Below are 57,320 nucleotides of genomic sequence, written 5' to 3'. Positions count from 1 at the left end.
GCTCACCGTATCAGGGTAATCGTTCATCGCCTCCAGACACCTCTTCACAAACCAGCACTGGTACCCCAGTGGCCTGGAGGTGATTGTTCCTCCCATGAGAATGAGCTCTGCCTTGTCGACAGGGTGGCCTGTCTCCGAGAGCTGTCTGAGCCTGGCAGCCACCTGGGCGTATGGATCGAAGCTGTGCTGTACCGCCCTGAGCGCTGCGGGCTCCCGACCTGTGTAGCTCTGCGGTGAGCATCTCTCGCCCAGAACGCCACCAGGGCAGGGGACGCAGGTGCCATGCGGGCAGCGGGCCGGGCTCGTCATGACGGCGATCACAGCAACCCCTGAGAGCGTGCGTGTCGGCTTTTTCACCAGCAGCCTCAACCGATCCCTCTCATCAGCTCTGGCTGCAGCGAGTATCTCAGGGTTGCCTGGAATCTCTGAAAGATTCAAGCTGGATGCAAGCGATCTCTTCGCCTTTTCAAGATCCTCCTCGCTCCTTATCACCCCTGATATGATCGCCTCCACGATATCCCTCAGATCCCTGTACATGAGCCTCTCTCATACCTCCCAGCGCGCATTGGGTGGCAGCCTCCCGGGAGATTCAGGCGACTCGGCAGGCCAGCCGAGGGAGATTATGGCGACTGGCACGACACCTTCCTCGATGCCCAGGATGTCTCTCACCATCCCATCGTCGAACGCGCCGTTCCAGCATGCGCCCAGGCCCATTGCATGTGCTGCAAGCAGCATGCACATCACAGCAGCATCAGCATCCTGGATCGCGTACAGGCTTCCCCTGTCACCATACCGCCTGCTCGATCGCCTCACATCAGCGCATACGACGATGTCCACAGGCGCGGAGGATATCTGGCTCTGGCCGTATGCGGCCAGGGCCAGAGCCTTCCTGAGATCCTGCCGCATCACAACCACGTACCTCCTGGACTGAAGGTTGCCCGCAGATGGCGCCAGCTCAGCCGCCTGAAGCAGCATCTCCACAGTATCCCTGGGTACAGGTTTCTCCTGATAGGCCCTGATCGACCTCCTTCCTTTAAGCGCATCGAACACGTCCATGAATCCATGTTGACAGTCGATGAATTTAGATTTACTCCTCTCATATCCCTGTCTGTCCGATCACTGAACCCAAAGCACGCAGCTCGAGGTCTGCTGGTGTTGTGCCACTGAGTCCCGATGGTGGAACACCGTTCAGCAGTTCAAGCCCCAGCTCGAGCCCGCGATCCGGATTTTGGAGACCTCGATCATCGAATTCCATGCGGCTCGCAGAGAACATGCTCAATATGTTGAGGTAAATTGCCCTCTTGGCGGATTTCTGGATAAACGACTATGGCCGATGATAGGGCCTCACTTGATCAGTAACTCAAGCACGCTCACGATATTGAGCAAATACCTCGCAGAGAGCGCACGGCACAAAAATCGTAAATATATTGAGCGTGGTTCAGCCAGAAAGGAGGCTTGTATGGATTTAGAGGAGTTCATCAGGAAGATAGACAGGCGGCAGATGATTGCAGTTCCAGCCGCTGTACTGGCTTTATCTATCATTATTCTGGCCGCAACGTATTTCACCACAGGATCACCGGTCAGAATGGGTATCGAGTTCACGGGTGGCACGCTCATAACAGTTCCCGCTGAGGAGCCTGAGTCGCAAGTCCTGAGCAAGCTTGAGGGTTATGATGTCTCCGAGCTGAGAAGGGTTGGAAGCAGATACTACATCCAGCTCCCCCCGATGGGATCCGAGGATTACAAGAGCCTGGCGCGGACTGTGAATGAGAAGTTCTCGGATGCTGAGCTCAGATACATAGGGCCTGTGTACAGCAAGCAGCTCCAGAGCGATGCTCCAAGGTACCTTCTGATGTCTTTCCTTCTCATGGCTCTGGTGGTCTTCTTCGTGTTCAGACAGCCTGTCATATCCGGTATTGTCGTGATCTGCGCCCTTGCGGACATAATAATAGCTGCAGGGATGATGACCGCTGTGGGCGTGAAGCTCTCGCTTGGCACGGTTGCTGCCCTTCTGATGCTCATAGGCTACTCTGTGGATACAGACATATTACTCACCGTGAGGGTGCTCAAGAGAAAGGGTCCATTAAATGAGAAGGTTCTGGGGGCGATGAGGACCGGACTGATGATGACATCCACGACACTGTCCGCGGTCATCGTGCTGATACTTGTATCGAGCATAATCTACCTGGTGTCCCCCAGCTTCACGAAGATCGATGTGATATCCGATATATCCGTGGTGCTCTTCTTCGGCCTCCTTGCGGATATGATGAACACCTGGATAACAAACGTCCAGGCTTTGCGGTGGTACATACAGCGGAATCCAAAGCTCGCCAGGGGTGGTAAGAGATGAGCCTTGCAGGCAGCATTTCAAAGGATCCAAGGGTTGTCATTTACATCGCGGCTGTGGTTCTCGCTCTGGTCTTCATGCTCACTCCGATACCCGGATATCTCGGAATGAACCACGGCCTCAAGTACGGCCTTGACCTGGAGGGTGGCTCGTGGCTCCAGCTGGAGCTTGAGGGGGCGATTGTCCAGCTCGATGTCGATCCTGTTAAGATCCTGGAGAAGGAGTTCCAGGGCGCGTGGGTCGTAGAGGATGTCTCAAGGAGAGGTGATAATTATGTGATAACGATAGACGGAAATGTTCCGGAGACGCTGCCTGAGGATCTCGGGTATCCTGGATCGAAGGTTCTGGTGAGGGCCAACACAACCAGGATCACAGTGCCTGCCTCCCCTGAAGGCGTTGTTGTGAACTACCTCAAAACGCGCCTCGATTCGGATGTGAGGATCGTTGGGCTTGAGCCGGTGCGCTACGAGATAAGGTCGAATGTGACAAGAGAGAAGCTCGAATCGATCCTCTCAGATGTCGGCGGCAGGATCGCCCCTGGAGAGGACGCATTCATCAGCGGCCTCACACCCGAGACTGTCGACGAGACCAAGGAGGTTCTCGACAAGAAGCTCAACCGTCTGGGTCTCAAGGATATCAAGGTCAGAGTCGTAGATAACAGGTTCATAACGATAGATCTCGCGGGCGTAAACGTCTCAACCGCCGAGGAGGTCGTGGGCAAGCCAGGAAAGTTTGAGATCCGCATCCAGGTTGGTCCGAACGAGACCAGGCATGTCGTGTACGGAGATGCCGTTGAGTCTGTGGAGCTCCCGAGGGGAGACAGGAACGATATGTGGGGCGTGCCCTTCACTCTCTCAGAGGAGGGGGCTCTCACATTCCAGCGGATAGCCAAAGAGGTCGGAGCCACCAGGAATCCGAAGGCGCATGAGGTATCGATGTACCTGGACAGGGATGAGATATTCAGCGCTCCTCTTGCCCCCGAACTCGCATCCGCTCTCGACAAAGCGCCAATGAGAAGCCTGGTCGCCGAGGTCGGCACAGGTGAGGCGGGATCCAGGAAGGCCAAGGAGCTGTACATCCACCTGAGGGAGGGCGCGCTGCCTGTGAACGTCAAGATCATAGGCTCCGGGCAGGTTGATGCTGCACTGGGATCCCAGTTCAAGTTCCAGGTGGCTCTTGCAGGGATCCTCGCGATACTTGCCGTGGGTCTCATGGTCTTCTACAGATACAGAGAGAGGAGGATAGTGCTGCCCATCGTCTGCACCTCATTCAGCGAGGTCATCATGATGCTCGGCATATGGTCTGCGGCTGGATGGCAGCTTGATCTCGCGAGCATCGCTGGAATAATAATGGTGATAGGCACCGGTGTGGATCACCTCTTCATAATAACAGATGAGCTCCTCCATGGGGAGAGGATCACAGAGAGGAACGAGCAGGAGGCGAAGGGCGTCCTGCTCACAGGCAAGATATACCTCGCGAGGCTCTCCAGGGCGTTCTACATCATCCTGGGAGCGGCTGCAACCACCATCGCCGCGATGATACCGCTCCTCTGGATGGGCTTCGGCGCGCTGATGGGCTTCGCCCTGATCACCATAATCGGCGTCCTGATAGGCGTGGGCATTGCAAGGCCTGCATACGGCAGGATAATCGGCTACATCCTGGGGGAGGTCGCATAGGCAGGGCCTTTCAGCCCCCCTTTTATTTTTGATCGTGCATTTCCCCTACAGGTCTGTCTCTGATAGTGCGATCGTGCTAAGCGCGTAATGGATGAGTTATTGTGAGATTGAGGATTCCTAAAATCCAGTTGGTGTAGAGCTTCTCTGATAACGCATGCAGAAGCATTCGCAGATCCCATAACAGAAGGTTAATGGGGATCCTCGATCGTCTCCAGGATGTGGGTTCCAGCCGGTGGGCACCTGCGCCCGTACAGGAGACTGCCTGCATTCCTGATCAGGTGGCGATGATCACATGAGAAGAATCGATCCGAAGCTCATGATGAGAGCGGTGTGGCAGCTGCGTGTGAGACGCAGACCCTTTGTTCTATCGCACACTGTGAACACGGCCTGCAACCTCAGATGCAGCTTCTGCCCTCACTGGCGCAGGCGCGGCCGCGAGATGCGCCTCGGGGAGATTACAGGGATGCTGGATGACGCATCGCGATTCGGCATAGGCGCATACAATGCATGGGCCACCGAGCCTCTGCTCCGGGATGATCTTCCAGAGATCCTGAGGCACGCGAGATCTCTGGGAATGATAACATCGCTGGTGACGAACGGCATTCTGCTGAGCGAGAGGATGAATGATCTCGAGAGCCTCAACTACCTCACGGTCTCGGTGGACGGTATCGAGAGTCTCAGGGAGATAAGAGGTATAGATATCGATGAGATCGTGGATGGCATCGTGGAGGCCAGGAGAATGGGAATTGAGGTCCTGATGAACTGTGTGATCAGCGATAAAAATCTGGAAGAGCTCACAAGCCTTGTGAAGCTTGCCAGAAAGATCGATGCATGGATCTCGTTCGAGCCGCTCCACGAGTTTGATGAGACGGAGTGCGATGATCTGAGGATCAGAGATATGGAGCGCTACAGATCGGCGATCGGGAAGCTGATCGATCTCAAATCAAGAGGCGCTCCGATCATAAACTCAATCACATACCTCCGTATGATACAGGAGAGAGATCCAAAGTTCAGATGCCATGCAGCGGATCTGATACTCCATGTCTCAGCGGACGGGAGAATTTACGTCTGCCGCGTACATGACGAGCCTCTGGGCCATGTGTCCGGGGGCATATCAGATGTCTGGCGCGAGTCTCGCGAGATGCGTAAAAAGGTATCAGAGGGCTGCAGTGGATGCATGTTCTTCGGCTACGTCGAGAACAGCCTGCTATACGAGATGGTCCCTGAGGTCATGATGCACTACGAGTGGATGTAGGCAGTGCGATGAAAACTTGCTCATACGTTGAGGTAAATTGCCCTCCTGGCAGATTTCTGTATGGATTGTGCCATAGCGGTTTCACTTGATCAGCAAATCAAGTACGCTCCCGATATTGAGCAGATATCGATGATCTCCACATGCCTGGTCCCCCTGTCTTGGAGAATTTCATCACGGAGCAACGCCCATCGGTTGAACTCCTGCAGATGGCCTGTGTGGGGTCTTGCGCCAGGCCGCAAGCAGCTGTGGTTTACCGCCCTGAGCATTACGGGATGCTTCAATCCAGATCGCACCGGTCTGTCCAGAAGATCTCTTATAACCGGTGATGAATCTCAGTTCATGCGTGTTGGAGTGATCACCAGAGGCAAGTACGGAGAGCGGCTCATAGATACGATAATGAAGCATACCGACTTCGATGTGGTGCATGCGGCTGTTCCGGAGCTGCTCCCCGGATTCATCGAGGACCCGGACGAGTTTCTCAGGAGCATCGACCTGAATGAGGACGTCTTCAGCGCGGACCTGATTGTCATGTACACGCTGCATCCGGATCTCACGCCTGCAATAGCAAAAATGGCCGGGGAGCGCGGGGTGAAGGCGCTTCTGATACCCGGCGGCATCGGAAGGGCAGGCTCGATAGAGGAGCTGCGCAGCATCTCTGAGAGGTATAACATCTACATAGAGGTCGATGAGATCTGCTGCACCCTTGAGAAGGTCGGGGTGGATGCTGTCGACGAGTTCGCAGAGCGCCTGGGAAGACCGGAGCTGAGGGTCGAGCTGAACAGTGGCAGGATCAGCAGGGTGGATGTGGTTCGAGGATCGCCATGCGGCAGCACATGGCATGTCGCCAGCGAGCTCATCGGAAAGAGCACCGCTGAGGCGCCATCTCTCGCAGGCCTAGCATGCCAGCAGTATCCGTGCAGGGCTGTGCGCGGCACGCCTGGAGGTATTCACACATCAGGGGATCTGCACAAGAATGCGATGGAGCGCGCTCTGGGCCTGCAATCAGAGCTCGATCTTCCAAAACAGTCGAGGCCGATCAGGATAAGGGGTGGCGTTGTTGAGACGTCGTGATGTTGTGGAGGCGACTGAAGCGGTCTTATGCAGAGCACAGATCTCGCTGCCAGGCTGGGTCGTCCGCTCAATAGAGAGCGCCCTTCGCAGGGAGAGAAACGAGATAGCGAGGTACCATCTGGAGGCGATACTGAACAACATACGAATTGCAGAATCTGATGGACGACCGGTATGCCAGGATACGGGCCTTCCTGTGTTTCATGTGGAGATCGGGGAGAGATTCCACCTGGAATTCGATCTGTGGGAGGCGATCGCGGAGGGAGTGAGGATGGCGACAGGAAAGGGCATGCTTAGACCGAATGTTGTGGATCCGCTGAGCAGGTCGAACACAGGGGACAACACAGGACCCGGCATGCCCTGCCTCATCGCGGATCAGGTTGCGGGAGATGCGCTCAGGATAACCGCATTTCCAAAGGGAGCTGGATCTGAGAACATGAGCTTCCTGGGGATGCTCAATCCAGCGGATGATCCGTTCGATTACATCCTGGAGAACCTCGCGGAGCGTGTGTCGAACGCCTGCCCGCCTGTGTTCGTCGGTGTGGGGATTGGCGGGACATTCGATCAGGCTGCAGCCCTCGCGAAGCGCGCGATCATGGGCGTTCCAGGGGAGAGCGAGGAGGAGCTTCTGCTTCTCAGGAGGATCAACAATCTCGGAATAGGCCCCATGGGGCTCGGAGGTGACACCACAGCTCTGGGCGTGAAAATAGAGAGGGCGTTCTGCCACACAGCATCACTGCCTGTGGCCGTCAACCTCCAGTGCTGGGCGAACAGAAGGGCGACTGCCAGAGTGACGGAGGATGGATGGAGCATAGAGTGAGATCCCCCCTCTCTGAGGGTGACGTGTCCAGATTCTCAGCAGGCGACATCGTCTGGCTGAGCGGCACTGTCTATACGGCGAGAGACAAGGCTCACCAGAGGCTCGGAGAGGTGAAATTCGATCTGCGGGGCGGGGTGATATACCACTGCGGACCGCTCATAAGAGACACGACTGTTGTATCAGCAGGCCCGACGAGCAGCGTCCGGCTGGCGCGATACCTTCCACAGGTTCTCGACCTCGGGGTGAGGTGCATCATAGGTAAGGGCGGGATGCCCGGGGCTGCGGAGCTCATAAGAAGAAGAGCTGTCTACCTAGCCTACCCAGGGGGATGCGGGGCTGCAGCCGCGAGATCCCTGAGCGTGCGCGGCGTCTCTCTCCCGGAGCTTGGAATGGCAGAGGCTGTCTGGGTGCTCGAGGCCACCGACCTCGGCCCCATGGTCGTTGCGATAGACTCCCACGGAAGGGATCTTTACAGAGAGGTGAGAGAATCTGCAAAGAAGCACCTGAAGCGCTGAGATCCGCTGCAGTGGATCTGAGATACCTCCTGAACAGAGGCTATCCTCCAGGTCCCGCGGTGAGGTTCGTGGCAGATCACTACCGCATCGATAAGGATTACAGAAACATCCTGGCCAGGGCCGTGCTCTCAGAGGATGTTGCAAGCTCGAGGAGACTCAAGGCGATCAGCCTCGAGGATCTCAGGGGCAGGGGACTGCATATCGATGGATACAATGTGCTGATCACAGTGGAGAGCATCATCTCCGGAGAGGATATCTTCCTCTGCGATGATGGCTTCATAAGAGACATGCGCTGCATCTTCAGGAAATACCGGAGATCCGAGGCCACGGATGAGGCGGTTCAGCTGATGATCGATACGATATCAAGAGCCAGGCCGTCTGAGATCCTTCTGCTCCTGGACAAACAGATAAGCAGGTCCGGAGAGCTCGCCTCTGATATAGGAGAGGCGTTCTCAGCCGCGGGAATCCCCGGCACCGCGAGAACAGCAAGAGACGTGGACAGGGCTCTGAAGAGCTCGTCCGCGGTTGTGGCCACAAGCGATGGCATCATCATAGATCGCGTCTCCAGCGCGCTGGACATCCCCGCACTGATAGCAAGAAGGATGATGGTGGAGCCGATCAGGATATAAGTGCTTCAGCTGTTAACAGTTGATGCTGTATTATGGTTCGCATCGAGATTCCTGCAGATCCCCATCCTGCTGCGGATTCCATTTGAATGCGCTGATGGAGAACCTGAACGGGATAACTCTGGAACCGGTTGAATGCTCTCAAATGGCGCAGCTACTCCTGCCATCTGCGCTCCTTCCTGTACCTCCACATAGCTCCGAGGACCTCCGCAGCCTGCTCCGGTGTGGAGTAGACAGGTATGCCGGCACGCTCCATTTTTATCGTATCGTCGATCACGAACTCCTTGGATGCGACGACCGCCAGTACTGGCCTTCCCATGTAGTCGATGGATCTGAGCGTATCGATGTATGATCCAAGCATCTCGGTCTGCATGACCACTATAAAGCTGCCAACGTCCTCGCTCCGTACGGCGATCTCTATGGTTCTCCTGACCTGATCAGGGGTCTGGTCGAACGTGAAGTCAACCGGGTTCATGCCCGAGACGTACTTCGGCAGCACCCTGCGGAGTTCTTCCTTGAGATCGGGAGAGAGCTCTGCGAGACGCATGCCGTTCATGGATATGGCATCTGCAGCCGCAACGCCCAGTGAGCCGGCGTATGATATGACAAAAACCCCATCGTTAACGGGCAGGGGCTGCTTCGAGAAGGCCCTGGCGAGCGCGAACATGTGGTCGTTGTCTCTCGCTCGAATGAGCCCGGCCTGCCTGAAGACAGAGCTGTAGATCTCGTCGTTCCCTGCAAGTGATGCTGTGTGCGATGAGACCGCCCTCTTTCCAGCCTCGGTCCTGCCGGTCTTCAGGACCACGACCGGCTTCCGTCTCGAGACCTCCCTGGCGACATCTATGAAACGCCTGCCTCCCTTGACGTCCTCAAGGTACATGCAGACCACATCTATGTTCTCATCCATCCCGATGGCCTCGAGCATGTCGGTCTCGTTTAGATCCAGCTTGTTCCCGATCGTCGCAATGATCCCGAAGTCCAGCACCTTCCTCAGACCCCAGAGATACCCGGCTGCATAAACTCCAGCCTGGGCTATGAGCCCCACATTCCCTCTGTTGAGCTCGTCCACGACCCCTATTGACTCAACCACGCCGCAGTTTGTGTTTATGATCCCGGAGCAATTCGGCCCCAGCAGCCTGCACCCGTGCCTCCTCACTATGGAGAGGAGCTCCCTCTCTATCCTCTTCCCCTCATCGCCGAGCTCTGCGAATCCAGCGGACTCGACAACGACGTACTTCACGCCTGCTGCACAGCAGTCCTGCACGACCTGTGGCGTCAGGCTGGCGGGCACGAGCACTATCGCGACATCCACAGCCTCCGGCACGTCCTTTATGCTCGGGTATGCCCTCACGCCCTGGACCTCTGATGCATTCGGATTGACAGGATATAGCCTGCCTTTATAGCCATGACTGAGCAGGTTATAAAACACGTTCCATCCAAGCTTCCCCTTTGTGTTTGATGCCCCGATCACAGCTATGCTCTGCGGGTAGAACAGGCCCCTAAGACCACCCACCCCCTGAGATGGCGCAGTGTCTGCAGCTGATGCAGCAGATGAGCTGTCAAGTATGATCCTGGCATCCGCTATTGTGTATCCCCTGGGATATACGAAGACAGGGTTGAGGTCCATCTCCTTTATGATCGAATGCTCCCTGACGAGATCTGATACCCTGAGGAGCATGCTCTTTATTGCATCGATATCCCCGGAGATGCCGCGGTATCCTCTGAGCAGAGGGTAGCCCCTGATCTCCCGGATCATCGACTCTGCATCCATTTCAGAGATGGGTATGGATCTGAAGCTCACGTCCCTGAGTATCTCCACGAAGATGCCGCCGAGCCCGAACATTAGAACCGGTCCGAATGTTGGATCCGTTGTGACACCGATGATCACTTCTATCCCGGGGCTGGCCATCCTCTGAACCGATACGCCGATCATGCCCAGCTCCCGGAATGCCTTCTGTATTTCATCGTATGCAGATCTCACAGCATCAGCGTCCTGGAGATTCAGCCTGACTCCGCCCGCATCCGATTTGTGTATCACATCTTTAGAGAGAACCTTGAGCACAACGGGATAGCCGAGCTGGTTCGCGATTCTCACAGCGTCATCGGCGCTGGATGCGAGATGAGCGCCGGTGGTCTCCAGCCCGGCATCCATGAGAATGCGCTTGCTCTCGTGCTCCATCAGATACGTCCTTCCCTCCCCAAGCGCCTGTGCAGCTATCCTCTCGAAGTTGCCGGTCATTTAAGCACCCCTGCTTTTTTCTGAGTGGATGGTCACGCCCTGGTGTTGTCGAGCATGCGTCAACCATCTGGCGAACATCTTTCAGGAAGATATACATTTTGTGTCAAGATGTGACAGACTCTGTAAAAGATCAGCACTCTCAAGTGGCCGGGAACCTGGAGGTCTGCGGGCTGACCGCTGGAAGCGCACACTCGCCAGAGCGCATGGCCAAACCAGTGTATCTATGGGTTATGGTTATCATATGGACAGGAGCGAAGATCGGGGCGTTGGATGCAGCTCTCGATGATGCAGTGCCTCTGGGATCCGGTTATCGATGGCGCCTGGCTGTGTGGAGTGCTTTCGCCATCAATCCACATGCGTTATGCAGGTCCAGTGATAGTAGCCGAAAACCGGCGTGCCAGTGACCTCGTCGAACTCATCGAGCTCGCAGCCGCATATCTGGCATCTCTCCCCTTCGGGGACCTCAATCTCGGCATCGTTCCAGATCACTATCACGATCGGAACATGTGATCTGCAAGGTTAAATTGTTTGCTCTCGGGCTGAGTGGAATGATGTTCGCTCAAGCTGCTGTGGTGAGACAGATCTCTCAGATAAAAGCCATGCCCGCAGTCTCAGATGTGTTATATGTGTCGGCCAGGCCGGGTTTATCTCCGTTGGGCATGAGCGTGTATGTCGCATTTTCAGTAACCACGACCACGTACCCATCCACAGGGGTCGCATCGAACCCATGTGTGACGAGCAGGAATGCAAGATCCTGAGATGTCATGAGAGGATCATCATATGAACTCAGCAATCCCATCAGCACGGAGTCCATGCAAAGTGCTGGGGCCAGAAGAACCAGCAGGGCGCAAAATACGCCAGTATGTCTGTACATCTGTCTCACCGATCGATACGTTCGACTGGAAGATATTTAAGACACACAGAAAATGAAATCAGTATCTCAGGACAATATCAATGGTACGTAATCGCGGTAGGCGCGATTTTGCAATCAAAGCTGCTGTGTTGAATAATTAAGGCCTATAAGGTTGAACGCCACCGGTTTTTACTATAATTACAATTTGTATGAATTGGCCCTATGCTATCAGATTCTCAAATATTATTCAAAACAACAATCAAAGCTATAAATTTATATGATGAAGTAATATTAATATAGAACACAGTATGCGAATGTCTGGACGGCGCATCAACCAGACTGTTTGCTGCCAGGCAGTGCGCGATGCGATCGGTGAACACCGGTGAACACCATGCATGTCATAAACTGATGCGAGAGCTGCACACAGTACAGCAACAGCAGCTCATGTCTGGCATGTGTGGGATCGCAGCGCTGCCTGCAAGTGGTGTGAGAAGAATTGCTGCAAGAAGTTACCTGATACTGATACAACACGAAGTAATAAAAAAGTTTGTAGGCCTCTGGCCTACACAGCTGGCATGACGAGGGATCTCTCGCCGGCAGCGCGGAACTCGCGTGCACCGCCCTTGCCGAAGCAGAGCCTGATGTCGGTCCAGTCGAAGACCAGCGCGGGGTTGGCGAATGCCACCTTGACCAGCGGGTTGCATGCGAAGGCGTCGCCGCGGCCTGCGTGAGCAGCGCTTGAGATGCCCGCATACTCGCCCTGGTGGCCGACGTTCATCGCGTAGTTCGGATAGTTGGCGCCCCTCAGCTCGAGCGGGTTGCCCTCGTCCGACTGGTACGAGAAGACGTTGGTTGGGCCGCACTGATCCTGCAGGTCGTAGCCGAAGAATCCAAGGCGTCCCCAGGCCTCCTTGTGCAGGAGCATGGAGAGATACCAGCCAGCAAGGCCTGCCTGGCTGTTTCCGGTCATTATAGCGCAGGTGATACCGGATGCAGCCGCAAGGACAGACGCCCTCTGGGATCCGCCGAAGTGATCCTCAAGCAGGGTCGGGAACGACTCGTACTGCTCGATGCCGTAGAGTGTGACCTCTGTGGCCAGATCCTTGACGACCTCCAGGTTGGCCGGCGCCTTGGCGAAGCCGCCGTACTTCTCCATGCCGTAATCGACGCCATAGTAGGAGAAGTCATCCAGGACATCGTTGGTGTACGCTGCTGTGGCGTACTGTGTGAATCCGACGCCTCCGGACATGTAGCTGCCCAGCCAGATCTGATCGTAGAGCATTGTGCCTGCGGCAACCACGTTCAGAGACACAGCAGTCGGATCCCAGGGCTTGACCCTCGATGTCTGGACCATGTCAGCCATGAAGCCGAAGCTCAGGCCGCCCGGGTTGTTGGGACCGCGAGCGCGGCGTGCAGGCAGCATGTCGGACATCTGGAGGACCGCGGCGTGCTTCGCAGCATACGCCAGATCAGCGACTGCAGCCTCACCGGCGCACATGTTGTACGCATCGATGAACGTCATCGAGAGCTGCATCGCGCTCCACCTTGAGGTCGTTCCACCATCGCAGCTCCTGACAACGATCGTGGGGATGTGGATCGCCTGCCAGGTGGTCTTGCCGATGGCAGCCTTGAGCTGCTCCGCCTGGTCTGTCGGGAAGAGCTTGTTGATGTCTATGAGGTACTGCGGATCGATCTCGTCAGCGAGGTCATCATCTCCAGTGAAGACCCTGACGTTGCAGTCCTCAACCAGCCCTGGATGGGTCTCAACCATGTGCTCCTGGACCACGGCTGCGCCGGGCATCGCGTGGTTGAGGATCTCCAGGTAGTTATTGATCGTCTCGGGTGTGACCTCCTTGCCCAGGCGCTTCTCAAGCACCTCATGGGCCATATCGAGGCCTACGATGACGGTCCTGCGTATATCGTCCCACATCTGCTGCATCGCAGGGTTGTTGACGAAGTGCAGGTCGTCACCCTCAACTATGTACTCAGTGGAAGACAGCTTGTAGGGGACCAGCTGCCTCTGGCCCAGCGGAATTCCGCCGCAGTGCAGGTATGGGTTGTAGAATGATATGCCGCGCTTCCCCTCTAGCTTCTTGGAGTACTCCATGAACTCTCTCTTACGAGCGCTCTGCTCGGGACCGAGCCTCTTGTACTCGGTCTTCTGGCTCGAGAGGTCGAAGTCCTTTCCGAACTTCTTGGTCAGAGCCCTGACGAATAGCTTCTTGGTATGAAGTTTTGCCATTTATATCGCCTCCTCACTCCGGCCTGAAGCCCCACTTTGTCCTGAGCTCCCACATGTGGTGCAGGGCCTCCAGCGCCTCATCGAACTTCCTGGCGCCCACCTTGCCGCCGTAGGGTATGTTGTCGTACCTGAAGATCGTTGTCCGCTTCTTGAGCTCATCCTCGCTCATTGGCTTGCCGACATTGATCTTCTTGTCCAGCGGTATGCCGACCTGGTTCTTGACGTAGTAGACGTTGCCGTCGGCGCCCATCTCGGTCCTCGCCAGCATGTCGAACATCATGCCGTTCTCCTCAAGCCTCAGGGAGTGGCCGTGGACCGTGCAGCCCCTCATGGAGCACCTGGCGACATCTGTCATCTCAGAGTCCATCAGCTTCTTTGTGTACGCCTCGATATCCCTCTCGCGGGCCTCTATGATCTGCCTGCCTGAGAGGGTGCCTGGATCCGCGCCTCTGCAGTTGATAGCCGCCCAGTAGGACCTCCAGTACGGGATCGACGGGGCGAAGTACATCGAGTCAGCAAACTGGGAATACCTGACGCGATCTCCTGCCGCAGCGCCCGGTGTGGGCTCGACGAGCTGCCTTATCGGGCAGTCAGGCTCGCCCATCTCCTTCAGTGGTGGATGGGTGCTCGGGTAGTCGGCACCTGGGGCCCTGTGGCCCATGATAGCAACTACATCTGCCTCGGGAATATCTCTGAGCTTCTCGAGGTTTCCGGACATGTGCTTCCTTCTGTTGGCGCCAACAGAGGTGTTGCCGGGATAGTATTGGGGTGTGTATGCCATATTTATCTCTCCTCCTTCTCGTCACTATCCTTTTCAGACAGAATGGCCAGAGCTGATTCCTTCTTGGCTCGCGGATCGACCAGTCCGAGGATGCGCTTATCCGCATCCTTCCCGTACTTTGCGTAGTCGGAGATCGTGGAGATCTCGCGGAAGAATCTGCCTCTCTTTATCTGGAAGCCAAAGGGCAGCGCTCGCTCACACGCCGCCTGGATTCCAGGAAGGAACTCCTCGCCCTCGAGCTCCAGTCGGACCCTGCCGACCTTGACCCTGAGCTCCAAGACCTCGCCCCCAACCTCCACGAGGAGGTTACGGTGCTCCTCTATGGGCAGGCCCTTTCCAGGGCCGTATGTCACCGTCCTCGGGAGGTTTGGCCCCTGAATCATCATTCGGACGATACCTCCGCTCTTGTAGAGCTCGTTCAGGAGCTTCTGGGTGGTCTCTGGCGAGAGAAACCTGCTGGGCAGGATCTCCACCTGGACTGGCTCCGAATCCGTGTCTGATTTAATAGTGACCATGTGTTTCGCCTATCTTAGATTGCCTCCGCCACCGATACAATCGGCTCACGGAACTCCTTTATCTCTCCGTAGATGGCCCCGACGAGGCCGGATGTCATCTCGGGTGTGAACATCTGCGTGCCTGCATCAAGAGCCACAGCAGCTGCGACACAGGGTATGGCCATGCCTCTGGAGTGCCTGGTCACGATGTGGTTGCCGTTGAACACACCGGGACCGCCGCCGCCGTAGATCGAGTGGCTGAAGAACGAGAAGCCGACTGCAGTACCCATCACCCTGCCGAAGTCGCATGCAGGCAGAGCGGTCTCCTTCTCGACGAGGTCGTTGTAGTACAGCAGCGTCGAGGATACAGCCTGAGCGCCCCTCAGAGCACCGCAATTGACCATTGTGGCAGCGAGAACGCCAGCTGCGTTGTAAGCGTTCCACTTGGATACATCATTGGCCTCATACATCACGTATCCAGAGGGGAACTTCTTGCCGGGCTTTATGACCTTGTCCTCAAGCGCCCTCTCGACGACGCTGTGGACGACTGTGCCTATTGTGCCGGTCTTGCCGTTCTTCTTGACCAGATCATAGACCATGTTATCGGCATTGAGACCCTGGTACGCAAGAGCAAGGAGCTGATGTCTCTCGAATATGCCGATCGCGTTGCCCATCTCGAACTCGCCCATCTGCTCAAGTATTGCGGCGAGGGATGCGGCATTCATGGCGTTCCTCTTTGTGATCGCAGCGATGTGGTTCGCCATGACGTTCCTGTATGCGAAGCCCAGACCCTCATCGTTCTGGGGGATGTTGAGAACAGACGCCACGTTTCCGCCATTCATGCCGACGGTCTGCGGGTACTCGCCCCACACTGCAGCATGAACCATCGGAGCATCGAAGAGACCTGCCTTGAAGTGCTGGATTATCGCCTCTACTGTGGCAGCTGCGGCAGCCGTCATTCCGACCACGAACTCAGAGGCGATCTCCGCCCTGGCCGAGGGGATCTGGACGAGGAGCTGCTTGCCTCCACCGAGGACCTGCACATTGGTATCGTCACCGGGTGTTACCTGCAGAAGGGCCTTTATCTTCTCAGCGAGTGGCTTTGCATTTGCGACTATATCGTAGTTCAGCTCGCGGCCCTTGATCTGCCTTCTGCCACCAGCGACGCGTCCTGTTTTCAGTGCATTCTCAATTCCTGCCAGGTTTACTGCGACAGTTCGCCTTGTCAGTTTCGCAAGCTTTTGAATAGCTGCGTTCCTGAGTGGGCTGATGGCGCTGAGGTCAACGTCACTCTTTAAAAGAACCCCACGGTCACTATATATGTCTATCTTGTCAGACACGTTCCTTATCCTCCTTTACCTTCTAGCAGAAAGGCGCAATGGAAACCGTACCCTGGAGCGATGATACGACAGCAAGCCGTATCCAGGTCCGGCCATATCATTACAACCTCCCGCCGCTAATACAGTCGATGCATATCTACTTAAATGTTTTGATCGAGATTTGAAATAAATAATAAATTATTTTAATAAGATCGTGGAGGAAAATTATAATTAACAAAGTTTTTTAAAAAACGCCACGTATTTTAATAACTAAAGACACCAGATCTCACACAGATCAGAGAAATCGCATCATAGATCGCAGGGAGCAAACCGGATGGTTTTGTGAATGAACAATTTCTGCGCGATGTCCGGAGGATAGATTATTATTTATAATATTTTATAATTTATTCTGATGCGTTCTGCCTGGCGAATGCCGCTCACGCTCATGAGTCTGCAAATATGATATTTTACTACATCTATAGAGTTAGGTGGTGCAAAAATGATGACATTTGTTACTCTTCTCTGAGGTACAAAACATTAAAAAGATATTGACTTTAAATTTAACAATTGAAAAATCCATATGAGCTCTAATGCCTGGGGTTCGGATATCACCTTGGTCAGATGTTAATGAATCTTAAGCCTGCAGAGATTATCCCAGGAATGCGATCGAATACCCTTCATACGATCTCCTGAGCCGGACACTCGGATCTGAACCCTTTAAAATCGCCGGAGCGTCTCATCGCCATCCATATTTCAGATAGAGGTGCATCCAGAACGTTCCCGTAGACCGTCCTGAGGTAAGGACATCCCCTGACGCCACCGTCCACACCCACATGCAGCCAGCGTCTGCCTGCCATGCATCCCAGCATCTCGCCCTCGAAGTACGTGCTCGCGAAGACTCTTGGCCCGTCCTGGGATGAGTTCATCTTCCTGTAGAAGCGTATGATCTTCTCCCTGTCGATACGGGTCAGGCGCTCCTCCTCCCTCTTCGGTACCGCCTCCCACACAGATAGCTCATGAACCCCTAGATCTCTGGCAAGCTCGTAGAGCTCCGGAAGCGTATTGACCCTCTCGGAGTTCACATGAGTTGACATCGTCACCATCAGGCCTGCCTTCAGCCCCATTCTGATGGCATCCAGAGCCCTCTCATGGGCCCCGATGACGCCACGGATCTCATCGTGGATCCTCGAGTCAGTGCTGTAAACACCTATGATCAGGTTGTAAAGGCCTGCATCCCTCAATGCATCAGCGATCTCAGGGGTCATCTCAAGCCCAGGGGTGAAGAGATTTACGACAGCCCTGTCCTTATCCACATGCCTCACAAGATCGATGATGTCGGGCCTGAGGAGAGGATCTCCCTCGGTGAACGTGATTATGCACGCACCCAGATCCAGAGCCTGATCTATGACGCTCCTGATCGCCTCTGAGGAGAGCTCGCCCTCGCCCTCCTGGAGCGTGCAGTGCTCACACCTGCACCCGCACCTGCGTGTCACCTCTATGCTTACCGTCTGGGGGACCTCCCTGCCTATCGCCATCCTTGCCTCATTCATGATGAGCCGCCTGAAGGGCCCACTTGGTATCGGTGGCAGCCAGGTTGAGGGTATTATCGCATCGCTCCTCACAAGCGCAGGCTTCTCCTCCGCCAGCCTATCATTTATCTTCTTCAGTATCGGCTGGACCATGAGTGAGAGAGCCCCATGCGCCTCGATCCTCCGAGCCTCATCGATGAAGTCGACCGTAAGGGCTGCGGTCTTTAGTAGCTGAGTCATTGATGCGTAATAGCCCCCTGTCAGTTATAGCTTTATCGCTCTCCTGGCAGAGCTCCTGAACTCCCCTGTGCCCCTCTCTGAGATACAGAGCCGCTGCAGTTCTCCAGGGCATGCACCTCTGCATGCTCGCCTCGAGATCGGTCTAGCCACATCTGGTGTTCACAACCGGCCCCTGCCGCAGTCTCACACCAGATAGATATAAGTAAAAGTACCCATGGTTCTTGTGCGTTATCTCGATCATCAGGATGGTTATGAGATGAGTCTGAATAAAGGAGATATTATAAAGCTGGAATATACAGGGATCGTGGACGGCAGGGTGTTCACATCCACAAGCGCAGATGTCGCAAGAGAGAACGGGATATACGACGAGAATGTGATATACGGTCCCAGGATCGTGATACTGGGAGCTGGCCAGATAGTTCCCGGGCTCGAGGAGGAGCTGATGGGAAAGGAGCCGGGCCAATCAGGATCCGTGGAGCTGCCGCCGGAGAAGGCATACGGCGTTCGCGATCCGGAAAAGATTGAGACCGTGATGCTAAACAGGTTCAAGGAGGATAAGCCGTATCCTGGGATGCGCGTCTCTGTCGATGGAAAAATAGGGGTTGTTACAAGGATCGTCGGGAGAAAGGCGACGATCGACTTCAATCATCCATTCGCCGATAAGAGCGTGAGGTTCGACTACAGGATACTGGAGCGCATAGAGGACAGGGAGGAGAAGCTCAGAGCAATGATCAAGATCTTCAGCGATATCGATCTTGAATCCAGGATCACAGACGACGTGGCTGAGATAATAGTCCCGTGGGAGATATCCTACTTCAAGGACTGGCTCATGATAAGGCGCTGGCTTGCAGATATGGCCCTCAGGACTCTGGGGCTGAAGGAGGTCAGGTTTGTCGAGAGGCATACCCCCGAGGACAGGTTACGTGCTGAGCTGATATCGCCTCCTGAGAAGCCGGCGGAGGACTCAGAGTCGGGAGAGACTGAGAAGCCAGGGCAGGAGAATGTGGGTGCGGACTCTGGAGAGAACTCTGACAGCAAGACCCAGCCCTGAAAGTATAAACAGTCACCCAGCCTGAAGAGAGTATCAAGCCATGATCCCCTGCAGCAGGTGCAGCAGGCCCTCGGTGATACACCAGCGCTACTCGGGCCTCAATCTGTGCGCTGAGCACTTCGAGGAGGATGTGCAGAGGAAGATCCGTGAGACACTGAGGGCCTGCCGGATATTCTCCAGAGGGGGCAGGGTGGCAGTCGCCCTGAGCGGAGGGAAGGACAGCTCTGTGCTGCTCTACACGCTGAAGATGATATTCTCCCACCGCAGGGATATCGAGCTCGTCGCCCTGATGGTCGATGAGGGCATAAGCGGCTACAGGGAGGGCACACTGCAAACTGCCTCTGAGCTTGCGGATCGGCTTGAGGTGCCCTACATCACCCTCAGCTTCAGAGAGGAGTTCAGCATAACCATTGATGAGATCGCAAGAGAGGATCTCAGCCAGGCGCCATGCACCTACTGCGGCGTCATGAGAAAGCACCTTCTCAACAGATCAGCTAGGGAGCTCAACGCAATCGCGCTTGCCACAGGCCACAATCTCGATGACGAGGCCCAGACCGTGCTTCTGAACTACCTGAGGGGCGATGTCGACAGACTCTTCAGGCTTGTACCGAAGCGCCACAGGGAGGGGATGGTCTACAGGATAAAGCCCCTGAGGAGGATCCCGGAGCGCGAGGTCGCAACCTACGCGATGCTTCATGGTATATTTCCCCGCACCCACAAATCCTGCCCGAACGTCCCCAGAGCGATGAGGCTTGAAGTCAAGAACATGCTCAACGATCTGGAGGCAAGACATCCGGGCACGAAGTACTCGATCCTGAGGGGGTTCGACAGGATCCGCGAGCTTGCGCCCGATGTTCACGTTGATCTCCAGCGGTGCGAGAGGTGCGGCGAGCCTGCGGGGAGCAGTGTTTGCAAGACATGCCAGCTGCTGGAGGAGTTCAGAGCAAAGCCTTTAAGTCATAAAAGCGAGAACTCATGCCCCGATGTTCGCCTCGGTAGCTCAGCTGGTCAGAGCGAGTGACTTGTAATCACTAGGTCGCGTGTTCGAATCACGCCCGGGGCTTCTCCTGTGGGGGTTATCATGCAGAGATTGATGGTGCTGGTGATCGTGGCGTATCTCATGCTCTCACCTGTCCTCTCAATACCGAAGGTTGTGGAGAAGGATGTATCGAAGAGCGAGCTAGATGAGCTCGAGGAGCTCTTCTCGGGCAGGCAGGAGGGGCAGACAACAGCACAGGCCAAACCCGTCGAGGAGATATCAGAGTACTCAGGCTATGTTTCGACAGACCGCACATCCATAAGCATGATCTACAGCCCACCTTACATTGGTGATCTCGTAAACAACACGCTGTTCTCAGAGCTGTCAATGCTCATGAACGTGAGCATCTCGCCTCCATACATCTCGCTCAACATGACAGCGCCCAGGACAGGTTACAGAATACGCCACGTGATAAGCTGAGACGCTGATCGGCTGTGAGAAGTACCGACCCAGCCATCTTACGGAATAACGCATCAAGCCTGCATGCCACCAGGCTGGAGCCGGATACATTTATGGGGCTGTTTTCCAGCAGTTCATGCCGGCCTACCGCCGGACAGCTGCGATACGCCAGTGGAGAGATCTGGAGGGCACAGCCTGCCCTCAGACGCGTCTCCTCCTCTTGATGTCCAGGCGTGCCTTGCATCTCGGACATGCCTTCGGCTTGCTCACCCTTGCAACCCACTGGTATCCACATTTAGTGCACTTCATCTGTTTCATATGTACATGGTTGTAATAAGAGTATTAATAACTTTCCATTGATGATAATATTTTGATGCCATGAACCATAATCATATTTTTTGATTTTTGTTCTGCGTGCACAGAAAGTGAAAGATCACATAATATTAATATAAATTAATATTATCTACTGGTGTGGATGCATGCGCCCTGGGGAGGAGTATAACCTCGATATCGATGCCGAACTCCTCCGCGTAGGACCTGATCCTGCGCTCTGCATGCTCCACCATGCCGCCGGATGTTATGATGAGAGAGCTCCTGCCTGCTATCGCCTTGAGCACACACTTGTCCACGACCCCATAGGAGAAATCAAGCTCCAGAAGCTCCTCGTTTGCGACCATCTTCGCCTTAGTCCCCATTGCGCCGATGTAGCTCACTGCGCCAGATGAGAGTATATCGCGAATCCTTGAGGGCGGGGTGCCGGAGATGTCGCATATGTATATCCTGCCCGGTTTCCTCCCCGATATTCCAGCTGCTGATTCTATCAGGTGCATCAGATCCACAATGTTCCTTGGCATCTCGTCCACTGGCGCCAGGAGCCCCCTCCCCAGCATCTCCCTGTAGATCTCCAGAACTGCGGGAAGCTTCAGGCGAGCCTTCCTGAGTGTATCGGAATCCGCGAACACCTTCTCCGGCGGGCCGGTGCGCACAACCTCCCCGCCGTCCATCAGCACAACCTCATCAGCCCAGCGGTACGCGAGCTCCACGTCATGGGTGGAGATCACCACGGTCTTCCCGTAGAGGTTCAGCTCATCGAGCATCTCCATGATCTCCTCAGATGTCGCAGGATCCAGGTTGCTTGTCGGTTCATCCAGAACCAGAACCTCCGGCTCCATCACCAGGATCCCTGCTATGGCGACCCGCTTCTTCTCCCCGCCGCTGAGGTGATGTGGAGGCCGGTTCCGGTGCTCCTCCAGACCCACATAGCTCAGAGCATAGCCAACATATCTCTCGATCTTGTCTCCCGGATACCCCAGATTAAGAGGACCGAATGCGATGTCCTGCTCAACAGTGGGGGCGAAGAGCTGGTCATCTGAGTTCTGAAATACCATGCCCACACTCTTCCTGACATCCATGAGAGAGCGAGAATCATACCTCATCGGCTCGCCCCTGAAAAGGACCGTTCCAGATGATGGTCTGAGGGTACCGTTGAGCATCAGCAGCAGTGTGGATTTTCCAGCGCCATTGGGACCGACGAGGGCGACCTTGCTGCCGCTCTCTATGGAGAGGGTGACGTTCCTGAGAGCAGCATGCCCATCTCCGTAGATGTAGCACACATCCCTGAGCCCGAGTATCTCGCTCAAGCTGATCCTCCCCTGATAACCGCGAGCAGCAGTGCTGTGATCGAGAGAATGTAAATAACAGATACTGCAAGATGGTCCAGCCTCACAGAATGGCTCTCCACCAGAGGCATCCTACCGCTGTAGCATCTCGAGTCCATGGCCACCATCAGCCTCTCTCCCCTCTCCCAGGCCCTTATGAAGAGAACACTGGCGAGCATGGCGGAGGAGCTGATGGAGCTCCTGATGCTTGAGTATCCCATCCTCATATCCTGAGCGCTGTGCACCATCATCGCCTCCTCAAGGAGGACGAAGATATAGCGGTATATGAGCATCGAGAGCTCCACCAGTGACTCCGGCAGTCCCATGGATCTCAGAATGGCGAAGATCTCAGTCATGGGGGTTGTGAGGGCCATGAAGAAGAGTGAGGATGTGCCGCCGATCGTCCTCGATACCAGAAGCAGGCCAAGCCACATCCCCTCGCTGCTGAGCCTGAGAGCGCCGATGCTCACCAGCGCCTCCCCGGGGCTGATGAGCGCGACGACTGAGGCGCTAAGGAGCGCGAAGGAGAGTGGTATTGCGGTCAGACCGATGTAAAGCCTCCAGGGTATCCTGGCCAGCGCGATCAAAGCAGCGCTCAGGCATGCTGACACAGCAAGGGGCACAGCAGGCATTGGGGATGCGATGCATGCGATTATTGAGAACACGCCTATAGCGAGCTTGAGCTTCGGGCTCACCCCCCTCAATCCGTTCTCATGCGCATAGTCGTCCAGGAGCCTGTGCATACCCTAGTTTCCGTCCCCAGCGTTCCTTCTGTAGTACCCCAGGAAGTATCCTATGACCAGGCCGCCGATCGCTGCCTGGAGGCTGAAGAATAGGCTCTCGATCTCGCCGCTTGGCGGCTCCCAGAGCGGCTTCAGCCATGGGGTATAGCTTCCGCCTGTCAGCTCCTCTATCACACCCTCAGCCTTCGAATCAGCGCCCTCCCATTCGTGCAGACCGCTCTGACTGGTCCATAGGAATGCCACGAAGAAGATCAGTATCGATGCGAGTGCTATGAGCTCTCCTCTCATATCATCCCCCCTGCAGCCTCACCAGATCCATTTTTGATACCACATTGAGCCTCAGCAGAACCTCGCTCCTCGCCTGGAGTATGTACTTGAACATCAGAGCCGAGACCACACCCTCTATGACCGCCAGCGGCACCTGTGTGATCGCAAACACAGCAGCAAACGCCTTCAGTGACAGAAGAACACCACCATCAGCAGCCGGAAACGCAAGCGCGAGCTGCAGCGATGTCACGATGTATGTCGCGAGATCTGCCAGCGCAGCTGCCAGGAAGACCGCAAGGTAGAGATTGAACCTCTGCGTCGCTCTGTAAACCAGATAACCCACGACAGGCCCGGCAATCCCCATGGAGAAGACGTTCGCCCCGAGCGTGCTCAGACCTCCATGTGCCAGAAAAAGCGCCTGGTATAGGAGAACGATTGTGGAAAGGACGGATGTTATCCAAGGCCCAAAGAGTATGGCGCCTATCCCGGTGCCTGTGGGATGCGAACAGCTCCCTGTGACAGAGGGGAGCTTCAGGGAAGAGAGCACGAATATGAAGGCGCCGGCTACCGCCAGGAGCGGCATCGTCTCGCGCCGCTCGCGCGCCATCCTGCCAATCCTGCTCACCCCGTAGGCCACGAAGGGAAGCGATGCTGCAAACCAGATCTCCCACCAGGGATGCGGGAGAAACCCCTCCATGATGTGCATGAGCCCTGATCCGCGTAACAGATATATAAAGATTACTTGATTATGTATCAAAAAAGTTTAACTCGGATCCCGACGATCTCATTAATGGGATTGACGCTGTGCTTTTGGGAGTGTGTAACAGTGATGTGAGTTCTGGAAGCAGATTGCCGTGCTTTGCAACAGCCCAGCACCAACAGAAAATGCTCATGACGCAGGGTCACCCATGCGGAAGAAATTGATTCTCTTACGATGTTATTTTCGGGTACATCGTCTGCAAGCCTGCAATTTCCGGTTTGGTTGTCTGGACTGTCAAGCGCGAGGAGCCTGATGATGCCAGCCCCTTCTCATTCCCTCCGGAACAGTCTCGAGGATGATGCTGTAGCTGCCCCTCGCGCTGCCCGCGTTGATCCTCATGCTGCCCTTGCCGAGCTGCAGATCGTCGTCGATCGTGAGACTTATGTCACCAGCTACCTCACCAGCTTCAGCTCCTTCCCCGGCTCCTGCGTCTCCGAACCTGATTCTGGCCAGCTCCGCATCTATTCTGGTTATATTTCCCGATTGCGAGAGAGCGATCCCTCTCAGCTGGTAAACATCCTGCGCGACCCGGAGAACGCCTCTGTACGTGATGTTGCCCTTGCTGATCTCTGCCTGTATCTCCTCCAGGCTCATGTTCGATGAGAGCAGCTCCCTCGCTTTTGCCGGATCCACCTCCCTCATGCCCTCGATCCAGATGCTCAGCATGGAGGATACGTTTTCGCGCAGGGCGAACCCACGGTAGTGTAGCATCGGGATCATGCAGCCCTCCTGCATGCACATCCCATGACGCAGCACGTCCAGCTCCTGCGGAGGATCCGGTGAAGGCATATCCGGAGGGGCATCCCTGCTCAGCGAGCCTGAGAATGGAATGCAAGAGGATGAGCCGATAACAATGAATCCAACGATCATGGCTACTGCCAGTTTATGCATCAATCACACCACGCCCAGATGCTCCGGCTGAGATGCAAAGATCTGCTGCAGTTGCATGGATAAATATGCAGTGCGATATGCATTACATAAAGGTTATCAGGATTGCTGGCCTGCTGAAGGCCAGCCGATCCTGCAGGGGAACCCCATACCATAGTCATCTCTGCATCTTTCCGTATCCCATACCTCTGGGACCCTGAGCTCCGCCCATGGGCCAGTAGGGACACTCCATGTATTTTCCTCTCGTCTCCGCGAGCGTCGTGTTGTTCATCTCCGCTATCTTCTTCTCCCTCAGCTCTCTGATCTCCGTCAAAGTCATGTTCTCCAGCTCGGCTCTCTTCTTCTCCCTGAGCTCCCTGATCTCCGCAAGCGTCATGTTGTCGAGATCCTCCTGCGTGAGGTCATCCATGAGCATCCATAGACCTCCGAATGGAGCAATGCCGAGACCGCGTCCATCACAGCCACGGCCTGCACCTGGCGCTCCGGCCCTCGGACCCTGAGCTCCGCCCATGGGCCAGTAGGGGCACTCCATGTATTTTCCCCTCATCTCCGCGAGCGTCGTGTTGTTCATCTCCGCTATCTTCTTCTCCCTCAGCTCTCTGATCTCCGCCAAAGTCATGTTCTCCAGCTCGGCTCTCTTCGTCTCCCTGAGCTCCCTGATCTCCGCAAGCGTCATGTTGTCGAGATCCTCCTGCGTGAGGTCATCCATGAGGAGCCAGACGCCGCCAGGCCCCACCTCAGGGCCATACCCTCGATCATAAAATCTGCCACGCATGCCATCATGCATGGACATCGCTGGCACAGCAAGAAGCGCTGCGAGCGCCAGCACACCCATAATCTTCAGTCCTGACACATCATCACCTCGCCCTCTCGGGCAGGATCTGCTCTGTCTGAACGATATAAAAGAGGCATGCAGGACGAACGTCCATATAGTCGGTATTTTCAGACCAGAAATGTTCAGGATTGTTCCTTTCCAGAAACAAACCACTCTGCAATCTCTATAACGTTTGTTCTACCCCATTCCCTCTTCTTTATCAGCTTTCTCCTCTCCAGAGAGTTCAGGATGCCGCTCAATGACGACTTCGGTATGCCGGTCTCGTATCGAAGATCCGCCTGGGTCATCCGCCCGCTCCTCTTCAGAAGCGTCTCTATGACGGCCTTCTCCCTGCTGGTCAGAGTCTCTATCACCGCGGCCATCTCTCTTGTTATCTCTATCGGCTCAGAGCCCGGAATGAAGGGAATTCTGGTGGCATCCTGAGGCTGATCAGCATCCATCGCGACATCGTGAAACTCACCCTCGGAAGCGCGCTCAGAGCGGAGCGATCCATCCGATTCCATCCGCTGGATATCCTGCGGGCTGATTGCCTGTGGCTCATGTTGCGATGGTACTACCTGCGACCCCATCCTTCTTCTCAGGATCAAGAAGGCACTGCCACATGCGATGAGCAGAGCAGATGCTGCCGCTGCAAAATACGCCTGGCTCTTCCTTCCTGGCGGCAGAGATGCATTTACCGATGATGCGTTCGAGCCTGCCAGGAGCGGCTGCCTGTATTCGACCAGAACAGAAGGATCCACCAGATCGTATCCCTGAAGATCGACAGCTAACGACTGGTTTGTGGATGATACAAGATAGCTCAGGCCATCTGAAGGGCTTATGCTGCTGAGCATCGCGTCTCCTGGAAGGTATAGCATCATGCTGTACCGCTCGTATGATCCATAAGACTGGATCTGAAGGGTCCATGCATCTCCAGCCTTGGATGTGAGCGTGTTTGTGAGGGCATAGAGCTGGGATGTGGAGTTATCGTAGGTGTACTGGGATGATCTCAGAAATGGAAGCCCCTCAATGCTGTCCGCGTACCCGGTTATGAGCGCCTTGCCGGTCCAGTCGAGGTAAACGTTCAGAACGAGAGACCTGTTCTCATCAGCTGATAGAGCGGCACTGCTCATTACGAGCAAAAATAGGACGCAAATCCAGAGGACCTTTGCAGCTCTGATCAACAGCCTGGACGTTTGATTCATACTGCCTTCACATGCGCTGCTCTTCTGGGTCTACTTGCTTCAATACGTAGAAATGGTTTTCGATGTCAAAAGAGATGCTGATCTCACACGAATTACGTTAATTTACACGGATATTGTAATGATACGTATGCGTGTACCTTTATGTGCTTCAGGTGGCTCAACTCCTTGCACTCACTCGCTCCGCAGAGCCTCGATCGGATCCAGCATGGCGGCCCTGTTGGCAGGATAAACTCCTGCTATTACTGTGGAGACGGCTCCGAAAAGCATCCCTGTGAGCATCGACTGTATCCTTATGGCGGAAGGCAGACCTGCAAGAGATCCTATGGCAGATGATACGACGATGCCTAGCACTATCCCGATGATGCTGCTGACCACCCCCAGCAGGCCGGCCTCCAGGAGATACTGAATGCGGATATCCCGCGTTGTTGCGCCGAGGGCCTTCATTACCCCTATCTCCCGAATCCTCTCCTTCACGGTGAGCATCATCACATTTGCGATGCCTATACCGCCAACGACAAGCGATATCGCGCCTATTCCAGCAAGCGCATACTTGATCATGCTCAGTATGCTCATCAGGGAGGAGAGCATATCCCTCGGTGTCGTCGCATCATATGCCTCGTCCCTGTGATACCTCTTCAGATCAAGCTTTATCCGGTCGACCACATCATCGATGCTCTCAGGATCGTCGACCGTGACCTGGAAAGTTCCGTAGTAGTAGTTCTCCCTCCCGAGAAGCTCCTTCATGGCCCTGTGTGTGACATACATCTGGGTGTTGATGTTACCCACTCTGATTCCGGATGACTCCTCCTCTCTGAGGACCCCCACAACCCTGAAGTCCATGTAATTGTCCTCGTAGTATATACGGATCCTGTTTCCCGGCGAGATCCTCATTCTGAAGAGTCCATCGGCGACGCCGCTGCCTATTACAATCGATGTGTAGTCGGATTCTGTGAGAAATCTCCCCTGAGAGATCTTCGATTTGAGATCGTGCTCCTTTTCCGGATCGACCCCGACCAGGGTGGCGGAGGCGTTTGTATTCCTGAAGCCGATTATCACACCTGCAGATGTCTGGGGAGCCACATTTCTCACTCCAGGAATGTTCTCCAGGAGCTTCGTGTCCTTGTCTGTGAACTTTGCTGGCTCCTCAGGGCTCCTGGCTGGCGGTCCTCCGAAGCTGAATCTGCCCGGGATCACATGTATGACATCGAGGTCCAGTGTGCTGAACTGTGATGAGACGCCGGAGTACAGCCCCTCGCCAACAGAGAGCATGACCACTATGGCCATAACCCCTATTATTATTCCAAGGCTGGACATCAGCGTCTTGAAGCGATCTGCCTTGAATCCTATAGATATCAGATCCAGGATGTCGTAAAGCTTCATGTTGCAGCTCCAGATCCTAAACTTTCAGCCTCTTCCGCCTGTAGATGTAAGCAGCCGGTATCAGGAGCAGAACCGCCACGCCTGCGAGGAAAAGGTTGTTCCGTTTAGGCTCTACTCGAGGCGGTGAGTATCGCGTCACATATGCCTCAGACTCATGCCAGGTCTCGCCGTTCTTGAACCGCGCCACAAAGCTCAGGTTGATGGGCGCATTAAGCTCTGTCTGCCCCAAGGGATTTACCTTGAAGCTTATCGTGAAGACCTCGTCAGGGTCCATGGTGCCTATGTAGTACTCCTCGGGCGAGAACCTGACGCCCCTCGCAGATGGAATTATTGTAACAGCGTTCACAGTATTCTCGCGCGGGTTGGCAACGTTGAGATTGATGCTGCCCATGGTCGTATCCTCTGCTCGAGTCAGTGTGACTGCTGCTGGATCCACCTTCACAGGTATCGTTCTGTGGATCGTTATGCCATCGTAACCACCCTGCACCTCGAAATCAAGAAGATGCGTACCCATCGTGGCGTTCCCGGAAGCCCTGATCTTGTAGTAGATCGTGATCCTGTCTGTTGGGCCGATCATCCCTAGGTTACGGTAATCCCCTGTGAGAACCTCGATCATATCAGTGCCTGTGAGCCTTGTGGCATTGAGCGGGGTCGAGATGAGCGTGCTGTGGGCTGATGTCCCGGCGACAGATTCCCCGCCGGCGCCGTAGCTGGCTGCGCCGTTCTCCAGCTCTATGGCGATCACTGCGTCATCCCCAGGCATGAGGACAGCCGGATCCACGGTCGGTTGTATGTTCACCGGCATGTGATACAGGTAAGCGCATGCGACTGAGATGATGAGCAGCAATGATATCGTCCACATTGGAAATCTCATGGTGATTCCTCCATCGATGACTGATCCAGTATTCTGCCGTCCCTCATTCGTATAACTCGATTGCAGTACTTTGTGATCTCAGGGTTGTGTGTGACCATTATGATCGTCCGGCCTTCTCTGTTCAGACCGCTCAGAATATCCATTACCTCCTCTGTGCTTTTGAGATCGAGATTCCCTGTTGGTTCGTCAGCGATTATGATCTCAGGGTTGTTTGCAAGCGCCCGGGCTATCGCGACCCTCTGCCTCTCTCCTCCGGAGATGTTGAGCGGGCTGAAATCCGCCCTGTGCACCACGCCAACCGACTCCAGCAGCTGAATCGCTCTGGCCCGCCGCTCATCACGTGGCATGCCTTTGAGCATCATCGGCAGCTCGACGTTCTTGAGCACAGATATTCGCCCGATGAGATTGAAGGCCTGGAATATGAAGCCTATTCTGTCTCTTCTTATCATCGCCAGCTCCTCCTCGGAGGCCCTGCTCACATCCTGATCGAGTAACGTGTAGGTGCCTGCTGTTGGCCTGTCGAGACAACCGATGATGTTCATGAGCGTTGACTTCCCGCTGCCCGACGGCCCCATCAGCGCCAGGAAATCTCCGGATTCTATGCTGAGGTTGATTCCCTTCAGCACGGGAAGCTCTGCATCGCCTGTGATGTATGTCTTTCTTATGTCGCTGAGCGATATAACCCTCAATCCAGCATCACCACGTGCACCAACATTACCGTTCATGAGATCCGCGGAACGATAGATAAATTGTGTACCGATCGAACGTACAGTGAACGTACAGATCGTTCCATTTCGCAGAAGGCCACCTGCGCGCTCTCAGACAGACCTCAATGCGGGATGCATGCAAAAGGCTGAAAGAAACTGTTACCAGAGCGTGCTGCTCTGCTCGCAGCCTGCGAGATAATCAGCCCGTGATCAGACCACCATATTCGCGCATGTGATCTCTCCGATCGGCTGGAGATTGCGGATCCTGTGCCCAGCATGCGGTCTTGAAGCCCATAGTCATAGTCTACGGCCCATCCGCGATCTCATGGCTTGAGCCTCCTTATCTCCACATACTCCACGCCGTCATCGGTGTATGCGAACACCATCATCTTGCGCACGCTGTGAGCCAGACGGACCGCTCTGGAGAGCACGGGGAGGTGAAACACATGATCACCTCTCACAGTATGCACCAGGTACTCTGAGTGCGTGCCCCTCTTTTCCGCATCGACGCTCTTGTACACCCTGAAGTGCGTGCCGAACTTGAAGCCTGTCTTCACGACAAGCCTCCTGTCCCTCAGATCCCTGTAGACCCGGTACTTCATATCAAATTCATCCTCGATCTCTGACGCCCTTTTCATCAGCTCCTCAAACGGGACTGGAGCACCTGATCGGTCAACGAGCTGGATCATGCCCCTCTCAAGAAGGTATGCGGTCTCCACAAGCGAGAGCTGGAGCCTCTCTCCGATCATCTTTCCATAAAAGCCGTGCCTGTGCAGCCGCTCCGATGCCGCAGGGTCCCAGAGCACCACCCTGTCATCAAGAAGCGTCGCCTGCCCGCCGGGCTCTGCAGCCTCTGTCCTGCCTGCGGGATTCGATACCCTCACCTCGTAGTATGTTATATCGCTCTCCTCATCGACGACCGCAAGCATTAGCCGTCTCCTCATCTGGCTTGAGAGCCTCAGCGGCTCAACGATCCTCTCCAGAGGCAGCGGAGTCCTCTCAGAGACGACGAGCACGTAGAACTCTGCAGGCGTCTTTCCGGGGTGACCGCCGCGCGGGTAGACCCTGAAGTCCGGTATCCCGGGCTGGACATAGTAGCCCCTCTCCCTCAGGTCCTTGTAGACGACATACCTGAACTCGAAGCCCTTCTCAAAGGAGGATGCGAGCTCGAAGAAGCTCCGGAAGCTCAGGATATTCCCATCAGACTCGATCCTCAATCTGGATCTGTCGAGAAGATATGCGGCCTCGACGAGCGTCAGCTCAAGCCCGTCCTGAAGAGGCCGCCCGAAGTAGCCCTGCTCGTAGATGGCCCTCACAGCATCTTTTCCGAGATGCACCCTTCCAGACTCAAGCCTTCCGAGCAGCGGCTCATCTGACATTCTCAGATGCTCAGCCTGTCCGGCCATATGCCATGGACCACTCCGATGGCTCTGTCCACCGTCTCGTGCACATCAGCAGCGGGGTAGCCGCATGAGAGCATGTACGCTTCAACATGGTTTGGCACAGCGATCGACATCTGCTCAACCATCGAGACCGTCTGCATGATCGTGTAATCGCCGAGCTCGAATGGTATTATCGCATCTGATACAAGAAGCTCGAATATCTCCGGAGAGATTGGCCTCTCAAAGCCAGACAGAAATGCCTCGAGGATCTCGCTCGTCCACTCGTGCCGTCTTCCGCCCGCATCCTGGTAGGGTATCACGACCACCTCGCGCGTGCTGGCAAGCCTCTCGACGAGCTCCTGCGGTGTCGGGTGCCCCTTGAAGATCAGGTTGAGAAAGTTCGTGTGCGGTACCGTCGTCGGCACCTTAGAGGCGCGTATCGAGAACTTTACGTCCTTGAATATCGTGCCAGCATCTGCACCCTGATGCCCTGCGCCCCTCCCGAACTGTATGGCGCTTGGCGATGCGCGCACGACCGTGTGCGGATCACCATGTCTTCTGTCGATATTCCCGATCATGCCGCAGAGACCGAGAGGCCGCGCGGCATATGCAAGCCTGCTCAGGCCTGTCGTGTTGCAGCTTGTGCACTGCACGACCTTTGGCTTCGCCTTAAGAAATCTCTCGTAGTTCTCAAGCCCGAAGAAGAACTCCCTCCTGAGATCCTCCCTCACATCATCTGTGAGCTGGAAGCCCTCCTCCTCAAGGCCCTTCTGCAGCTCATCCCTGTGGGCTCCCCCCATCAGAGCGACAAAGCAGCCGTGTTCAAGCCCTGATTTCAGGTAGGGGAGCTCCTCATCCCCCGGTGTGCCGATCATGATAAACTCGGAGCTATCGAAAAAATCCCTGTATCCTCCCTCAAGCCTGAAACCCGCGCTCTCCCATTTTGCTCTGTCCTCGTCACTGCTGGCATATGCCCTGACACCGCAGATCCTGATCATCTTCCTCAGCATCGATACAGCTCTGGCGTGCGGTTTTCTCACGAGCACATTTATGTCGCCACCGATGCCGGCTGCCTGCTTAACGGCATGCAGGGCGAATATGGTCCTCTTGCTCTCCGTGCCATCAAAACCCACAAAGCCAGCGTTCTTATTCAAGTACGATCACTTCCTGCGCGGTGTTGAGAAGGCACCATATTTAAGATTTCTTGGAAGGATATCGGGGCGATATTGTTCTCCCAAAGGTTAATATATCGCTCCTTAGAATGGCATATGGTGGTGGATCGTATGGGAGGAAACGGCTTCGCAATGGCAGTGATGGTGTTGGGTTTCCTGATCGCATTCATGTTCCCGATATATCTGCTGTCGGCACTCTTTGGTCTGACGTAGTGCCGTTACAGCATCATTTTTATCGCACATTGGGTTTCTCAGCACTGCGCTGGCGTCGTGAGGCATCTGTTTACCGGCAGTTCGTGGTGTCTACAGGGTCGATAGAATCAGGCCTGGTTCTGGCTGCAGGCGTGGGGTTTTTGGGTCTTCTGCATGCTTTTCTGGTTGCTTGCTCGAATGGCTGAATGGTGCGTCAGGATTCAGCATGCATTGACAAAATGCCAGATGAACCCGCGGTGTCGCATGCCTATCAATGATAAAGCGCGCAACCGCTTTTCTCACATGCTGCTCTCCCTGTTTACCGGATATGTTCTGTAGAGCTCCTTCCTCCTGGCCTCCAGCAGATCCGGCGTTCTGCCCATGAGTTCCGCAGCGCTCAGCACCCTCACGCCGGCATCTTGCGCCCTCCTGTAGACCTCAGGGATCCTATCAGCATGAGCCAGATCCCTCATGAAGTGATGATCTATAACGATGGTTTTGATGGACGTGTTACTTATTATTTTTATTATATTATCCACAGATCTTCCCAGATCCTCCTCCGAGTAGCGGTAGCCAAGCAGGTATGTCATCGGGCCATCGAGGATCAGGGTCCTGGGATTCTCCTCGAGTATGAACGAGACCTGATCATCCACTGCTGGCCCCTCGACATCGCTTGTGTACAGCACCTTATCCTCCCCGCATGAGATTGATGCCTCAATAACATACCCGAGCCTGTTTCCGGTGCCGTGGTACACAGGCTGGGAGAACCTTATCGTGATGGGCCCGTGGCTGAACTCCCCACCATCCGCGATCCTTATATCCTCGCCCTCGATCCTGCTCAGAAAGTAATGGGCTCGACGCTTCTGGCTGAAATTGATCCTGTTCTTTGGATCCTTGATATAAACGATCTTTCCTTTGTAGATATCCGGATCATCAGGGTTATGATGATCGTAGTGGTAATGCGTGACGATTATTATATCGCTGGATTCCGCGATGCCTCTGACATCCTGCCATGCTGCATTGAGCCGTTCTATTTCAACGGGATGCGGTGGCAGGCCGTATCTTCTTGGACCAAGTGAGACCGCAGGATCTATCATGACTCTGAGACCTCCGGCCTCCAGGCATGTGGCCATCGATCTCACGCCAAGGCTATCGAAGGCAATGGGATTCAGGTTCATAACGCCTCCGGCTGCTGGAAAGCTCCGGGATCAGTAAGGAGCGCCTGATGTTTACCGGTGTGTTTATCAGAGTTAGATCTTCCGGTGCGAGACGCCCGAAAAGCAGCCCACAATCCCTCACAGTATTTAGCATGGCTCGATCCACCGAAGATCTGCAGCATCGTCCTCTAAATAGTAGTAGGAGATGGCAATGTCAAGATAAGGGCGAGATCGAATTCATGCAGGGTTTGAGGCTTGAACTCTTTCCCACCTGTCTGTTTTGTCATCTTCAGATACCTGTGGCTTCATCCAGCCTGGGAAGGCCCGGAGAGCAGATCCAATCAGATTCTGAAGGCAAGTATCATCAGCAGAGCCGCAAGCAGCAACACCCACAGCACAATCGCTATGGATGTTGCCCTTCTGGCTCTGTCAGCCTCCCACCAGTTTCTGGGAAGTATCCCCTGCGCTATGAACGTTGCAACGCCAGCAAGGTTCACGGATATCAGGTTAACAAGAAAGAGCAGGAGTGCGCCGGTTGCATGTGAGACATACCCTGCGCCCAGGAGCAGACCAAAAGCAACAAGTGGAGGTAGAAGGGAGACTGCGACAGCCACGCCAATTATCACAGCTGGGGCTGCAGTGGTGAACGCCAGAACACCTGCACATCCTGATGCGAACGCGACAATAACCTCTGCGAGCCCAACACTTGTTCTTGATCGGATCTCAGGCATCGATGGATCGACCGGGAGAACAAATCCAAGAAGAACCGACAGGATTATGGCAAGCGAGATCCCGACGAGATCGGTCCTCAGTGCATTTCTTGCCAGTGTCAGATCTCCCAGCGTGGTGGCAAGCGCCAGGGCGACATTCGGGCCCATCAGCGGAGCCACCACCATTGCACCGATTATCAACACAACATTGTTGCTGAGCAGGCCGGCTGCTGCTATGATGGATGACAGAACTATCATGGCGATGTACACCTTGGTCAGCTTCGCTGCAGTCTCCAGGGACGAGTAGAGCTCTTCCCGGCTGATCCGCTCTTTCGAGACCTTGTTATCCTCTGGAGATACCTCTGTGTGACTTGGCTCTGCCCTCTCCGGCATGCCCGGTATTGTGGCCATAACTGGGATTATATTTATCCTGAAGCCATCCTCATTAGAAAAACGATCTGATATGAGGTCTGTCAGAGCCTCGGTCTTCTCGGCGGATGCAAGTATTCTTACGATTATCTCCTCTGTGGAGAAGCGCTCCCTCCATACGCCCAGAACAGGATACCTGTAGGAGCCAAGGGATCTCAGCAGCATAACATCGAGAACCTCGCCCCTGCCGTCGAGCAGCTTCTCCAAAGCCTCAAGATTCCTTTCTGGAAGGACCACCTCGATCAGACGAAGCTCCATTTGCGGACAAGCTCCTGTGGTAACCCAGACGCTCGATCATGATATACCTGTTGATTGACCGGTTCAGGTATTCAGGTCAATCATGTTCTGAAGACCCGGCATACCATGGATGGTTTGTGCATCTGTGACGGACTCTTCACTGACTGCATCTCTTTCAAAGGGGTATGCCTACCGGATCACGAGCTCTTTCTCGAATGCCGTCAGGTTCCTGCAGCCATTCCCCCTGACAACAACGAGATCCTCAAGCCTGACGCCGCCAGTATCGGGGTAGTAAAGCCCGGGCTCGACGGTGACCACATTGCCCGATCTGAGCATCTCCCCACGCTCGCTCAGAGATGGGCTCTCATGTATCGACAGCCCGACGCCATGGCCTGTTGAGTGGATGAAGCCCTTCTCCTCGCGCTCTTTGTATCCAAAATCATCGAATGTCCTGCACACAGCCTCGTGCACATCAGCCCCGCTCACGCCATCCTTTATGCACATCAGCCCCGCCTCCTGAGCAGCCTTCACAGCATTGTACATTTCCACGATCTCCGACGACGGCTCCCCGCGGACGACTGTGCGGGTCATGTCCGCAAAGTACCTGCTGATCTTCGATCGAGGGAATATGTCTATGACTATCGGCATGTCCGCGGGAAGCGGTCCAGTGCCCCTTGAATGCGGATTGGAGCTCATGAGACCGCCGCAGACTATTGTATCCAGGGTCTCGCATCCAAGCTCCGCCAGCCTGAGCTCAACAGCGCATCTCACTCGTTCAGAGGTGAGAGGCGCGCCGTCTGAAACAAGAATGCCACCAGAAGGTTTCGATTTTTTGATGAGTTTTACTGCGACATCCATCGCAGATTCACATGCCCCCTGGACATCCTCAATCGCGGAGATCTCCTCAGGCGTTTTAACAGCACGGACACGCTCGAATGGTCTGTCCAGGAGTACGAGATCGAATCGCCCAGACAGGCCTCTGTAAATGCCAGCCGGAGCATTCGAGGGCATCCCCAACCGCGAGATCCCGCGTGCAGAGACGAACTCCTCGAGGACCCTCATGTATGCCTTCTCAGCACTCCCGAGCTCTTCGATCCAGGATTTCAGGGAGTAATCACTCGTCGTCTCCACCGCATCAGCCTTTGATTCTGCTGAGGCTCTCGATCTCTCCATGCTGGATACCAGAAGGTGAACCCTGTCTGTGATCAGCACAGCGAACCTGTCGCTGGAGAGGAAACTCGATGCATAGAATATGTCAGGATCGCAGATGCTGTCGCCCACAAGAAGCAGCCCATCGACTCCAAGAGCTCTGACAGCGCCAACAACAGCATCTCTAGACATGTATCGCTGTGACCATATCCCTAACAAACCCGAAGACGTCGCCGGACTGCTCGACGCCTGTGCCGGTGACAATCAGATCTGCGCCCGCAGACACGAGCTTCCTGGCGCTCTCTGCGTCGCGTATCCCGCCGCCCACGACAAGAAGGGCATCACCTATGGCATCCCTGACCGCAGATACCATGCTGGCAGGCACGGGCGACTCTGCGCCAGAGCCTGCCTCCAGATATATCAGCCGCATCCCGAGGTAGCGCCCGGCGAGGGCATACGCAGCCGCGATCTCTGGCTTTCTCCGCGGCACGAGCTTCGCGTCACCAACCCACCCGACCGTACCCCCAGGCTCCACCACTATATAGCCCATGGGTATCGCCTCGAGTCTGTATCTGGAGACAACCGGCGCGCCCAGCGCCTGGTTCTCTATGAGGTATCCGGTGGATCTCGAGTTCAGAAGGCTCATGAAGAATACAGCATCAGCGCTATCGCAAAGACCCGCAGCGCTGCTAGGAAAGAGAATCACCGGCAGATCCACAGATTCCTTTATGGCGCGAACGGTCCTGTCCAGTGTGGAGCCGGTGGCACCGACAGATCCGCCGACCATGATAGCCGTGGTGCCCGCGTCCGCTGCTGATCTCGCCATCTGCGCAGCCCGCTCCGGATCCTGCGACGCCGGATCTATGAGGGTCAGGTGTGCCGCGCCGTGCGACTCCACGGCATCCCAGAGCTCCGACTCCACAGGACCTATCTCGACACGCTTTCTGAGCATAGACCCGTTTATCCTCTGCTCTCCTTGGACTTCATCCTGAGACCCTTGTACCTGCATTTACGACAGCGTGTCGCCCTGACCGGGTTGCGCGCATTGCAGCGCATGCATATCTTGACATTCAGAACTCGATTTTCTGCCTCTGGAAATCTGGCCATGATGGTTACTCTCCCCGATGAAGGATGTCATTTGGCGCCGGGGTTGGGATTTTCATGGTGGACTCAGCGTCCGCGCCATTTTGAACCCAAGCGTCCCTGGAAGGGACAACAGGTCTCGAGCCTGCCGCGTATGGACCTCTGCCGCTGGAGCACGGCCCAGAGCTTGTCCGCTCTGCCACCCCGGCACGACTTCAGCTGAGAGATCTGATGGTTTATATCTGTTGCCCCTGTGGCTGCGCCCAGGAGCAGGGCAGCCTTCGCCCCGGACTGGAATTCACCATGCATCACAGCGATTTTCGCAAATCGTATAACCTCCTGGTCTGCAGGGGTGGCGGAAACTCCAGTCATCGGCCGGAGCAGTTGACATGAGAATCCCTAAAAACCTGATTTTTTGATATAAAATAGCATCTATACAATTACTTATCGACATGGGCAGATCGCAGAAAATGGGGGTTAATAGGAATACTCGACATGTATACGCCCCTCGAAGTGCTGGCGAGAGCTCCAGGCATCGGGTATCTCCAGGAGCCCGGTTTTCAGATCATTTACCGCCTGATAATCCTTCTCAGCTCGTCTCTCCTCAGCACCACGTAAAGCGCCGCAGCGATCAGCGGCACCAGCAGCATCGAAACTCCCGGAAGATGGCGCACCCGGACCACGGTCGCCAGCTCTGTGCTGACCTCAGTAAACCCAGATGTGTAGTTCACCCTGCACACCACAGGGTACTCCCCCTCCCCCAGTTTGGGGATCTCGATGCTCTTCGATTTCCCGGGATGGATCTCGCCGAGCTCGATCCCTGATCTCCTAATAACCACCGGAGATTCGATCTGAGCACTCACATTCTTCGCTGTCCTGTCGCCCAGATTCCTGATCTCAAGAGAGGATCCACTGGAGATCAGTGAAAGAACCGGACCTGAGACGACCTTCACCTCAACAGGGAAGACATCGGTGGAGTTCTCATACAGGAAATACACCTCGGGAGATGCCCCTCCAGACGTCTCGATGCCGGAGAGCCACATGTAGCTCAGTATGATGTCCACGGGATAGACGCCGATATTCTCGCCTGCAAGCGCGGCGACCTCCACTGTGATCCCGGACCCGGAGCGGAGAGAGCCGAGATGCAGTGGCTCGCTCAGCACCCTCAACCTCTCATCGTGGCTGACCGCCCTCAGGACCAGACATAAAGCATCAGAGCTGTTGAGGGTGTAGAGTGTCTCCTCTGTGGCATTCGTCTGAGCGTTTCTGATGCTCAGAATCATGCTGCCAATCCTTCCGGCGTCCAGCTCTGAGCTCACACTCTCAACCGCAAGCTCTGGTCTCGCATCTGCTGTGAGAGAGGCGATCAGAATCGCCAGAATCAGAGCGAATATTCTCATCAGACGCGTCCGCTCCATGAATTCACATTATGAGGCCGCGAAACGCCCTCCTGAGCAACCGCGGCCTGAGCTCATAAAGCTCTCAATCAGATCCGCGATCCTGCGGCCCGCCTCTCCGTCCCCGAAGACATGCGTCTGTGATCGGGGCGGCACAAAGCCTCTTGCATGCCTCACGATGCTCTCCCTGGAGGCTCCGGCGAGCACGTTCCAGCCATCGTTCACGGTCTCAACCCACTCGGTGCGCTCTCTGAGCGTGACACATGGTACCCTGAATATATACGCCTCCTTCTGCACGCCTCCCGAGTCTGTGAGTATCCTCAAGGCGTTCATTTCAAGCTGGAGCATATCCAGATACCCCACAGGCTTTATCACCTTTATCCTCTCCTTCAGGGAATCCCAGAGCCCGAGATCCCTGAGCCTCCTCTCAGTTCTGGGATGGCATGGAAATACCAGGTTGCTTCCGATATCCTCGAACGCGCCGATGATCTCCCGCAGCCTTTCACTGTCATCGGTGTTCTCAGCACGGTGGAGCGTCGCCAGAATGTACTCCTTCGGCCTGAGCTCCAGCCTTTCCAGAATCGTCGAGCGCTTTGATATGTCCATGCAGAGGTTCATCGCATCAACCATCACATCTCCTGTCAGGTACACGCCATCCACAATACCCTCGCGCCGGAGGTTATCCACAGCAGTCTCTGTGGGACAGCTGAGTAGATCCGAGCAGTGATCGACAAGCACGCGGTTGATCTCCTCAGGCATTCTCCGATCATATGACCGCAGTCCAGCCTCCACATGGACCAGGGTGATGTGGAGCTTCGCCGCAGCCAGCGCTCCAGCAAGCGTCGTATTCGTGTCTCCGAAGACCACGACCGCATCCGGCTCCTCCTTGATCAGGACGTCCTCGATGCGGGCCAGCATCTCCCCCGTCTGCCTGCCGTGGCTGCCGGATCCCACCCCGAGATGGTGGTCAGGCTCAGGTATCCCGATCTCTTCGAAGAATATTCTGTCCATCTCGTAGTCGTAGTGCTGGCCTGTGTGGACTATCACCTCCTGAAACCTCTCCCGCAAAGCCCTTGAGACGGGCGCGAGCTTTATGAAGTTCGGCCTCGCCCCGACAACAGATGCTACTTTCATTCATCTACCTCTCAACCCCGTGTGGCCATCCATACATCTATATCTGTCGATGACTCTTTCCCCGAAGCTCCCTCACATTCAATCACAAAAGTGCGCATCCTGGCTGTTCTCTCAAAAGCTTTAAGTGGTGTAAGCTCCAAAACAGAAGCTGGGATGCTCTGTGAACGGGAAAAGAACCAGGATCATCAACGATCCATCTGATCTGGTCCCTCTGCTCCAGGTTTTTGGCTCTGAATCTCACAAAAGAGTTTTCGATAAGCTCTGTGATCAGTGGCTTACTGAGAGGGAGCTTGTTGAGATCTTCGGAGACAACGAGAGTGTCAGCCAGTCCATAGAGCTTCTCCGGAAGAGCGGCCTGATAGAGACGAAGTGGAGGGTGCCGGAGCCTGGAAAGAGCCCGGAGAAGGAGTATCATTCAGCTTTCTCGAGGGTTCAGGCGAACTTTTTCTCGTCCATGGAGGATCTCAGCGACCTCATCAGGGTAACATTCATGTCTGATGAGGAGCTCAGGGACATAACAGAAAGGCTCAGGGAGAGGGTCCGTTCAGGCGTGACATCAATATCAACGCTCTCACGGGATCTCGGAAAGAGCCAGATGTATCTGAAGGCCGCTGCCAAACGTGCGAAGGGGTTGACGGTGAGGGGTCAGAGGATAGAGCTCTCAGAGGATTGATTCCAGGCGCAGGTCATTCAGGCCGGAGAGGTAGTGACAATGCCAAATGTTCTCCAGTCGAGGCGGGACAGCTCCAGGTTCCAGATACTTGTGGAGATCGCTGCGCATCAGCCGAACGTCAGGCAGAAGGAGGTGGCCGACAAGCTCGGTGTGACGCCACAGGCTGTCTCTGAGTACATAAAGGAGCTTGTTGCAGATGGCCTCGTCGAGACAGACGGCAGGATGCGCTACAGGATAACCAAGAGGGGCGTTGAGTGGCTCCTTGAGAGTGCAGCTGAGCTCAAGCGCTATGCCAGGGTCGTGATGGAGGAGATCATCAACCACGTCTCCGTATGGCCTGCGATCGCGAGGGATGATATATCAGAGGGTGAGCGTGTGACCCTCGAGATGGAGAACGGCCTCCTTTATGCCACGCATTACCGCCCGGATGTTGAGGCCAGCGGCATAGCGATTTCAGATGCCTCCAGAGGAGAGGATGTCGGGGTCTCTGACCTCCGAGGGCTCATAAGTCTCGAGGAGGGCAGGATAAAGATCTGCAAGGTCCCGAGGGTCCAGCTGGGCGGGAGCAGGCGTGTTGATCTTAAGACTCTTGCTGGCCTGATCCCTGAGAAAGGTCTTGTGGGAGCTCTGGGGATAGAGGCTTTGATCTCTCTGAGAAAGATCGGAAGGGAGCCGGATGTCTTCTTCGGCTCCAAGGAGGCGGTGGTCGAGGCTGCCTACCATGGCGTCTCCTCCATAATAGTAAGCGTCGATGAGCAGATCCCGGGGATTCTGAACCGGCTGGAGTCAGAAGGTATTAAGTACGAGCTCGTCGACCTCACCCTGACAGGATGAGCTTGAACGTTCTGGCGCAGGCCGAGAAATCCAGGATTCTTCTGCTGCCCATAAAGGATGACAGGGTGGTCTTCGAGGGATATCTTCGCATAAAGGATACCCCGAACGGACCCAGACCATACAAGTTTCTGGTCAAGAAAGATACCGTGAGGTATCTACCCCCAGACGATTCCGTGAAGCTGCTCCGGAAGGCAAGAGGCATCTTTGTGGCCAAGGGCGAAGAGGCTCTGGAGCAGAGATTTGTCGAGCTGCTTAATGCATACCAGCTGAAACATCACAGGGTATCTGTATGCCAGCACTGTCTCGGAAGAAAAAGGGTCACGCTTCTCGGAGAGGGCTCTGTGAGCTACAGGGGCTCCAGAATATGCTACAGATGTGCGGTCGATGAGATAAACAGGGAGGCCGAGTTCAGAGGGATAGGAAGAGCCGGGAGAAGGCACCTCGCGGGGATACTTGCGAGGAGGCGCGATCTGGATGAGGTCATGGATCTCCTGAACCTCCAGAGGATAGATCCGGATCTCACCCGTTTCGATGTCATACCAGCCTCTGAAGAGGTCGCATCTCTGAGCATTGATGATATCCAGATCCCCACAGAGCTGAGGGATTATCTGAAGAGGCGGCTCAGCAATCTCCTGCCGGTGCAGGCATTGGCTGTGAGGAAGGGGCTTCTCGAGGGAAAAAGCCTTCTTGTCGTATCGGCGACAGCAACCGGAAAGAGCCTGATCGGAGAGATCGCTGGTATAAAGAACCTGATCGAAGGGAGGGGCAAGCTTCTTTTTCTCGTCCCCCTCGTCGCCCTGGCCAACCAGAAGTTCGAGCAGCTCTCCGCTTATTCCGAGCTGGGATTCAGGACATCGATAAGGGTGGGCGTGAGCCGGCTGCGGCTTGGAAGGGCGTTCAGCCTGCCGACTGACCTGGAAGCTGATATCATCGTTGGAACATACGAGGGCATCGACCAGGTTCTCCGGAGCGGCAGGAGCCCTGGCAGGATCGGAACAGTGGTCATTGATGAGGTCCACATGCTCGAGGATCCAGAGCGCGGCCACCGGCTAGCAGGAATGATCGCGAGGCTGAGATTCGTCGCTCCCGGAGCGCAGTTCATCTACCTCTCAGCGACAGTCGGAAATCCGGCAGCTCTCGCAAAGAGCCTCGACGCGGAGCTGGTCGAATATGAGATAAGACCTGTGCCCATTGAGAGACACCTTATCTTCACATCACCTGCGGACAAGCTGCATCTGATAAGAAAACTGGTTGGCTCCGGGGCGTCTCTCAGATCCTCAACAGGATACAAGGGACAGACGATAATATTCACGAACTCCAGGAAAAAGTGCTTCTCCCTCGCACAGTCGATTCCGGGGGCGGCTGCGTATCATGCAGGCCTCCAGTACCATGAGAGGAAGAGGATAGAGGAGCTCTTCGCTCAGGGTAAGATCAACGCGGTCGTCACGACATCCGCGCTTGCAGCGGGCGTGGATTTCCCCGCATCGCAGGTGATATTTGAGACGCTTGCGATGGGGATCGAGTGGCTCACCGTCCATGAGTTCAACCAGATGCTCGGAAGGGCAGGCAGGCCCGGGTACCACGACAGGGGTCTTGTGTACATACTCGCAGAGCCCGGGAGGCGCTATAACGGCTTGGAGAGCGAGGATGAGGTCGCCCTGAGGCTTCTCAGCAGCTCTGTTGAGGATGTCTCACCGCATTATGAGGAGCAGCAGCAGCTCGAGGAGGTCCTCGCAAATACAGCTGTCGCCCGATCCATGGAGGAGCTGAGGGAGCTGCACAGGCTCACGATCGGTCTGGACGATCTGAACAGAGCCTTGGATATCCTGCGCGAGAGGGGTCTCGTGAGAGGCATATCTCCCACGAGGCTCGGCAGGGTGGTGGCAGCGCACTTCCTGAGCCCGGAGCAGGCGGATCTCGTGATAAGAGGCATAAATGCAGGGAGATCCCCCATAGAGATCGCCGTCGATCTCGAGCAGTTCGATGCCCTGTTCCTGAGGGCAGCAGACCAGATATCATTCAAGATCAGAATGCCGCTGGCACAGAGGGTATTCCAGGGGTCATTCTTCGATCTCATCTCTAGCCCAGATCTCCTAAAGCTCGATCGCAGGATCCAAGAGGAGTGCCTGCGCTTCGCCAGAGATTTCATGAGATGCACGTGCAGGGAGGCGCCGTACTGCGGATGCGTGGAGCGGGCAGTCTCGACGTGGATCCTGGAGATGAGATCACAGGGGATGGACCCGAAGGGGATTCTGTACGCCTTGAGCGACGATTACGGGATCTACGGATACGAGGGGGATCTGATCAACTACCTCGACCAGATTGTGAGATACCTGGAGGCGATCGAGGCGATTTCCAGGGTTCTGGGGAAGATGGAGATCGCAGAGGAAGCTGCCAGATCGAAGAGGGGGATTGAAGGGGTGGATGGGGAGAGGTGAATTGCCCTCTTGGCAGATTCTCTGGATGAACGACTATGCCCGATGATGTGAGCAGGGCGCAACTCAGCTCCTAAGGCAGCAAGCCAGCATTCAGGGCAGTGGGAGGCGGAATCCAAATGATGCAGATGGAGGGAATCATCCGACATCCGATTCTGAGCATTCTGTCTGCTCATCACTTTTCAGGGCTGCAAATGCATGTTTCTCCCTGGAGTGAGGTAGCGCTTTTCTGCTGAGGAATTCGAGATGCTTCACGATCTCTGGCAGATAAGAAGCAGGGAAGCCCAGCACCACCTCACCATCCCCCATGTCAGTGGCATCACGGCAGCCATAGCATCCCAGGCTGAAGTTCAGCCTTTTCTCAATATAAGGCAGAACTGTGGAGTCGACGCATGTCGCCTGGAGAACCGCGGTGCTGCTCTGCACCCTCTCTCCGCCCCGCGAGTGCATGTACGACAGAACTATCCACATGAGCTTTTCAGCTTCGCCCTCCACAACCACCAGATCCGGCGGATGCTCTGCAGCCTCCAGAGGATACAGATGTATCTGCTTCACCGCACCCATCCCCAGATGCGGCATATCCTCAAACATCCTCTGCGCGACGCTTTCGTCTGAGACTATCCCGAAGCTCACCATCCCCCTTCCGGTCCGCAGCGGCTCTGGCAGAGGCCTGAATCCGAACGCTCGGGCAGCGGCCGGGCACGATATCCCTTCGGCATTTAAAATGACACTTCTGCCATGGCGGGCACGCATCAGCGCCTGGCAGTATCGATGCCTATGAAGCACATCAGCTCCCTCCACTTTGCCATCCATCAGAAACCTCACACCAACAGGCGATGTGGACAGACCCAGTATCGCTATCATCCTACTTCCGAGCTCCCGGAGATCTTCAATATCTGGCATTTGCCCAACCCTCTGTACAAGATTATCTGGAACGCTCAGAGCTGGCGGCTGTATCCCTCCCACGAACCCGTATCGTGAGTGTCGATCGGATTGGTGTGCAGCAGCGCATTCCGACACGCATCTGAGCAATAACGCATCAAAATCTTTTGATATTTATGAATTGTGCTTCTTCAAACGATACAAGCAAAAGTGCTCATAATGTTGTGTTTATAGAGAGTGTTTTTCATTGCATATCCATATATCTCAATACATGATCTGCCGCCAGATACCATCTTCTACGGCATGAGAACATGCGCCCTATCACAGATCTCCAGCGGATTACCGCTCCAGCGAGATCATCGATTATCGAAGTCTCAGGATGAATCTTCGATCCTGACCAGAGTTTTCGAGCATATGGCTTATACATTAAAGTTATATACTATAGTATTCAAGCAACATATGTGTGCAGATATCCAGACCTTCTGGGACCGCTCCAGAGGATCCAGCGATACATCCGTGCGATGCACTGTCCGACCAGATGGGCCATAATCAGATGCATAGGGGAGGGGGAGAGGAGCACGAAGGAGATCTATAAGGAGCTGAGCTCTTATGGAGAGATCTCAATGCCAGGACTCTACTACCACCTCTCCGCTTTAAGGGAGGCAGGCATCATCGAGGCGGCGGGGTACAGGGAGAGCGGTGGTGGCATACCCGAGAAGGTGTGGAGGTTGAGGACCCGTAGAATCGTGATCGATCTGCTGGATGAGACGGAGGTGGAGTGAATGTGCCACATGAGAGGAATGGTATTTGAGATGCCGATGCATCATGGAATGCCTCAGCGTGATTTCTGCTGCTGCGCCGGATTCGGCAGGATCTCGGGCAGAGAGGAGATGGTAGAGAGACTTAAGGAGTACAGGGAGGAGCTGAAAAGCGAGCTGGAGCGCGTCGAGGCGAGGCTTCGCGCTCTCCAGTCCGATGTACAGGAATGAATTGCATCGTGGAATGGGCATATTTTCTTATTTCAGGAGAGCTCTGGGCGCGGACTCCAGGCCATAGGCAGTATGCTTCCAACGGATTGGTGCCAGTGAAGTATAGGATGATCCCTAGCCGTGAGGCAGTGTACTGGAGGATAGATGAATGCGATTCAGGTCAGCAGTCTGACAAAGCGATTCGGAAGCTTCACAGCGGTCGATCATATAAACTTCAGCGTTGCTGAGGGTGAGATATTCGGCTTCCTGGGGCCGAACGGCTCCGGCAAGAGCACCACAATAAGAATGCTGACGGGAACGGTGAGGCCTGATGAAGGGATCGCCGCCGTAATGGGATATGACATCTGTAAATATCCGATCAGGGCGAGGGAATCGATCGGATTCGTGCCGGAGATGGCCAATGCGTATGTTGAGCTGACAGCATGGCGGAATCTGATGTTCATGGGCGAGCTCTATGGAATTCGCCGGAGGGAGCGAGAGAGACGCGCCAGCGAGCTCCTGAAGCGATTTGGCCTTTACGACCGGAGGGGCGACCAGGTGCGCGCCTTCTCTAAAGGAATGAGACAGAGGCTTCTCCTCTGCATGGCGCTGATAAACGATCCACCTGTGCTCATACTCGATGAGCCTGCATCCGGCCTGGACGTCGAGAGCTCCAGGCTCATCAAGGAGGTCATACGTGAGTTGAATCGAGATGGCACGACTGTGTTCTTGACGACGCACGACATAGAGGATGCCAGCCAGCTCTGCGATAGGGTGGCGATCATAAATCGAGGTGTGATCATCGCAGTGGATCGCCCCGAGGCGCTCAGGCTGGCGGGCAGCGCACATCACTGCATCGAGGTGAGCTTCAGCAGATCAGTTGATGAAGGGGGGATAGCGGGCGTAAACTCTGTTCGAGAGGTCATGAAGTCCGGAGACAAGCTCAGGTTGTACGTTGATGACATCGATACTGCAATTGCAAGCATCGTGGAGTATGCCAAGACCAACAACATGAGAATCTTGGCGCTCAACACGCTTGCGCCCTCTCTGGAGGACATATTCGTGAGGCTCACGCACAAAACAGGAGCTGAATAAATGAGATATCTGGAGCAGCTTCGACGATCTCTTGCCATCGCCAGAAAGGATGTCTGGATCTACTACGCCAAAGGTCCGGTCATGGTCTTCGGCATAATCTTCCCGCTCTTCCTGCTGATGGCATTCACGATCGGGAGGAATATGACAGTAAAAGACCTCTTTCCAGGGCTGATGGGCATGGCGATATTCTTCACATCAACAGCAGTCGGTCCGGCGATCATCCCCTGGGAGGCGCGGTCCAGAACCCTGGAGCGCCTCGTGACCGCGCCTGTTGGGGTTTGGGCACTGCTTCTGGGTGACGTCATAGCATCCTTTGTCTTCGGGATGATGATATCTCTGCTCCCCCTCGCTGTCGCAGTGATGATGGGAGTTGAGGTTCTCCATGTTATGATCTTTTTAGTGGGAATGCTCCTCGCGACGTTCTGCTTCGCATCTCTGAGCATACTCCTGTCAGCCTATCCGCCCACGGATGTGCCCGCGACGGTTATGATGCTCTCCTCACTGGTTCGCTTTCCATTGGTATTTATCAGCGGAGTCTTCGTGCCGGTGGATCAGCTGCCAGGATGGGGGCGTGCCATATCCTCAGTCTCACCGCTCACGTACTTTGTCGATCTGGCGAGGTATTCGATAAGCGGCATCAGCTACTATTCAGTCAATGTGGATCTGGCGGTCATGGGTTTGTTTGCAGTCGTCTTTCTCGTAACAGCGATAAGGCTTCACGAGAGATTCCTCCCACGGCGTTTGTCCTGACAGCGCTGAACAAAACTGCTCGGGGCAGAGATGCTTGAGCAGATGCTTGGGGAACATGCTCAATACGTTGAGCTAAATTGCCATCTCGACGGATCTCTGGATGAACGACTCTGCCATAACAGCTTCACTTGATCGGTAACTCAAGCACGCTCACTATATTGAGCAAATACTGCTTGGGCCAAACAAAAAGGTGAATGAAAAATTATTGCATGGACCTCACATCTGATGGTGGGTCTATGCCTGGTTGCAATCTTACGTCAGCGCGCTCATTCCCATGGCTGGCGGTATTATGCTGGCTGGCGATGAGAATATCTCCTCCTTCTTCTCAGTCACATCGAAGAACTTCCTCGTGCTCAGCTGGGTCGGCTGTTTCGTTGTTGTGGTCTCCTCAGTCTCTGTTGCATTTGTCTGAGCGGCCGGTGCAGGCGGTGCAGCCTCAGTGATGACCGCAGGTGTGTACACGGATGTATCTGGATTTATCCACATCGCTGTGAACTTTCCGCTATCCACAACACCTGTCGGGCTGTACACACTGTAGGTGCCTGTGATTGTATCCTCTGAGTAGCTGCCCTTCAGCACGATGGGCACCAGGCTCTTGCCCTTCAGCGCGGTCAGGACAAGATCTACGCTGTTATCATTCACACTCCCAACAACAACGCCGTTCCATGGCTCAGCGCCCTCGTACTTCGCAGATCCGAAGAGCTCAGATCCGCTCTGGTTCAGCGCCATGGTTATCTGCTCCCCGCTGCTCAGGCTCAGGGACCAGATGTACTGGAGGCTCAGCGGAGCCGCCTCAGCGGTCACATTCGATGTCACATTCGCATCCACAGTCACGTTATCCATGCTCATGGTGGCGTTCTCCGCCCCCGCTGCCTGATCCTCGCACATCGCTGCACCGATGATGAGCAGAAGAAGCAAGCCCATGTACAGAAACCTAGTCAGCAAGATATAACCTCCTTGTATTCGTCACTTGCCTATGTTCATGGCAGAGGGATCTGATCGCATAATAAGCTTTTCGTCGTACACTGGATCAGAAACCCCGATAAATCAGCAGAACTGCCCGCGAATGCAGTTCGTCTTTAGTCGAAGTTGTGCTGGCTGGGCGGTCTGCCAGCACACCGGAATCATCATCAACTTCGGATGTTCTTGGGCGTCTGGGCACAGACCTTAGAAGATTGTCTCAGAATAGCCAGCTATCGATGGATTGCGTAAATGTCTCTGAACCCGGAGGCATTACAGGATCACCCATCGCAGCCGATTGCGGGTGCAGTTTTGAGACGACTTCGAGAATTAGACCACGATCTGCAGGGAGAGATCGCCTAGAACTCTGCGTTCTCCAGAGCTCTGCTGCATCTGCATGATCTCTGCTCAGGGATCCTCAAGACCGCTCTTTCGATTATCCTGGCGAGATCGCTCATGGATTTTCTCTCGACGCTCACGATCTGGCTGATATCAACCCGCCCCTCGCCTGCGGTGTTCGTCACCAGACAGACCGATGCGTAGCACAGGGATTTCTCCCTTGCGAGCACAACCTCCGGGTATCCGGTCATCCCCACCACATCGCCGAAGCTTCTGAGCATTCTTATCTGGGCGGGCGTCTCGAAGTGCGGCCCCTCGGTGCACACATAGACGCCCTCGTAGGGTTCATGCCCCTCGGCTCTGCAGGATTCCATCAGCACATTTCTCATCTCAGGGCAGTATGGCTCGCTCATCTCCACATGAACCGCGCGATCCTCGTAGAATGTGGATATCCTGGATTTCGTGAACTCTATGAAGTCGTTCGGTATCACGAAGCTCCCAGGGGGTGAGATCATAGAGCCTACCGTGTTTATGGCTATGACTCTCTCAGCGCCCGTAGATTCCGCGGCGCAGATTATCGCCCTGTAATTGACGCGGTGCGGCGGGAGATGTCTGTCGTCGTGCCTTGGAATGAAGAGGACATCCCTACCGCTGATCCTCGATGAGATCGCCCTGACGTTTCCGTACGGCGTGGCTATCTCGCTCTGCTCTCCCCCATGTGTCAGAACCCTGCCGACGATGACCACATCAGCATTCATAGATGGATGCCGGACGCGCGAGGATAAAGCGGTTTTGTCTGGAGATCTGCGTCTCAAATATGCAGCAGATCTTCTGTCAGACGCCTGGATCTGATGTTCTGAGGGCGTCAACAATAAGAGCGCGCAGCTCAGAGCATGGTGTATGAGATGTGAGATATGCGGTGCTGAGGGAGGGCCCCTTCTCAAGGTCATGCACAGGAAGCTGGGGCCCAGAAGGATATGCGAGAAGTGCTACGAGCGGGAGATCGAGATGCTCATGGAGATTAAGCGCTGCTGCTGATGCACATTTTGGGATACAGCCCTCTTCAGCAGGGAGATGGAGGTAGCTGAGCAGTAAAAAGGCAGGAGAATTAACAGCATGGAATCGCACAGCAGCGCGCTCAGCACCGAACCAGAAAGCCTTATATCAAACGAACCCGGTACGGAATAGACAGCGCGGGGGTAACCAAGCCAGGCCAACGGTGATAGACTCAAGATCTATTCTCGCAGGAGTTCAAGGGTTCAAATCCCTTCCCCCGCACTTAAGTATATTGATTTTGATTTATAACTCTCAGAAAATTCAACCTATCGCTCTTATCCATCTGACAACTTTTTCGCAGAGACCCCGATCCTGCTATGCGCTCGTTTCGACTTACCTTCGACTGCGTCGAAGAGTTTCGACGAAGTCGAAAAGTACTATCGTCTCACGATGCTGGTTTGTGCCAGGTGGCTATCACTCGTATGCATGTAAGAGCTCTTCAGCGCCGCTAGATGCTTTCGATCGCTCGTCCACCTGGTAGTGGAAATGAGCTCGCTTCGCAGCACGGCGCGGCTCGCGTGACAGACCACAAGGAGAGGGGGTTGGGGAGGGGAAAAGAAAATGTGTGAGCATGAAAATCGTTAACATTCCATCACGCCCACACAGCGTCCAACTACGGGACAAACCAGCGAGACTACGGGAGAACCGAAATCATGCGGTGCTGTACCGGAAACCAATTCATAAAGGTCTTATCTGTGATCTGCGCCCATTGCCGAAGCTGGACTGAATGACCATGCAGATTCATGGGTAATGCAGAATGGAGCATCTTCCTCACCTTTAAATATAGGATCTGATCATTCCACCGGAAGACGAAAGACCAAGGTTGATCCCAAATGAAGGAGCAAGTAGAGATAAGGACACTCAAGGAAGGAAGGTATATAATAATCGATGACGAGCCCTGCATAATCAAGAGCATAGCGCATTCGAAGCCAGGCAAGCATGGTGCGGCCAAGGCGAGAATAGATGCGATAGGCATATTCGACAATCAGAAGAGATCCATCGTCGCGCCGGTCACCACAAAGGTCTACGCCCCAATAGTCGAGCGGAAGACCGGGCAGGTGCTCTCTGTTGGTGAGACCAGCGTTCAGCTCATGGATCTCAAGGACTACACCACCATAGATGTACCGATAACAGAGGATATGAAGCCAAAGCTTGAGCCCGGAAAGGAGGTGGCCTACCTCTCATCAATGGGGAAGGTCAAGATGGACATCAGGTGAATGTCACAGGCATCAGACTAAACGCCGATCGCATCTCTTATCATGGACTGGGTCTCCTCTGGCGTTCCTGTGGTGTTGACCTCCCATACAGATGAGCTCAAGAGCATCGCCCTGAAGAACCCGCTCCGGATCCTCCTCTTGAGATCCCCATCTACGAGCAGATGGGGGTTGAAGTAACCGTTTTTTTCGACCCTCTGCACTGCCTCCTCAGGAGAGAGGCGCACGATCCGGTCGTCCGAACGATCTCGTTTGAGGATGAACACATGCCGTATCGTGGTGAGAGGGAGTATTCTGCCCTTACCTATGGCCCATCTGAGGTCGACCACACCCCGGCCCATGGAGTCGAGCTCCGCCTTCTCCACAAGCCAGGAGAACTCCTTCCAGATGCTGGAGAGCTCGGATCTTATGTAGAAATTCTTCTCGGATCCATAGCCCAGGACGTCTCTGCCGTAGATCCTCCCGAAGAACCAGTCGTCCGATACCACCCGCACCCTGGGATCCCTGAGAAGGCCGTAGGTGTGCGTCGTCTTTCCCGTGCCTGAGCCTCCCATGATGCATATCCCCCTGCCATCGAGATCGAGGCATGCGCCATGCACTGAGTGTATCCCATGCTCATCCTCCAGGATGTCTCCCGCCAGCGCGAGAGCAAGAGACTTTATCCATCCATAGTAATCGAAATTCACAAGAAACGCTGTCTTCGACTGTGGATCGTACATAACCCGGTTCTTCTCCCCAGGCTCATTCACAACGTACATCCGCCCGTGAGAGCGGACGCTCTGGGACATGAAGTAGAAGCTATCCTCCCATCTGCTTCTCACATCACGCATGCCTGTGAGAAGCTTTATGCAGCATCCGTATATCTCAGATTTGACCTCATAAAGAACCTGATCCGCATACCTCTCTGCGAGCTCGATCTTTCTATCTGGAGAGATCAACTCCACGGAGTATCTCACGCTGCTATCCTCCTTTATGATATTATTTCCACCGCCATATCTCCGGACGAAGCTGGGAAGATGCGGGTGTGTGTGGCATGGAGCTGCACATCAGAAACCGGCCGGTTCGAATGAGGAAGTCGCTGTACCGATCTGCATGCTGGATTACGCAGGACGATTGGGAGGAGGGGGTTACATGACCGGAGGCACTCCCACACGCTGCGCAGGTGCGCATGCCTCCGCAATGGAATACCGATTCTCCACCTCGCTCCTGTGGATCGTGTTGTACGTGCAGAATGGAATAATTCTGCCATCCGGAGTGGCGTAATGTATACCGCATCTGCTCACCCGCTCCAGGTCCAGGTTGTACAGATCCTGGAAGTGCATGGCACCTATGAACAGGTTTCTGGAGTGGAACTCCCTCAGGGAGTCGAACGTGCCCGTCCTCAGAACATTCATCAGGAGCTTTGTGATCTGCAGATCCTTTGGGGCTCTGCTCTCATCTATAAACCCGGGGAGATCCTTCAGGAGTGCCGCCTGCATTCTGAGCCTCGATATCTTTGACCCGTTGTACTCCTGGAGTATCTCAGTGAGCCTCTCCATAAGGCCCTCCACATCCACAAACCTCGTTATGGGCATCAGCCTCTCGTCCTCGCAGTAGACATAGGTTGCTGCACCGCAGCATGGATGGACTGTGAAGACCAGCTTCGGCTCGTTGGTCAGTGCCTCCACAACCTTCGAGACTGGAGCGACGAAAGGAACCGGATAGAAGTCATCCCTGGAGATCTGCCCCTCAGTCTGCTCCTCTATCGATCTTATCAGGTCGGGTATCGTGATCCTGTTTGATTTTCGCTCTGCCTCCTCGACCCTCCCCGCAAAGGATATAGGCTGCATGTTGACCCCGCGGATGACATCCAGATTGCGGCTCGCGAATCTGATGATCTCGCCTAACTGGAAGTCGTTCACTCCTTTCGCAACCGTTGGGACCAGAACTACACTCTTCAGCCCCCCTCTTCTGCAGGACTCTATCGCGCGGATCTTCATGCCGAGCAGATCCCTGCCCCTCATTTTGATATACGGACCTGCATCCACCCCATCGAACTGCAGATAGACCGTGCTCAGTCCTGCCTCGCTGAGCCGTTGCGCCAGGTCGGGAGATGCTGCGAGCCTCAGTCCGTTCGTGGCGATCTGGATCTGCGTGAAGCCCATGCTCCTGGCGAGAGCCACCATCTCCGGAAGATCATCGCGCACTGTGGGTTCTCCACCTGAGAACTGCACAGCATAGCAAGAGACCGGACGCTCCTCCCGCAGGATCCTCAGCATGCGCTCGATCTGCTCCATAGTGGGCTCGTAGACCCGTTTGGGGGATGCATCTGCAAAGCATATCGGGCATGCGAGGTTGCATCTTGTCGTAACATCTATGTTTGCGAGAAGCGTTGAGGTTTTGTGGTTATCGCAGAGACCGCAGCTGAACGGGCAGTCTCCCTTTGTGAGGGAGTTCTCTATGCTTCTGCCGGTCTCGATATATCTCATAAACCTTCTGTAAAGCTCGGCATCTGACCAATAGACATCCTCGAACTCTCCATGCTCCGGACAGGACTTCCGAATCATGACTGCCTGCTCCCGCTGGAATATGCGCGCACTTACAGTCCTGAGACACACCGGACAGACGGAAGCCACATCCCTGTCTATTGTATTTAATGCCATAACGACCATACTGTTACTTTACAGAAAGACATATAAAACCTTCTATCAAAGATACATACTGAATGTCGGAGAAGAATGCGATCAAGGCTCTGCGTGACCTCGGGCTCACAGAGTATGAGGCCAGAGTTTACACAGCACTTACCAGGCTCAAGGCAGGGATAGCCTCTGAGATCCATCAGATCTCCGGAATACCTAGGCCTGCAGTATATGGCGCTCTGAAAAGGCTTGTGATGAGGGGCATAGTGGAGGTCCAGCCGTCTAAGCCCATGAGGTACAGGGTTGCGGATCCCGCTGCAGCGCTCGAGCGGCTGAAGAGCAGCTTCATGACCGATGCAGAGGCTGCGCTGCACGCGCTGGAGGAGGTGTACTCTTCCGACAGTTTCGGGCGCGGGGAGGAGGAGATAGGGATCTGGGTGCATCAGGGAGCCGGCAGGGTGTACGAGAAGGTTATTGAGGTGCTATCAAGAGCAGAGCGGGATCTTCTCATAATCAACCCCTCTCTTCTCGAGAGCATGGGGGATCTGTACAACATATTCCTGCATGTGAATGAATTCGTAAGAAATATGCTGGATCGTGGCGTATCGATCAGGGCTGTATGTCCTCGAGATACAGCTGTCTGGGACATCCCTGGTGCCGAGCGGAGATTCCATCCCTGGAGGGAGAAGGGGATCTGCGCGATGATACCTGACAGAGGCGATGTGCTTGTGATAGTCTCCGGCGAGCACGGGGCAATGGCGATAACAGCGGGAGATGCGCTCTCCAGGATGTACAGGGATCTGGGAGAGGCATTATGGAGAGCGTCTGCGAATAGATCGGTCAGTGAATGCAGCGGTCAATGCGCCCCTAATGGACCAGACGCCGGATATCTTCAAATCTAAATACTAGAAATGCATCCATCACGCCTGATGCCAGCTGTCAGCAGACCTCTTTGCGCAACTATAAACACAGGTCAGATCAGATCCCAGACTCGCAGAAGCCCTCTGAAAGCCCGCTCTCGTGGGGGCATGAATATGATATCAATGACCTGGAGGCAGCATTTCACTAACTGCATGCGCTATTTGCACTGCAGAGCCCGGGCTCAGAGCGGGTTTGTGTGCGAGCTGAATGGAGGGGCATATTGGTTATGAACGCCGATCCTGGAGATCATTTTAAAGACCTGTGGGTGATAACCTTCGTGGGCAGGGACCGGCCCGGCCTCATACGTGATATACTCCAGCTCCCTGCAGAGCGGAATGTGAACATAGTGGATATGGACCAGAGGGTGCTCCAGGGGCTGTTCGTCATGTCCGTGGTCGCGGATTTCAGCAGAGCCGCGATCAACCCAAAAGAGCTTGAGATGGAGATGCAGAGGCGATCCGATTCCCTGGGAGTGCAGTGCATGTTCCTGCCGCTGGAGAGATACCGTGGAATAAGAAGGAGCAGGAAGAACCTCTACGTGGTCACGATCCTCGCAAGGGACAGGGTCGGCATAATAAGAGATGTTGCATCTGTCGCGTCCACCAGAGGCATAAACATCGAGAGGGCTGCAGTGACCGCTCGCGGCGATCTGATATCGATAGAGTTCGTGATGGACTTCGGGGAGGCAGACCCTGATGAGTGCAGGCGGTGGATCAGATCAGAGTGTGAGCGGTTGGGTCTCGATGTTGTGGTCCAGAGGCTGGATAAGGCCCAGAAGGAGAAGCGTCTGATCGTCTTCGACATGGATATGACGATTGTTGACTTCGAGATAATAAACAGGCTTGCAAGCTTCGCTGGCGTCGATGATGAGGTGAGGATGATAACTGACAGGGCTATGAACGGCGAGATCGATTTTGAGGAGTCGCTCAGACGCCGCGTGAGGCTTCTGAAGGGGATGCCTGTCTCGGCGCTGAAGGAGATCGCGGATCAGCTCTCCCTGACGCCGGGGTCTGAGGAGCTCATACACCACCTGAAGCAGATGGGCTACAAGATAGCGCTCATAAGTGGAGGATTTACATACTTCACCGATGTATTGAAGGAGCGGCTTGGTTTCGACTACACATTCGCCAATGAGCTCGAGATACAGGACGGCCGTCTGACAGGGGAGATCAAGGGCGAGATCATCGATGCAGAGGCGAAGGGAGAGATAGTCAAGCGGCTCGCTGAGATGGAGGGCATCAGCCCGGACAACATAGTTGCTGTTGGAGACGGGGCAAACGACTGTCTGATGATACAGAACGCAGGACTCGGCGTGGCGTTCAATGCGAAGGATGTGCTGAAGAAGGTCTCCGACGGGTCGATATCGAGAGAGAACCTGCTGGGGCTGCTGAATATTCTGGGGCTGGCTGACAGGAGAAGCCTGCTCTGAATGGCTGGCCGCGCTGTGGGAGGCATTCGCTTTACTTTTAGCCACTCTGTGATAACCGAGTGGATCCCCGATCTAAACAGTCGATCGGTCTGGCAAAAAAAGTCGGGGAGCATTTCCTCCGCATGATTGGCCATCAAGCGGCTGCGCTGACCGCCGCAAGCAGCGCCTCACCGTTGTGGAGCATCATCTTATCGAGCGTCTCTGTTCCCTCGACCGCCCCGGGGAAGTTTGTGAGGATCACATGAGTGGCGTTGATCTCCTTTGCGATCTGCTCTCCCACCCTGACACCGCTCTGGAGGTTGTCCACAACTATGGAGACGCTGTTCTCCCTGCCCGCCTTTATCAAATCGTCCACGTCCTTCAGCGAGAGCTTCTCCTCAGAGGCGTACGTCTTCACTATATCAAATCCCATCCATGAGACGAAGCCGGACTGCCATTCCATGCACAGGACCTTCACGTTCTCCGTGCCCGCCTCCCTAGCCCTCTTGCTCAGAACCTCGGATACGTTCTGGAAGCGCTCGACCAGCACTTCTGCTCTCCGATCATACTCCCCTGCATGCTCCGGATCGGCCTCCTTGAGAGCAGCCGCGATCTGCATCGTCTTGTTTATCGCCATCTGCGGCGTGTTCCAGGGACCGGAGAGGACTATCACCTTCTGATCTGGCCTTGTGATGTTCTTGAGCCACCCCTCCATTCCATGCTGGAATATTATGCTCGCCTCGTTCAGAGCGGCAACCTGCGATGGCTTCAGGTCCCAGTGATCTGGACACACACCGGAAGAGACTATGTAGGTGACATCGACATTATCCCCGCCCACGCCCTTTATGAGATCCTCCAGGGTGGAGGTCGTGGCCACTATCTTGATCGGCTCAGCATATGCTGAGTGAACAGCGATCAGCGATAAAATCAGGAGCAATATCGCTTTCTTCATACTAATCACAGAATAATGATTAATAAGTTCTATATTTAAGGATTATGGTAATAAAGGGTGTGTCTATCATTCAAATTTATTTTATACTAAATCTTGATAGAATTCTCAATGCATAAGCCAGTACTCTCAGAAGTATCCTTGTAATAGTTGTCTCTTCGAGGAAACATGGTATTCTATCTCCAAACCAATTGGTCAAAGCACCAAAGAATCCTTCACAAACTGATCTGTGTTTGTATATTTCGCTATTAAAGATCCGATCTCTGATTCTGGATCCAAAACCACCGGCACTTATTTTTCTCGGTTTAATAACAGGCATGTAACCTTTATCTACAACATCATTCAAAAATTTCCTGGAATCATATTCACCGTCACCAAATAAATAGC

General features: G+C 54.8%; 57 protein-coding genes and 3 tRNA genes (1 of these 60 running past the window's edge). 23 read left to right on the top strand and 37 right to left on the bottom strand.

Annotated elements, in window-relative coordinates; genetic code table 11:
- On the bottom strand, positions 1–537 hold the 5' end (the start) of the coding sequence (locus QHG98_05585) for a tRNA uridine(34) 5-carboxymethylaminomethyl modification radical SAM/GNAT enzyme Elp3 (protein ID MDH7597199.1). Its footprint begins 1,002 nt before the window's first position; the window shows 537 of its 1,539 coding nt (coding positions 1–537); it begins with the start codon at positions 535–537; its stop codon lies off the left edge, out of view.
- Positions 538–546: 9 nt separating this feature from the next.
- Complete coding sequence (locus tag QHG98_05580; protein ID MDH7597198.1) at positions 547–1,056, bottom strand: nitroreductase family protein; 510 nt, start codon at positions 1,054–1,056, stop codon at positions 547–549.
- A gap of 403 nt (positions 1,057–1,459) precedes the next feature.
- On the opposite strand from QHG98_05580, the gene QHG98_05575 reads away from it, so the two are divergent.
- The 7 genes from QHG98_05575 (at position 1,460) to QHG98_05545 (ending at position 8,310) form a co-directional block, all read left to right on the top strand.
- A complete protein-coding gene (locus QHG98_05575) occupies positions 1,460–2,350 on the top strand; it encodes a protein translocase subunit SecF (GenBank protein ID MDH7597197.1) in 891 nt (296 codons plus the stop codon).
- Positions 2,347–4,023 carry a preprotein translocase subunit SecD gene (locus tag QHG98_05570; GenBank protein MDH7597196.1) on the top strand — a complete coding sequence of 559 codons (1,677 nt, stop codon included), beginning with the start codon at positions 2,347–2,349 and terminating at the stop codon, positions 4,021–4,023. Before QHG98_05575 ends, QHG98_05570 begins: the two co-directional genes overlap by 4 nt.
- Before the next feature lie 292 nt (positions 4,024–4,315).
- Positions 4,316–5,278 (top strand): radical SAM protein, encoded by a 963-nt coding sequence (locus QHG98_05565; protein MDH7597195.1) that lies wholly within the window; start codon positions 4,316–4,318, stop codon positions 5,276–5,278.
- A gap of 339 nt (positions 5,279–5,617) precedes the next feature.
- A complete protein-coding gene (locus QHG98_05560) occupies positions 5,618–6,349 on the top strand; it encodes a DUF166 domain-containing protein (protein MDH7597194.1) in 732 nt (243 codons plus the stop codon).
- Positions 6,336–7,166 (top strand): fumarate hydratase, encoded by an 831-nt coding sequence (locus tag QHG98_05555; protein MDH7597193.1) that lies wholly within the window; start codon positions 6,336–6,338, stop codon positions 7,164–7,166. The genes QHG98_05560 and QHG98_05555 overlap by 14 nt, the downstream gene beginning before the upstream one ends.
- Complete coding sequence (locus tag QHG98_05550; GenBank protein MDH7597192.1) at positions 7,151–7,681, top strand: fumarate hydratase C-terminal domain-containing protein; 531 nt, start codon at positions 7,151–7,153, stop codon at positions 7,679–7,681. Before QHG98_05555 ends, QHG98_05550 begins: the two co-directional genes overlap by 16 nt.
- An 11-nt stretch (positions 7,682–7,692) precedes the next feature.
- Positions 7,693–8,310 carry a DUF434 domain-containing protein gene (locus QHG98_05545; GenBank protein ID MDH7597191.1) on the top strand — a complete coding sequence of 206 codons (618 nt, stop codon included), beginning with the start codon at positions 7,693–7,695 and terminating at the stop codon, positions 8,308–8,310.
- 151 nt (positions 8,311–8,461) lie between these two features.
- Here QHG98_05545 and QHG98_05540 read toward each other — a convergent pair whose 3' ends face one another.
- The 8 genes from QHG98_05540 to QHG98_05505 all read right to left on the bottom strand — a co-directional run bounded on the left by QHG98_05540 (position 8,462) and on the right by QHG98_05505 (position 18,004).
- Entirely contained in the window at positions 8,462–10,546 is a 2,085-nt protein-coding gene (locus QHG98_05540; GenBank protein MDH7597190.1) for an acetate--CoA ligase family protein, read from the bottom strand.
- A gap of 345 nt (positions 10,547–10,891) precedes the next feature.
- Positions 10,892–11,041 carry a hypothetical protein gene (locus QHG98_05535; GenBank protein MDH7597189.1) on the bottom strand — a complete coding sequence of 50 codons (150 nt, stop codon included), beginning with the start codon at positions 11,039–11,041 and terminating at the stop codon, positions 10,892–10,894.
- 91 nt (positions 11,042–11,132) lie between these two features.
- Positions 11,133–11,312: a hypothetical protein gene (locus tag QHG98_05530; GenBank protein ID MDH7597188.1), complete on the bottom strand. Its 180-nt coding sequence runs from the start codon at positions 11,310–11,312 to the stop codon at positions 11,133–11,135.
- Between the two features lie 649 nt (positions 11,313–11,961).
- Positions 11,962–13,641 carry a coenzyme-B sulfoethylthiotransferase subunit alpha gene (gene mcrA / locus QHG98_05525; GenBank protein ID MDH7597187.1) on the bottom strand — a complete coding sequence of 560 codons (1,680 nt, stop codon included), beginning with the start codon at positions 13,639–13,641 and terminating at the stop codon, positions 11,962–11,964.
- Between the two features lie 13 nt (positions 13,642–13,654).
- Positions 13,655–14,422 carry a coenzyme-B sulfoethylthiotransferase subunit gamma gene (gene mcrG, locus QHG98_05520; protein MDH7597186.1) on the bottom strand — a complete coding sequence of 256 codons (768 nt, stop codon included), beginning with the start codon at positions 14,420–14,422 and terminating at the stop codon, positions 13,655–13,657.
- 2 nt (positions 14,423–14,424) lie between these two features.
- Positions 14,425–14,895, bottom strand: coding sequence for a methyl-coenzyme M reductase operon protein D (mcrD, locus tag QHG98_05515; GenBank protein MDH7597185.1), 471 nt, complete (start codon positions 14,893–14,895; stop codon positions 14,425–14,427).
- A gap of 56 nt (positions 14,896–14,951) precedes the next feature.
- Positions 14,952–16,256 carry a coenzyme-B sulfoethylthiotransferase subunit beta gene (mcrB, locus tag QHG98_05510; protein ID MDH7597184.1) on the bottom strand — a complete coding sequence of 435 codons (1,305 nt, stop codon included), beginning with the start codon at positions 16,254–16,256 and terminating at the stop codon, positions 14,952–14,954.
- A gap of 656 nt (positions 16,257–16,912) precedes the next feature.
- A complete protein-coding gene (locus tag QHG98_05505) occupies positions 16,913–18,004 on the bottom strand; it encodes a radical SAM protein (GenBank protein ID MDH7597183.1) in 1,092 nt (363 codons plus the stop codon).
- Between the two features lie 256 nt (positions 18,005–18,260).
- Between QHG98_05505 and QHG98_05500 the strand changes: the two genes are divergently transcribed.
- The 4 genes from QHG98_05500 (at position 18,261) to QHG98_05485 (ending at position 20,514) form a co-directional block, all read left to right on the top strand.
- Positions 18,261–19,055: a peptidylprolyl isomerase gene (locus tag QHG98_05500; protein ID MDH7597182.1), complete on the top strand. Its 795-nt coding sequence runs from the start codon at positions 18,261–18,263 to the stop codon at positions 19,053–19,055.
- 40 nt (positions 19,056–19,095) lie between these two features.
- Positions 19,096–20,076 (top strand): TIGR00269 family protein, encoded by a 981-nt coding sequence (locus QHG98_05495; protein ID MDH7597181.1) that lies wholly within the window; start codon positions 19,096–19,098, stop codon positions 20,074–20,076.
- Positions 20,045–20,118 (top strand) — tRNA-Thr (locus QHG98_05490). The genes QHG98_05495 and QHG98_05490 overlap by 32 nt, the downstream gene beginning before the upstream one ends.
- A gap of 18 nt (positions 20,119–20,136) precedes the next feature.
- On the top strand, positions 20,137–20,514 hold the full coding sequence (locus QHG98_05485; GenBank protein MDH7597180.1) for a hypothetical protein: 378 nt from the start codon (positions 20,137–20,139) through the stop codon (positions 20,512–20,514).
- 422 nt (positions 20,515–20,936) lie between these two features.
- Here the strand turns inward: QHG98_05485 and QHG98_05480 are convergent, their stop codons facing one another.
- From QHG98_05480 to wecB, 20 genes are all read right to left on the bottom strand, one after another.
- Positions 20,937–22,133 (bottom strand): ATP-binding cassette domain-containing protein, encoded by a 1,197-nt coding sequence (locus QHG98_05480; GenBank protein ID MDH7597179.1) that lies wholly within the window; start codon positions 22,131–22,133, stop codon positions 20,937–20,939.
- Complete coding sequence (gene cbiQ / locus QHG98_05475; GenBank protein MDH7597178.1) at positions 22,130–22,894, bottom strand: cobalt ECF transporter T component CbiQ; 765 nt, start codon at positions 22,892–22,894, stop codon at positions 22,130–22,132. The genes QHG98_05480 and cbiQ overlap by 4 nt, the downstream gene beginning before the upstream one ends.
- 3 nt (positions 22,895–22,897) lie before the next feature.
- Positions 22,898–23,182: an energy-coupling factor ABC transporter substrate-binding protein gene (locus QHG98_05470; protein ID MDH7597177.1), complete on the bottom strand. Its 285-nt coding sequence runs from the start codon at positions 23,180–23,182 to the stop codon at positions 22,898–22,900.
- A gap of 1 nt (position 23,183) precedes the next feature.
- Positions 23,184–23,867, bottom strand: a complete 684-nt coding sequence (locus QHG98_05465) for an energy-coupling factor ABC transporter permease (GenBank protein MDH7597176.1) — start codon at positions 23,865–23,867, stop codon at positions 23,184–23,186.
- A gap of 288 nt (positions 23,868–24,155) precedes the next feature.
- Entirely contained in the window at positions 24,156–24,812 is a 657-nt protein-coding gene (locus QHG98_05460; protein MDH7597175.1) for a hypothetical protein, read from the bottom strand.
- 154 nt (positions 24,813–24,966) lie between these two features.
- Entirely contained in the window at positions 24,967–25,662 is a 696-nt protein-coding gene (locus QHG98_05455; protein ID MDH7597174.1) for a hypothetical protein, read from the bottom strand.
- 104 nt (positions 25,663–25,766) lie between these two features.
- Complete coding sequence (locus QHG98_05450; GenBank protein MDH7597173.1) at positions 25,767–26,828, bottom strand: helix-turn-helix domain-containing protein; 1,062 nt, start codon at positions 26,826–26,828, stop codon at positions 25,767–25,769.
- Between the two features lie 171 nt (positions 26,829–26,999).
- Positions 27,000–28,208: an ABC transporter permease gene (locus QHG98_05445; GenBank protein ID MDH7597172.1), complete on the bottom strand. Its 1,209-nt coding sequence runs from the start codon at positions 28,206–28,208 to the stop codon at positions 27,000–27,002.
- Positions 28,209–28,224: 16 nt separating this feature from the next.
- On the bottom strand, positions 28,225–29,082 hold the full coding sequence (locus QHG98_05440; GenBank protein ID MDH7597171.1) for a hypothetical protein: 858 nt from the start codon (positions 29,080–29,082) through the stop codon (positions 28,225–28,227).
- Entirely contained in the window at positions 29,079–29,771 is a 693-nt protein-coding gene (locus QHG98_05435) for an ABC transporter ATP-binding protein (GenBank protein ID MDH7597170.1), read from the bottom strand. Before QHG98_05435 ends, QHG98_05440 begins: the two co-directional genes overlap by 4 nt.
- A gap of 341 nt (positions 29,772–30,112) precedes the next feature.
- Complete coding sequence (endA, locus tag QHG98_05430) at positions 30,113–31,195, bottom strand: tRNA-intron lyase (protein MDH7597169.1); 1,083 nt, start codon at positions 31,193–31,195, stop codon at positions 30,113–30,115.
- Positions 31,171–32,325: a glyceraldehyde-3-phosphate dehydrogenase gene (locus QHG98_05425; GenBank protein ID MDH7597168.1), complete on the bottom strand. Its 1,155-nt coding sequence runs from the start codon at positions 32,323–32,325 to the stop codon at positions 31,171–31,173. Before QHG98_05425 ends, endA begins: the two co-directional genes overlap by 25 nt.
- Before the next feature lie 509 nt (positions 32,326–32,834).
- Positions 32,835–33,713, bottom strand: a complete 879-nt coding sequence (locus QHG98_05420) for a hypothetical protein (protein MDH7597167.1) — start codon at positions 33,711–33,713, stop codon at positions 32,835–32,837.
- 320 nt (positions 33,714–34,033) lie between these two features.
- Complete coding sequence (locus QHG98_05415) at positions 34,034–35,089, bottom strand: TIGR00341 family protein (protein ID MDH7597166.1); 1,056 nt, start codon at positions 35,087–35,089, stop codon at positions 34,034–34,036.
- Positions 35,090–35,257: 168 nt separating this feature from the next.
- Positions 35,258–36,409 (bottom strand): Xaa-Pro peptidase family protein, encoded by a 1,152-nt coding sequence (locus QHG98_05410; protein ID MDH7597165.1) that lies wholly within the window; start codon positions 36,407–36,409, stop codon positions 35,258–35,260.
- On the bottom strand, positions 36,402–37,169 hold the full coding sequence (locus tag QHG98_05405; protein MDH7597164.1) for a geranylgeranylglyceryl/heptaprenylglyceryl phosphate synthase: 768 nt from the start codon (positions 37,167–37,169) through the stop codon (positions 36,402–36,404). The genes QHG98_05410 and QHG98_05405 overlap by 8 nt, the downstream gene beginning before the upstream one ends.
- Before the next feature lie 8 nt (positions 37,170–37,177).
- A complete protein-coding gene (locus tag QHG98_05400; GenBank protein ID MDH7597163.1) occupies positions 37,178–37,324 on the bottom strand; it encodes a 50S ribosomal protein L40e in 147 nt (48 codons plus the stop codon).
- A gap of 32 nt (positions 37,325–37,356) precedes the next feature.
- Positions 37,357–37,509, bottom strand: a tRNA-Ser gene (locus QHG98_05395).
- 360 nt (positions 37,510–37,869) lie between these two features.
- Complete coding sequence (locus tag QHG98_05390) at positions 37,870–38,718, bottom strand: hypothetical protein (protein ID MDH7597162.1); 849 nt, start codon at positions 38,716–38,718, stop codon at positions 37,870–37,872.
- A gap of 9 nt (positions 38,719–38,727) precedes the next feature.
- Positions 38,728–39,831 (bottom strand): UDP-N-acetylglucosamine 2-epimerase (non-hydrolyzing), encoded by a 1,104-nt coding sequence (gene wecB, locus QHG98_05385; protein ID MDH7597161.1) that lies wholly within the window; start codon positions 39,829–39,831, stop codon positions 38,728–38,730.
- 160 nt (positions 39,832–39,991) lie between these two features.
- On the opposite strand from wecB, the gene QHG98_05380 reads away from it, so the two are divergent.
- From QHG98_05380 to QHG98_05370, 3 genes are read left to right on the top strand one after another with little or no spacing between them, the layout of a single operon-like run.
- Positions 39,992–40,504, top strand: a complete 513-nt coding sequence (locus QHG98_05380; GenBank protein MDH7597160.1) for an ArsR family transcriptional regulator — start codon at positions 39,992–39,994, stop codon at positions 40,502–40,504.
- A 39-nt stretch (positions 40,505–40,543) separates the two neighbouring features.
- The gene (locus QHG98_05375; protein ID MDH7597159.1) at positions 40,544–41,338 is read left to right on the top strand and encodes a winged helix-turn-helix transcriptional regulator; all 795 of its coding nucleotides are present in this window, start codon (positions 40,544–40,546) and stop codon (positions 41,336–41,338) included.
- On the top strand, positions 41,335–43,776 hold the full coding sequence (locus QHG98_05370) for a DUF5814 domain-containing protein (GenBank protein ID MDH7597158.1): 2,442 nt from the start codon (positions 41,335–41,337) through the stop codon (positions 43,774–43,776). The genes QHG98_05375 and QHG98_05370 overlap by 4 nt, the downstream gene beginning before the upstream one ends.
- Positions 43,777–43,911: 135 nt before the next feature.
- Here QHG98_05370 and QHG98_05365 read toward each other — a convergent pair whose 3' ends face one another.
- Positions 43,912–44,676, bottom strand: coding sequence for a DUF169 domain-containing protein (locus QHG98_05365; GenBank protein MDH7597157.1), 765 nt, complete (start codon positions 44,674–44,676; stop codon positions 43,912–43,914).
- Positions 44,677–45,116: 440 nt separating this feature from the next.
- Here QHG98_05365 and QHG98_05360 point away from each other — a divergent pair, with 440 nt between their 5' ends.
- The 4 genes from QHG98_05360 (at position 45,117) to QHG98_05345 (ending at position 47,468) form a co-directional block, all read left to right on the top strand.
- Positions 45,117–45,437, top strand: coding sequence for a helix-turn-helix domain-containing protein (locus tag QHG98_05360; protein ID MDH7597156.1), 321 nt, complete (start codon positions 45,117–45,119; stop codon positions 45,435–45,437).
- Positions 45,438–45,644, top strand: coding sequence for a hypothetical protein (locus QHG98_05355; GenBank protein MDH7597155.1), 207 nt, complete (start codon positions 45,438–45,440; stop codon positions 45,642–45,644). It begins immediately after the preceding gene.
- A gap of 144 nt (positions 45,645–45,788) precedes the next feature.
- Positions 45,789–46,718 (top strand): ATP-binding cassette domain-containing protein, encoded by a 930-nt coding sequence (locus tag QHG98_05350; protein ID MDH7597154.1) that lies wholly within the window; start codon positions 45,789–45,791, stop codon positions 46,716–46,718.
- Positions 46,719–47,468, top strand: coding sequence for an ABC transporter permease (locus tag QHG98_05345; GenBank protein MDH7597153.1), 750 nt, complete (start codon positions 46,719–46,721; stop codon positions 47,466–47,468).
- A 252-nt stretch (positions 47,469–47,720) separates the two neighbouring features.
- On the opposite strand, the gene QHG98_05340 is transcribed toward QHG98_05345, so the two are convergent.
- Both QHG98_05340 and QHG98_05335 read right to left on the bottom strand, forming a co-directional pair.
- Entirely contained in the window at positions 47,721–48,392 is a 672-nt protein-coding gene (locus QHG98_05340) for a hypothetical protein (protein ID MDH7597152.1), read from the bottom strand.
- A 395-nt stretch (positions 48,393–48,787) separates the two neighbouring features.
- Positions 48,788–49,525 carry an MTAP family purine nucleoside phosphorylase gene (locus tag QHG98_05335; GenBank protein ID MDH7597151.1) on the bottom strand — a complete coding sequence of 246 codons (738 nt, stop codon included), beginning with the start codon at positions 49,523–49,525 and terminating at the stop codon, positions 48,788–48,790.
- Between the two features lie 142 nt (positions 49,526–49,667).
- Here QHG98_05335 and QHG98_05330 point away from each other — a divergent pair, with 142 nt between their 5' ends.
- The 3 genes from QHG98_05330 (at position 49,668) to QHG98_05320 (ending at position 51,040) form a co-directional block, all read left to right on the top strand.
- Positions 49,668–49,805, top strand: a complete 138-nt coding sequence (locus tag QHG98_05330; protein MDH7597150.1) for a hypothetical protein — start codon at positions 49,668–49,670, stop codon at positions 49,803–49,805.
- A gap of 155 nt (positions 49,806–49,960) precedes the next feature.
- Positions 49,961–50,045 (top strand) — tRNA-Leu (locus tag QHG98_05325).
- 611 nt (positions 50,046–50,656) lie between these two features.
- On the top strand, positions 50,657–51,040 hold the full coding sequence (locus QHG98_05320; protein ID MDH7597149.1) for a translation initiation factor IF-5A: 384 nt from the start codon (positions 50,657–50,659) through the stop codon (positions 51,038–51,040).
- Between the two features lie 17 nt (positions 51,041–51,057).
- Here QHG98_05320 and QHG98_05315 read toward each other — a convergent pair whose 3' ends face one another.
- Together QHG98_05315 and QHG98_05310 are read right to left on the bottom strand one after the other, a co-directional pair.
- A complete protein-coding gene (locus QHG98_05315; protein ID MDH7597148.1) occupies positions 51,058–51,993 on the bottom strand; it encodes an aldolase in 936 nt (311 codons plus the stop codon).
- Between the two features lie 171 nt (positions 51,994–52,164).
- Positions 52,165–53,688: a radical SAM protein gene (locus QHG98_05310; GenBank protein MDH7597147.1), complete on the bottom strand. Its 1,524-nt coding sequence runs from the start codon at positions 53,686–53,688 to the stop codon at positions 52,165–52,167.
- Positions 53,689–53,741: 53 nt separating this feature from the next.
- Between QHG98_05310 and QHG98_05305 the strand changes: the two genes are divergently transcribed.
- Together QHG98_05305 and serB are read left to right on the top strand one after the other, a co-directional pair.
- Positions 53,742–54,557, top strand: a complete 816-nt coding sequence (locus QHG98_05305; GenBank protein ID MDH7597146.1) for a helix-turn-helix domain-containing protein — start codon at positions 53,742–53,744, stop codon at positions 54,555–54,557.
- Positions 54,558–54,802: 245 nt separating this feature from the next.
- Positions 54,803–56,005, top strand: a complete 1,203-nt coding sequence (gene serB / locus QHG98_05300) for a phosphoserine phosphatase SerB (protein MDH7597145.1) — start codon at positions 54,803–54,805, stop codon at positions 56,003–56,005.
- Between the two features lie 133 nt (positions 56,006–56,138).
- Here serB and QHG98_05295 read toward each other — a convergent pair whose 3' ends face one another.
- Positions 56,139–56,936, bottom strand: a complete 798-nt coding sequence (locus QHG98_05295) for a metal ABC transporter substrate-binding protein (protein ID MDH7597144.1) — start codon at positions 56,934–56,936, stop codon at positions 56,139–56,141.
- A 76-nt stretch (positions 56,937–57,012) separates the two neighbouring features.
- A partial coding sequence (locus QHG98_05290; GenBank protein ID MDH7597143.1) for a transposase occupies positions 57,013–57,320 on the bottom strand: 308 nt, incomplete at its 5' end.

Source organism: Methanothrix sp. (genome assembly GCA_029907715.1).
Lineage (GTDB): Archaea > Halobacteriota > Methanosarcinia > Methanotrichales > Methanotrichaceae > Methanothrix_B.
Note: the sequence above shows the minus strand (reverse complement) of the source record. Positions and strands in the feature narration are given on the sequence as shown.

What these genes read in the sequence shown, in the direction of transcription:
- QHG98_05580 (MDH7597198.1), bottom strand. Translation starts at nt 1,056, where the DNA reads ATGGACGTGTTCGATGCGCTTAAAGGAAGGAGGTCGATCAGGGCCTAT.
- QHG98_05575 (MDH7597197.1), top strand. Translation starts at nt 1,460, where the DNA reads ATGGATTTAGAGGAGTTCATCAGGAAGATAGACAGGCGGCAGATGATT.
- QHG98_05570 (MDH7597196.1), top strand. Translation starts at nt 2,347, where the DNA reads ATGAGCCTTGCAGGCAGCATTTCAAAGGATCCAAGGGTTGTCATTTAC.
- QHG98_05565 (MDH7597195.1), top strand. Translation starts at nt 4,316, where the DNA reads ATGAGAAGAATCGATCCGAAGCTCATGATGAGAGCGGTGTGGCAGCTG.
- QHG98_05560 (MDH7597194.1), top strand. Translation starts at nt 5,618, where the DNA reads ATGCGTGTTGGAGTGATCACCAGAGGCAAGTACGGAGAGCGGCTCATA.
- QHG98_05550 (MDH7597192.1), top strand. Translation starts at nt 7,151, where the DNA reads ATGGAGCATAGAGTGAGATCCCCCCTCTCTGAGGGTGACGTGTCCAGA.
- QHG98_05540 (MDH7597190.1), bottom strand. Translation starts at nt 10,546, where the DNA reads ATGACCGGCAACTTCGAGAGGATAGCTGCACAGGCGCTTGGGGAGGGA.
- QHG98_05530 (MDH7597188.1), bottom strand. Translation starts at nt 11,312, where the DNA reads ATGACATCTCAGGATCTTGCATTCCTGCTCGTCACACATGGGTTCGAT.
- mcrA (MDH7597187.1), bottom strand. Translation starts at nt 13,641, where the DNA reads ATGGCAAAACTTCATACCAAGAAGCTATTCGTCAGGGCTCTGACCAAG.
- mcrG (MDH7597186.1), bottom strand. Translation starts at nt 14,422, where the DNA reads ATGGCATACACACCCCAATACTATCCCGGCAACACCTCTGTTGGCGCC.
- QHG98_05505 (MDH7597183.1), bottom strand. Translation starts at nt 18,004, where the DNA reads ATGACTCAGCTACTAAAGACCGCAGCCCTTACGGTCGACTTCATCGAT.
- QHG98_05500 (MDH7597182.1), top strand. Translation starts at nt 18,261, where the DNA reads ATGAGTCTGAATAAAGGAGATATTATAAAGCTGGAATATACAGGGATC.
- QHG98_05495 (MDH7597181.1), top strand. Translation starts at nt 19,096, where the DNA reads ATGATCCCCTGCAGCAGGTGCAGCAGGCCCTCGGTGATACACCAGCGC.
- QHG98_05485 (MDH7597180.1), top strand. Translation starts at nt 20,137, where the DNA reads ATGCAGAGATTGATGGTGCTGGTGATCGTGGCGTATCTCATGCTCTCA.
- cbiQ (MDH7597178.1), bottom strand. Translation starts at nt 22,894, where the DNA reads ATGCACAGGCTCCTGGACGACTATGCGCATGAGAACGGATTGAGGGGG.
- QHG98_05470 (MDH7597177.1), bottom strand. Translation starts at nt 23,182, where the DNA reads ATGAGAGGAGAGCTCATAGCACTCGCATCGATACTGATCTTCTTCGTG.
- QHG98_05465 (MDH7597176.1), bottom strand. Translation starts at nt 23,867, where the DNA reads ATGCACATCATGGAGGGGTTTCTCCCGCATCCCTGGTGGGAGATCTGG.
- QHG98_05460 (MDH7597175.1), bottom strand. Translation starts at nt 24,812, where the DNA reads ATGCATAAACTGGCAGTAGCCATGATCGTTGGATTCATTGTTATCGGC.
- QHG98_05450 (MDH7597173.1), bottom strand. Translation starts at nt 26,828, where the DNA reads ATGAATCAAACGTCCAGGCTGTTGATCAGAGCTGCAAAGGTCCTCTGG.
- QHG98_05445 (MDH7597172.1), bottom strand. Translation starts at nt 28,208, where the DNA reads ATGAAGCTTTACGACATCCTGGATCTGATATCTATAGGATTCAAGGCA.
- QHG98_05440 (MDH7597171.1), bottom strand. Translation starts at nt 29,082, where the DNA reads ATGAGATTTCCAATGTGGACGATATCATTGCTGCTCATCATCTCAGTC.
- endA (MDH7597169.1), bottom strand. Translation starts at nt 31,195, where the DNA reads ATGGCCGGACAGGCTGAGCATCTGAGAATGTCAGATGAGCCGCTGCTC.
- QHG98_05420 (MDH7597167.1), bottom strand. Translation starts at nt 33,713, where the DNA reads ATGAACCTGAATCCCATTGCCTTCGATAGCCTTGGCGTGAGATCGATG.
- QHG98_05415 (MDH7597166.1), bottom strand. Translation starts at nt 35,089, where the DNA reads ATGGAGCTTCGTCTGATCGAGGTGGTCCTTCCAGAAAGGAATCTTGAG.
- QHG98_05410 (MDH7597165.1), bottom strand. Translation starts at nt 36,409, where the DNA reads ATGTCTAGAGATGCTGTTGTTGGCGCTGTCAGAGCTCTTGGAGTCGAT.
- QHG98_05405 (MDH7597164.1), bottom strand. Translation starts at nt 37,169, where the DNA reads ATGCTCAGAAAGCGTGTCGAGATAGGTCCTGTGGAGTCGGAGCTCTGG.
- QHG98_05400 (MDH7597163.1), bottom strand. Translation starts at nt 37,324, where the DNA reads ATGGCCAGATTTCCAGAGGCAGAAAATCGAGTTCTGAATGTCAAGATA.
- QHG98_05390 (MDH7597162.1), bottom strand. Translation starts at nt 38,718, where the DNA reads ATGGAGCGGACGCGTCTGATGAGAATATTCGCTCTGATTCTGGCGATT.
- wecB (MDH7597161.1), bottom strand. Translation starts at nt 39,831, where the DNA reads ATGAAAGTAGCATCTGTTGTCGGGGCGAGGCCGAACTTCATAAAGCTC.
- QHG98_05375 (MDH7597159.1), top strand. Translation starts at nt 40,544, where the DNA reads ATGCCAAATGTTCTCCAGTCGAGGCGGGACAGCTCCAGGTTCCAGATA.
- QHG98_05370 (MDH7597158.1), top strand. Translation starts at nt 41,335, where the DNA reads ATGAGCTTGAACGTTCTGGCGCAGGCCGAGAAATCCAGGATTCTTCTG.
- QHG98_05365 (MDH7597157.1), bottom strand. Translation starts at nt 44,676, where the DNA reads ATGCCAGATATTGAAGATCTCCGGGAGCTCGGAAGTAGGATGATAGCG.
- QHG98_05355 (MDH7597155.1), top strand. Translation starts at nt 45,438, where the DNA reads ATGTGCCACATGAGAGGAATGGTATTTGAGATGCCGATGCATCATGGA.
- QHG98_05350 (MDH7597154.1), top strand. Translation starts at nt 45,789, where the DNA reads ATGAATGCGATTCAGGTCAGCAGTCTGACAAAGCGATTCGGAAGCTTC.
- QHG98_05345 (MDH7597153.1), top strand. Translation starts at nt 46,719, where the DNA reads ATGAGATATCTGGAGCAGCTTCGACGATCTCTTGCCATCGCCAGAAAG.
- QHG98_05340 (MDH7597152.1), bottom strand. Translation starts at nt 48,392, where the DNA reads ATGGGCTTGCTTCTTCTGCTCATCATCGGTGCAGCGATGTGCGAGGAT.
- QHG98_05335 (MDH7597151.1), bottom strand. Translation starts at nt 49,525, where the DNA reads ATGAATGCTGATGTGGTCATCGTCGGCAGGGTTCTGACACATGGGGGA.
- QHG98_05330 (MDH7597150.1), top strand. Translation starts at nt 49,668, where the DNA reads ATGAGATGTGAGATATGCGGTGCTGAGGGAGGGCCCCTTCTCAAGGTC.
- QHG98_05320 (MDH7597149.1), top strand. Translation starts at nt 50,657, where the DNA reads ATGAAGGAGCAAGTAGAGATAAGGACACTCAAGGAAGGAAGGTATATA.
- QHG98_05310 (MDH7597147.1), bottom strand. Translation starts at nt 53,688, where the DNA reads ATGGTCGTTATGGCATTAAATACAATAGACAGGGATGTGGCTTCCGTC.
- QHG98_05305 (MDH7597146.1), top strand. Translation starts at nt 53,742, where the DNA reads ATGTCGGAGAAGAATGCGATCAAGGCTCTGCGTGACCTCGGGCTCACA.
- serB (MDH7597145.1), top strand. Translation starts at nt 54,803, where the DNA reads ATGAACGCCGATCCTGGAGATCATTTTAAAGACCTGTGGGTGATAACC.
- QHG98_05295 (MDH7597144.1), bottom strand. Translation starts at nt 56,936, where the DNA reads ATGAAGAAAGCGATATTGCTCCTGATTTTATCGCTGATCGCTGTTCAC.